At 59.8% G+C, this 55,854-nt stretch carries 53 protein-coding genes and 1 riboswitch (2 of these 54 cut by a window edge); of the genes, 14 read left to right on the top strand and 39 right to left on the bottom strand.

The features are described 5' to 3' along the window. Nucleotides 1-195: the start of a methyltransferase domain-containing protein gene (locus AC27VO_RS07775; RefSeq protein WP_488666137.1), read on the bottom strand. The gene continues 417 nt to the left of window position 1, outside the view; 195 of the gene's 612 nt are visible here — the first part of the coding sequence; it begins with the start codon at nt 193-195; the stop codon falls past the left edge of the window. Between the two features lie 572 nt (nt 196-767). Here AC27VO_RS07775 and AC27VO_RS07770 point away from each other — a divergent pair. Next, the gene (locus AC27VO_RS07770) at nt 768-1,754 is read left to right on the top strand and encodes a Bug family tripartite tricarboxylate transporter substrate binding protein (RefSeq protein WP_488666136.1); all 987 of its coding nucleotides are present in this window, start codon (nt 768-770) and stop codon (nt 1,752-1,754) included. Between the two features lie 286 nt (nt 1,755-2,040). Here the strand turns inward: AC27VO_RS07770 and AC27VO_RS07765 are convergent, their stop codons facing one another. Together AC27VO_RS07765 and AC27VO_RS07760 are read right to left on the bottom strand one after the other, a co-directional pair. Next, nucleotides 2,041-2,856, bottom strand: coding sequence for an MHYT domain-containing protein (locus AC27VO_RS07765; RefSeq protein ID WP_488666135.1), 816 nt, complete (start codon nt 2,854-2,856; stop codon nt 2,041-2,043). A gap of 698 nt (nt 2,857-3,554) precedes the next feature. Then, nucleotides 3,555-4,328 carry an MHYT domain-containing protein gene (locus tag AC27VO_RS07760; RefSeq protein WP_488666134.1) on the bottom strand — a complete coding sequence of 258 codons (774 nt, stop codon included), beginning with the start codon at nt 4,326-4,328 and terminating at the stop codon, nt 3,555-3,557. Nucleotides 4,329-4,547: 219 nt separating this feature from the next. Between AC27VO_RS07760 and AC27VO_RS07755 the strand changes: the two genes are divergently transcribed. Continuing rightward, complete coding sequence (locus tag AC27VO_RS07755; protein ID WP_488666133.1) at nt 4,548-4,724, top strand: hypothetical protein; 177 nt, start codon at nt 4,548-4,550, stop codon at nt 4,722-4,724. Nucleotides 4,725-5,298: 574 nt separating this feature from the next. Here AC27VO_RS07755 and AC27VO_RS07750 read toward each other — a convergent pair. The 6 genes from AC27VO_RS07750 to AC27VO_RS07725 all read right to left on the bottom strand — a co-directional run bounded on the left by AC27VO_RS07750 (nt 5,299) and on the right by AC27VO_RS07725 (nt 9,054). Next, nucleotides 5,299-5,682: a VOC family protein gene (locus AC27VO_RS07750; protein ID WP_488666132.1), complete on the bottom strand. Its 384-nt coding sequence runs from the start codon at nt 5,680-5,682 to the stop codon at nt 5,299-5,301. A gap of 463 nt (nt 5,683-6,145) precedes the next feature. Next, a complete protein-coding gene (locus AC27VO_RS07745; protein ID WP_488666131.1) occupies nt 6,146-6,550 on the bottom strand; it encodes a VOC family protein in 405 nt (134 codons plus the stop codon). A gap of 3 nt (nt 6,551-6,553) precedes the next feature. Continuing rightward, nucleotides 6,554-6,706: a hypothetical protein gene (locus tag AC27VO_RS07740; protein ID WP_488666130.1), complete on the bottom strand. Its 153-nt coding sequence runs from the start codon at nt 6,704-6,706 to the stop codon at nt 6,554-6,556. A gap of 1 nt (nt 6,707) precedes the next feature. Continuing rightward, nucleotides 6,708-7,571 (bottom strand): hypothetical protein, encoded by an 864-nt coding sequence (locus tag AC27VO_RS07735; RefSeq protein ID WP_488666129.1) that lies wholly within the window; start codon nt 7,569-7,571, stop codon nt 6,708-6,710. 166 nt (nt 7,572-7,737) lie between these two features. Continuing rightward, a complete protein-coding gene (locus AC27VO_RS07730) occupies nt 7,738-8,199 on the bottom strand; it encodes an RDD family protein (protein WP_488666128.1) in 462 nt (153 codons plus the stop codon). 114 nt (nt 8,200-8,313) lie between these two features. Beyond that, on the bottom strand, nt 8,314-9,054 hold the full coding sequence (locus AC27VO_RS07725) for a DUF6216 family protein (protein WP_488666127.1): 741 nt from the start codon (nt 9,052-9,054) through the stop codon (nt 8,314-8,316). A gap of 598 nt (nt 9,055-9,652) precedes the next feature. Here AC27VO_RS07725 and AC27VO_RS07720 point away from each other — a divergent pair. Beyond that, nucleotides 9,653-10,309 (top strand): DUF924 family protein, encoded by a 657-nt coding sequence (locus AC27VO_RS07720; protein WP_488666126.1) that lies wholly within the window; start codon nt 9,653-9,655, stop codon nt 10,307-10,309. 163 nt (nt 10,310-10,472) lie between these two features. On the opposite strand, the gene AC27VO_RS07715 is transcribed toward AC27VO_RS07720, so the two are convergent. From AC27VO_RS07715 to AC27VO_RS07695, 5 genes are all read right to left on the bottom strand, one after another. Next, nucleotides 10,473-10,739 carry a hypothetical protein gene (locus AC27VO_RS07715; RefSeq protein WP_488666125.1) on the bottom strand — a complete coding sequence of 89 codons (267 nt, stop codon included), beginning with the start codon at nt 10,737-10,739 and terminating at the stop codon, nt 10,473-10,475. Between the two features lie 372 nt (nt 10,740-11,111). Further along, the gene (locus tag AC27VO_RS07710) at nt 11,112-13,052 is read right to left on the bottom strand and encodes a TonB-dependent receptor (protein WP_488666124.1); all 1,941 of its coding nucleotides are present in this window, start codon (nt 13,050-13,052) and stop codon (nt 11,112-11,114) included. A 142-nt stretch (nt 13,053-13,194) separates the two neighbouring features. Continuing rightward, a riboswitch (cobalamin riboswitch) is annotated at nt 13,195-13,415 on the bottom strand. A gap of 83 nt (nt 13,416-13,498) precedes the next feature. Then, nucleotides 13,499-13,684, bottom strand: coding sequence for a hypothetical protein (locus AC27VO_RS07705; protein WP_488666123.1), 186 nt, complete (start codon nt 13,682-13,684; stop codon nt 13,499-13,501). Between the two features lie 90 nt (nt 13,685-13,774). Then, a complete protein-coding gene (miaA, locus tag AC27VO_RS07700) occupies nt 13,775-14,785 on the bottom strand; it encodes a tRNA (adenosine(37)-N6)-dimethylallyltransferase MiaA (RefSeq protein WP_488666420.1) in 1,011 nt (336 codons plus the stop codon). Between the two features lie 19 nt (nt 14,786-14,804). Then, nucleotides 14,805-16,034: a multidrug effflux MFS transporter gene (locus tag AC27VO_RS07695; RefSeq protein WP_488666122.1), complete on the bottom strand. Its 1,230-nt coding sequence runs from the start codon at nt 16,032-16,034 to the stop codon at nt 14,805-14,807. A 335-nt stretch (nt 16,035-16,369) separates the two neighbouring features. Between AC27VO_RS07695 and AC27VO_RS07690 the strand changes: the two genes are divergently transcribed. Continuing rightward, nucleotides 16,370-17,245 carry a methylglyoxal synthase gene (locus tag AC27VO_RS07690; protein ID WP_488666419.1) on the top strand — a complete coding sequence of 292 codons (876 nt, stop codon included), beginning with the start codon at nt 16,370-16,372 and terminating at the stop codon, nt 17,243-17,245. A 111-nt stretch (nt 17,246-17,356) separates the two neighbouring features. Here the strand turns inward: AC27VO_RS07690 and AC27VO_RS07685 are convergent, their stop codons facing one another. From AC27VO_RS07685 to AC27VO_RS07660, 6 genes are all read right to left on the bottom strand, one after another. Next, nucleotides 17,357-18,958 (bottom strand): alkaline phosphatase D family protein, encoded by a 1,602-nt coding sequence (locus tag AC27VO_RS07685; protein ID WP_488666418.1) that lies wholly within the window; start codon nt 18,956-18,958, stop codon nt 17,357-17,359. Between the two features lie 151 nt (nt 18,959-19,109). Continuing rightward, a complete protein-coding gene (locus AC27VO_RS07680; RefSeq protein ID WP_488666121.1) occupies nt 19,110-20,075 on the bottom strand; it encodes a porin in 966 nt (321 codons plus the stop codon). A gap of 304 nt (nt 20,076-20,379) precedes the next feature. Continuing rightward, nucleotides 20,380-21,723 (bottom strand): NADP-specific glutamate dehydrogenase, encoded by a 1,344-nt coding sequence (gene gdhA, locus AC27VO_RS07675; RefSeq protein WP_488666120.1) that lies wholly within the window; start codon nt 21,721-21,723, stop codon nt 20,380-20,382. A 426-nt stretch (nt 21,724-22,149) separates the two neighbouring features. Beyond that, nucleotides 22,150-22,956: a MurR/RpiR family transcriptional regulator gene (locus AC27VO_RS07670; RefSeq protein ID WP_488666119.1), complete on the bottom strand. Its 807-nt coding sequence runs from the start codon at nt 22,954-22,956 to the stop codon at nt 22,150-22,152. 30 nt (nt 22,957-22,986) lie between these two features. After that, nucleotides 22,987-25,008, bottom strand: coding sequence for a DNA mismatch repair endonuclease MutL (mutL, locus tag AC27VO_RS07665; RefSeq protein ID WP_488666118.1), 2,022 nt, complete (start codon nt 25,006-25,008; stop codon nt 22,987-22,989). Between the two features lie 48 nt (nt 25,009-25,056). Beyond that, nucleotides 25,057-25,317, bottom strand: coding sequence for a YMGG-like glycine zipper-containing protein (locus AC27VO_RS07660; protein ID WP_488666117.1), 261 nt, complete (start codon nt 25,315-25,317; stop codon nt 25,057-25,059). Nucleotides 25,318-25,588: 271 nt separating this feature from the next. Between AC27VO_RS07660 and AC27VO_RS07655 the strand changes: the two genes are divergently transcribed. After that, nucleotides 25,589-26,239, top strand: a complete 651-nt coding sequence (locus tag AC27VO_RS07655) for a DedA family protein (RefSeq protein ID WP_488666417.1) — start codon at nt 25,589-25,591, stop codon at nt 26,237-26,239. A 77-nt stretch (nt 26,240-26,316) separates the two neighbouring features. Here AC27VO_RS07655 and AC27VO_RS07650 read toward each other — a convergent pair whose 3' ends face one another. From AC27VO_RS07650 to tsaE, 7 genes are all read right to left on the bottom strand, one after another. Beyond that, a complete protein-coding gene (locus AC27VO_RS07650) occupies nt 26,317-26,535 on the bottom strand; it encodes a glycine zipper domain-containing protein (protein ID WP_488666116.1) in 219 nt (72 codons plus the stop codon). 104 nt (nt 26,536-26,639) lie between these two features. Beyond that, nucleotides 26,640-27,176, bottom strand: coding sequence for a poly-beta-1,6-N-acetyl-D-glucosamine biosynthesis protein PgaD (pgaD, locus tag AC27VO_RS07645; protein WP_488666115.1), 537 nt, complete (start codon nt 27,174-27,176; stop codon nt 26,640-26,642). Further along, nucleotides 27,173-28,522, bottom strand: a complete 1,350-nt coding sequence (pgaC, locus tag AC27VO_RS07640; RefSeq protein WP_488666114.1) for a poly-beta-1,6-N-acetyl-D-glucosamine synthase — start codon at nt 28,520-28,522, stop codon at nt 27,173-27,175. The genes pgaD and pgaC overlap by 4 nt, the downstream gene beginning before the upstream one ends. Further along, a complete protein-coding gene (gene pgaB, locus AC27VO_RS07635; protein ID WP_488666113.1) occupies nt 28,519-30,549 on the bottom strand; it encodes a poly-beta-1,6-N-acetyl-D-glucosamine N-deacetylase PgaB in 2,031 nt (676 codons plus the stop codon). The genes pgaC and pgaB overlap by 4 nt, the downstream gene beginning before the upstream one ends. A gap of 9 nt (nt 30,550-30,558) precedes the next feature. Continuing rightward, nucleotides 30,559-32,859, bottom strand: a complete 2,301-nt coding sequence (pgaA, locus tag AC27VO_RS07630) for a poly-beta-1,6 N-acetyl-D-glucosamine export porin PgaA (protein WP_488666112.1) — start codon at nt 32,857-32,859, stop codon at nt 30,559-30,561. 355 nt (nt 32,860-33,214) lie between these two features. Continuing rightward, on the bottom strand, nt 33,215-34,654 hold the full coding sequence (locus AC27VO_RS07625; protein ID WP_488666111.1) for an N-acetylmuramoyl-L-alanine amidase: 1,440 nt from the start codon (nt 34,652-34,654) through the stop codon (nt 33,215-33,217). Then, nucleotides 34,651-35,163, bottom strand: a complete 513-nt coding sequence (tsaE, locus tag AC27VO_RS07620; RefSeq protein ID WP_488666416.1) for a tRNA (adenosine(37)-N6)-threonylcarbamoyltransferase complex ATPase subunit type 1 TsaE — start codon at nt 35,161-35,163, stop codon at nt 34,651-34,653. The genes AC27VO_RS07625 and tsaE overlap by 4 nt, the downstream gene beginning before the upstream one ends. A 12-nt stretch (nt 35,164-35,175) precedes the next feature. Between tsaE and queG the strand changes: the two genes are divergently transcribed. Continuing rightward, the gene (queG, locus tag AC27VO_RS07615; RefSeq protein WP_488666110.1) at nt 35,176-36,243 is read left to right on the top strand and encodes a tRNA epoxyqueuosine(34) reductase QueG; all 1,068 of its coding nucleotides are present in this window, start codon (nt 35,176-35,178) and stop codon (nt 36,241-36,243) included. A 93-nt stretch (nt 36,244-36,336) separates the two neighbouring features. Here queG and AC27VO_RS07610 read toward each other — a convergent pair whose 3' ends face one another. Next, nucleotides 36,337-37,242 carry an AEC family transporter gene (locus AC27VO_RS07610; protein WP_488666109.1) on the bottom strand — a complete coding sequence of 302 codons (906 nt, stop codon included), beginning with the start codon at nt 37,240-37,242 and terminating at the stop codon, nt 36,337-36,339. A gap of 201 nt (nt 37,243-37,443) precedes the next feature. Here AC27VO_RS07610 and AC27VO_RS07605 point away from each other — a divergent pair, with 201 nt between their 5' ends. The 3 genes from AC27VO_RS07605 to AC27VO_RS07595 all read left to right on the top strand — a co-directional run bounded on the left by AC27VO_RS07605 (nt 37,444) and on the right by AC27VO_RS07595 (nt 40,449). Beyond that, nucleotides 37,444-38,406: a tripartite tricarboxylate transporter substrate binding protein BugE gene (locus AC27VO_RS07605; protein WP_488666108.1), complete on the top strand. Its 963-nt coding sequence runs from the start codon at nt 37,444-37,446 to the stop codon at nt 38,404-38,406. Nucleotides 38,407-38,477: 71 nt separating this feature from the next. Next, entirely contained in the window at nt 38,478-39,392 is a 915-nt protein-coding gene (gene xerD, locus AC27VO_RS07600) for a site-specific tyrosine recombinase XerD (protein ID WP_488666107.1), read from the top strand. 73 nt (nt 39,393-39,465) lie between these two features. Continuing rightward, complete coding sequence (locus tag AC27VO_RS07595; protein WP_488666415.1) at nt 39,466-40,449, top strand: Bug family tripartite tricarboxylate transporter substrate binding protein; 984 nt, start codon at nt 39,466-39,468, stop codon at nt 40,447-40,449. A gap of 74 nt (nt 40,450-40,523) precedes the next feature. Here AC27VO_RS07595 and AC27VO_RS07590 read toward each other — a convergent pair whose 3' ends face one another. From AC27VO_RS07590 to AC27VO_RS07580, 3 genes are all read right to left on the bottom strand, one after another. Next, a complete protein-coding gene (locus tag AC27VO_RS07590) occupies nt 40,524-41,807 on the bottom strand; it encodes an EAL and HDOD domain-containing protein (RefSeq protein WP_488666106.1) in 1,284 nt (427 codons plus the stop codon). 118 nt (nt 41,808-41,925) lie between these two features. Further along, nucleotides 41,926-43,188 (bottom strand): EAL and HDOD domain-containing protein, encoded by a 1,263-nt coding sequence (locus AC27VO_RS07585; protein WP_488666105.1) that lies wholly within the window; start codon nt 43,186-43,188, stop codon nt 41,926-41,928. A gap of 48 nt (nt 43,189-43,236) precedes the next feature. Then, nucleotides 43,237-44,040 carry a ferritin-like domain-containing protein gene (locus AC27VO_RS07580; protein ID WP_488666104.1) on the bottom strand — a complete coding sequence of 268 codons (804 nt, stop codon included), beginning with the start codon at nt 44,038-44,040 and terminating at the stop codon, nt 43,237-43,239. Nucleotides 44,041-44,086: 46 nt separating this feature from the next. Between AC27VO_RS07580 and AC27VO_RS07575 the strand changes: the two genes are divergently transcribed. Together AC27VO_RS07575 and hslO are read left to right on the top strand one after the other, a co-directional pair. After that, on the top strand, nt 44,087-44,611 hold the full coding sequence (locus AC27VO_RS07575; protein WP_488666103.1) for a gamma carbonic anhydrase family protein: 525 nt from the start codon (nt 44,087-44,089) through the stop codon (nt 44,609-44,611). A gap of 40 nt (nt 44,612-44,651) precedes the next feature. Beyond that, the gene (hslO, locus tag AC27VO_RS07570; RefSeq protein ID WP_488666102.1) at nt 44,652-45,644 is read left to right on the top strand and encodes an Hsp33 family molecular chaperone HslO; all 993 of its coding nucleotides are present in this window, start codon (nt 44,652-44,654) and stop codon (nt 45,642-45,644) included. Nucleotides 45,645-46,013: 369 nt separating this feature from the next. On the opposite strand, the gene AC27VO_RS07565 is transcribed toward hslO, so the two are convergent. From AC27VO_RS07565 to pyrG, 5 genes are all read right to left on the bottom strand, one after another. After that, nucleotides 46,014-46,433: a hypothetical protein gene (locus tag AC27VO_RS07565; protein ID WP_488666101.1), complete on the bottom strand. Its 420-nt coding sequence runs from the start codon at nt 46,431-46,433 to the stop codon at nt 46,014-46,016. Nucleotides 46,434-46,510: 77 nt separating this feature from the next. Beyond that, complete coding sequence (locus AC27VO_RS07560; RefSeq protein ID WP_488666100.1) at nt 46,511-46,789, bottom strand: septum formation initiator family protein; 279 nt, start codon at nt 46,787-46,789, stop codon at nt 46,511-46,513. Nucleotides 46,790-46,852: 63 nt separating this feature from the next. Next, nucleotides 46,853-48,139 carry a phosphopyruvate hydratase gene (gene eno, locus AC27VO_RS07555; RefSeq protein WP_488666099.1) on the bottom strand — a complete coding sequence of 429 codons (1,287 nt, stop codon included), beginning with the start codon at nt 48,137-48,139 and terminating at the stop codon, nt 46,853-46,855. A gap of 172 nt (nt 48,140-48,311) precedes the next feature. Beyond that, the gene (gene kdsA / locus AC27VO_RS07550) at nt 48,312-49,169 is read right to left on the bottom strand and encodes a 3-deoxy-8-phosphooctulonate synthase (RefSeq protein ID WP_488666098.1); all 858 of its coding nucleotides are present in this window, start codon (nt 49,167-49,169) and stop codon (nt 48,312-48,314) included. A 152-nt stretch (nt 49,170-49,321) separates the two neighbouring features. Further along, on the bottom strand, nt 49,322-50,983 hold the full coding sequence (gene pyrG / locus AC27VO_RS07545) for a CTP synthase (protein ID WP_488666097.1): 1,662 nt from the start codon (nt 50,981-50,983) through the stop codon (nt 49,322-49,324). A 108-nt stretch (nt 50,984-51,091) separates the two neighbouring features. Between pyrG and coaBC the strand changes: the two genes are divergently transcribed. Genes coaBC through dut form a run of 3 tightly spaced genes read left to right on the top strand, consistent with a single transcriptional unit; the run spans nt 51,092 to nt 53,409 of the window. Continuing rightward, nucleotides 51,092-52,321: a bifunctional phosphopantothenoylcysteine decarboxylase/phosphopantothenate--cysteine ligase CoaBC gene (coaBC, locus tag AC27VO_RS07540; protein ID WP_488666096.1), complete on the top strand. Its 1,230-nt coding sequence runs from the start codon at nt 51,092-51,094 to the stop codon at nt 52,319-52,321. A 55-nt stretch (nt 52,322-52,376) separates the two neighbouring features. Then, nucleotides 52,377-52,928, top strand: coding sequence for a hypothetical protein (locus tag AC27VO_RS07535; protein WP_488666095.1), 552 nt, complete (start codon nt 52,377-52,379; stop codon nt 52,926-52,928). 31 nt (nt 52,929-52,959) lie between these two features. Further along, nucleotides 52,960-53,409 carry a dUTP diphosphatase gene (gene dut, locus AC27VO_RS07530; RefSeq protein WP_312568899.1) on the top strand — a complete coding sequence of 150 codons (450 nt, stop codon included), beginning with the start codon at nt 52,960-52,962 and terminating at the stop codon, nt 53,407-53,409. Nucleotides 53,410-53,554: 145 nt separating this feature from the next. On the opposite strand, the gene AC27VO_RS07525 is transcribed toward dut, so the two are convergent. The 3 genes from AC27VO_RS07525 to AC27VO_RS07515 form a co-directional block, all read right to left on the bottom strand. Next, nucleotides 53,555-54,082, bottom strand: a complete 528-nt coding sequence (locus AC27VO_RS07525; RefSeq protein ID WP_488666094.1) for an FKBP-type peptidyl-prolyl cis-trans isomerase — start codon at nt 54,080-54,082, stop codon at nt 53,555-53,557. 144 nt (nt 54,083-54,226) lie between these two features. Then, a complete protein-coding gene (locus AC27VO_RS07520) occupies nt 54,227-55,678 on the bottom strand; it encodes an aldehyde dehydrogenase (RefSeq protein ID WP_488666093.1) in 1,452 nt (483 codons plus the stop codon). Between the two features lie 24 nt (nt 55,679-55,702). Continuing rightward, nucleotides 55,703-55,854, bottom strand: the 3' end of a protein-coding gene (locus AC27VO_RS07515; protein WP_488666092.1) for an ABC transporter ATP-binding protein. Its footprint extends 562 nt past the window's final position; only the last 152 of its 714 coding nucleotides appear in the window; its start codon lies beyond the right edge, outside the window — the gene reads right to left on this strand; it ends in the stop codon at nt 55,703-55,705.

Here is a 55,854-nt window from a genome sequence, read left to right as displayed (position 1 = left end):
CACGTCTTTCCACAGGCCAATGCCGCAACCCACATCCAATACGCGTGCCACGGGTACGCGCAAATACTTCAGGTAACTGCATACAAAAGTGCCCAGCCGCTCAATGTGCTCGGGGTCCACCACGCTGGTCTTTTTGTCAAAGTAAAAGCGCTCGTAGTACGCCTCGTCAAACCATTGATCGCTTGCTGATTGCACGCATGCTCCTGGGCTGGGCCAGCGCGCCGTGCGGCTGGCGGGGGTGGGGGAAGTGGCAGACCGCTGCGGGCGGGCCGCCAGGGTGCCCCAGTATGGGGCAGATGCAGTGTCGGCACGGTGCGCTGCGGCAATGGCCCGACGATGCTGCATGAAACCATAGCTGCTAGCGCATTATCTATAAGGGCTAGAGGCCTTTTTGGTTCTTGGTTAAAAGTAGGCTGCCGTGACCCGTCGTGCGCACAGCTCGGATGGGTAGAGCCCGGTACCAGCGCAATAATTGACTGCGGAGTCCGTCTATTACAGTTTTTTTTGCAATATTTTTGCGTGAAGCTCACGTAGGGTGGCGCAGTTCTTTGCGATTAAGAAACGTTGGTGCGCAGTTTTTATGGGTGGTTTCGGGGCTGTTGTGCATGAATGCACCGTGGTAATCGAATATTTCCGTCGGTGCAAGCAATAAAACTGCGTGGCGTGGATGTATCGAGTTGGTGCGAAGCCCTGTTGGCGCTTTCTAGAATCGGCCGCGGCAGCACCCTTGCTGCGTGCACGACCCCTTCACTGAAAGCTTGTCTCCCATGATCTCGCGTCGCCAGTTTCTGGCTGCTTCGGCAGCATCCGCTACCACCTTGGCGCCCTGGGCTGCCAGCAGCAGCTGGGCGCAAGGCCAGCCCGTGCGGCTGGTGGTGGGCTTTGCCGCCGGTGGCTCTGCCGACTTCGTGGCACGCCAGCTGGCGCAATACATGGCCGCTGAGATCGGCGCGACCGTGCTGGTGGACAACCGCCCCGGCGCGGGTGGCCGCATTGCGGTGGAGACCGTCAAGAATGCCAAGCCCGATGGCCTGACGCTGCTGGTCACGCCAGGCTCCATCCTCACCATCTACCCGCATGTCTACAACAAGCTCAGCTACAACCCGCTGACCGATCTGGTGCCCGTGGCCTCGCTGTGTGCCTTGCCCTACAGCGTTAACGTGGGCCCGCTGGTGCCTGAGAGCGTGCGCACGCTGAAAGACTTTGGTGCCTGGCTCAAGGCTCATCCAGAAATGGCCACCTACGGCTCTCCCGGTGCCGGCACCACACCGCACTTCCTGGGGGCCATGTTCGCGGCCAGTGCAGGGGTGGAATATGTGCACGCACCTTACAAGGGCGGCGCACTGGCGCTGCAGGACGTCATGGCGGGCCAGCTCACTTCCAGCTTCAACGTGGTCAGCGAGCCTGTGGCCCAGGTGGGCAATCCCAAGCTGCGCACCCTGGCCGTCAGCAGTGCCAAGCGCATTCCCCAGATGCCCCAGGTGCCGACCTTTGCCGAGCAAGGTCTGGGCGATCTGACTTCCAGCGAATGGATGGGGTTGATGGCACCCAAGGGCACATCGCCTGAGCTGGTGCAGCGCCTGCACGCCGCCGCCAACCGCAGCTATGCCAACCCCAAGGTGCAGCAGGCGCTGGCAGAAATGGCTTTCAGCGTTACCTCCTCCAGCCAGGCTGAATTTGCCCAGTTGCTGCAGCAAGACCTGCGCAAGTGGGGGCCTGTGGTGCAGCGCACCGGTTTCAAGGCCGAAGGCTAAATCGGGCTTATAGCTATAAAAATTGCTTTGAAAACACTTTTTATGGTTATTGGTTATAATGGCGCGGTTGTTTGCGCAAACAATGCTGATCTCACGCCAGTACGTCGAGCACTTCGACGAGAAAAAGAAGAGTGACAGCCGCAGAGACGTTCTGCCGTAACACGGTGATCGCGTAAGAGTCGCCGTCCAATACCCCACAAAAAAGCCCGCTGATGCGGGCTTTTTTATGCGCAGCGCATGGGGCTGCGTTGCCGGTGCCCTGGTGTGGGTGAACGGCCCGCGCCACTCAGGCAGGCAAGCGCGTGTGCGGCGCGTACATGCGGTTGAGGGTGACAGCCAGGCCCACCGCCACCATCAGGCTGACCAGCAGCACCGGCAACTGCAGGTCGCTGATCATGTTGACCGCCGCCTGGGGCTGCTGCGTCACGGTGGTGGTACACACCACATCGGCCGCCGCCATGCCGGTGTAGTGCATGGCGCACACCGCACCGCCCATCACCAGCCCGGCCAGCAGGCGCGAGGTGAGCGAGTTGGTTTTGAACGCCAGCCACAGCCCCGCAGTAGCCGCCACGAAGGCAATCCCCATCGACAGCGCCACCACGCCCCAGTTCCAGAGGAAAAATCCCTCAAAGCGCATGCTGTACATGCCCAGGTAATGCATGGCGCTAACGCCCAGGCCCAGCATGGCCCCGGCCATCACCAGGCGCACATGGCTTTGCGGGTTGCGCGCCACAATGTTCAGCCCCCAGATGGCTGCGCCCACCGCCGCCACCAGTGACAGCAACGTCTCTGGCAGGGCGTAGCGCACCTCCAGCGGCATGCGCAGCGCTAGCTGCCCAATGAAGTGCATGGACCACACCCCCAGCCCCCCAAAAGCCACGCCCGACAGAATCAGCGTGGCGTTGTAGATGCGGTTGCTGGGCAGCACCGTGGCGTGCTCAGGCTGGCCGGTGATTCTTTCAATGCGATGGCTGGTGTGTGCCTCTCGGTAGGTGCGCAGCTTGTAGACCCCGTTCAAGGCAATGAACGAGCCGACCACCGCAAAGCAGTACGACAGCACCACCAACACGGCGTTGTAGCTGGTAGCAATGATTTCATTCATGTGGCGGCTCCTGATAACGTGGGGCGCAGTGCCTTGGGGGTGTAGGTGCAAGCGTTCAAACCCATCTCATACGTCTTTCCAGCGTGGGCATATACACAAGAAAAATATGGTTGTAGGTTGAGAAACATTTTGCAACCAAACCAGAAAATAAGCGATATATAAATGTTTTTAAAAAAACCATTTCATAGTTTTTAAAGATTTCTAGGGAATAAAAGCCTTATTGTTGTTATTTGAATTTGCTTAATTCATAAAAAATTAATCAGTAACGTATGTTTTTCTGAAAAATATGTAGGAATATTTCTGCTGCATATTTATCTGGATATGCGGTATGAATGGATGGCCTGATACGCCGACCTCCAAGAGATGCGCTGAAAGGCGACGTTCTGGCCCATCCGCAGCAGCGTGGTTTGTGTGGTGGTTGTGTGGGGGAGGGGAATCGCCCAGCAGCAATGATTGGGGCGGAGCGCGGGGTGCGCCTGCGCCGTCACCGCTCAGCAAGTTCCTCGTGCACTTTCTGACTGCTGCAGATCCCTTGGTTGGGCGTCTAGCCGCTGCCCGGTGGTTAATTGTTATGTGAGTGCATGCTTTTCTTGATGTAGCCATTCCATCAGCACACTGCCTTCGGCGCTCTCACCTCCCCGCCTTGGGCTGCATGATGCCCAAGGCGGGAGGGGAGCTAGTGAGCTAGTGTTTGGCGCTCAGTGGCCGGGCGGCAAATCAGCCAGCGGCTTGGGCAGGGGGCTGAAGGGCGCCAGCATCAGGTTGATGGCAATCGCCACAATCATCCCCACCACCAGCGTCACCACCACCATGGGCAGCTGCAGCACACTCATCAGCCCAAAGCCCGACGGCATGGCCGTGCGCAGCGAGGTGGTGCAGACAATTTCTGCTGCAGCCATCCCCGTGTAATGCATGGCGCAGACGGCGGCGGCCATCACGGCGGCAGCGCCCAGCCGCTTGGCGTGGGAGGGGGTGTTCAATGCCAGCCACAGCGCGGCCGTGGCGGCCACTACGGCAATGCCAATCGACAGCAGTACCATGGCCGTGTCCCACTGGAAAAAGCCGCCAAACCGCATGCTGTACATGCCCAGGTAGTGCATCACGCACACCCCGGCGCCCAGCATGGCACCCGCACCCAGCAAGTGTTTCAGGCTGTGTGGGTGCTCAGTCACAATGCGCAGTGCCCAGGCGGTCACGGCCACGGCGGCAATCAGCGACACCGCGGTTTCCCACATCGAATAGCTCAGCCCCAGCGGCATATTCATGGCCAGCATGCCGATGAAGTGCATGGCCCACACGCCGATACCGCCCAGCCCGATGCCGGCAATCATCAGGTTGTAAGCGTGGTTGCGTTTGCTGGATGTTTGCAGCCGTCGTATGGCGCTGAGCGCCACGTACGAGCCAATAAAGGCCACGGCGACGGAGAAAATGACCAGCGACGGGTTGTAGCTGGTGGGCATGACTTCGTTCATTCGGACACCTCCAAAAACCCCGGCGGGGCGCAACATGCAGAAACAATCTAGCGATGCTGCGCAGGCGATGAACGGAGTGTTACGAATGAAATGTTTTTAAATATTTTTAATGTGACTATATGTTTTTACTGCAGAGCAGTATGTCCTGAAAATAAATAGTCACTGTCAAAGATAATGCGGTGGTCAATGGGAAGCAGCCTCCGCTTAAAAGATCAATGCATGCAGCATTTTGAATGTTTGCTCGATTTTTCTGCACAAACAAAGTTGAATATCTCCTACGCCTTCAATGCATGTTTTATAAAAATGAATGCGGGGGTCTTTCTGCAATTCACAGGCATGCAGGGCGATATGGGGCGGCATTTTTGGCATGCATTTATCGCTATGGAATGTCTTTAATTCATAGGTGTTGGCTAAAAACCGTGGAAATAATCCATGTGAAACCCTGGGGCTATTGCGGCTCAACGGTAGTTGCTGCGCCGCAGCAGGGGGCAACGTGCCCGTGCGCTGCCCATGCGATGCGTGCCGTGCTGCGCGGCCAGGGCGGCACGCCGGGCGTGGTGGATGGGGAAGGCGGTGACGGCACGCCCAGTCGCTTGCAGCGGTACACCACGCCGATCACACGCGGATGGCGCCGGGCACCCAGGTCTGGCGCTGTTCACCCTCAGCCACCGCTCCCCTCCCAACCAGGCAGGCAGCAAAAAGCCACCGTGGCAGGTGGCTTTTGGTGGGCGCATTCACTGTGGTGGCGCGTGGGGGCGGTTCTCTTGCCGCTTGTCCGCAGTTTTCATAGCGGCTTGCGGTGGCTGCGCTTGCGTCAATAGCCTATTTGGCACTCAATACTGGAGGGCACCTGGCAGGCCTATTACAAGCCCATCACGCCCCATCACAGCCCGCCACCCGCTACCCGGTAACTGCCTGGCCGCATGCTGTGGCGGGCGTGGTCAGCACGAGGGAGCGCGGCGCAGGGGAATCAGGCCTTGGGTGGGCGGTGCATCAGGCACACCTTGTTGCCCGATGGGTCGCGCAGATAGGCCAGGTACAGCTTCATGCGTTCATCGCCGCGCCAGCCGGGCGCGTTTTCAATGGCGGTGCCGCCTGCGGCCAGCGCGGCTTCATAGGCTTGCATGGCCTGGTCCACCGACTCGGCGGCAAAGCCCAGCGTAAAACCGTTGGCCACCGTGGCGGGCTCGCCGTTGATGGGCGTGGTCACGCTGAAGGTATTGCCTGCGTGGCGCCAGAAATAGCGGTGCTTGTCTTGAAAACCGGGCTTGGCACCCAGCGTGCCCAGCAGGGCGTTGTAGAACTTGACCGAGGCATCGAGGTCATTGGCGCCGAGCATCACGTGGCTGAACATGGTGTGTCTCCTCTGGGTTGTAGGTGGCAGTTGCCAGGGCGCATGCTAGTGGGCGGGGCAATTCGTTGGCGTCGCGCAGGTGATGGAGCGTTGTGGTTTTGATAGCTGCTAGCGCTTGCTGTGTCTGCGCTAGAGGCAAATTTTGCTTGGATTACTGGTGTTTGCCGTATGCCTGCTTGAAGGGCAGAGGCCGGTTCGTCGCACCGGAGGTGCGAGTGACTTTCTTGTTCGCGACAAGACAGTCACCCAAGCAGCGCGTCTGCCGACGGCTTCCGGTGGAACTCGCTGCGCGCTTGCAGCGCTACGCGCACACAGCCGCCGGAGATAGGAAGGACTGCCCGAAGCACGCGCGTCGCTTGCGCGCGCGTGGGGCAGGGTCGCGCTGTGGGCTTTAAGGTGGGGCTTGGAGATTTAAGCCAAATTGGGCTCTAACCCTTGCTGGTCAAGCGCTAGCAGCTATGTTTTATGCAGGCTGTGCCCAGGCCTCGCGGAACATCAAACACAGCTTGTGGCCTGCCGGGTCACGCACATAGGCCAGGTAGCGGTCATTGCCGGCGGCGCGGCGCCAGCCCGGAGCGTCTTCAATGGCCACGCCGCCGTGGGCCAGCGCGGCATCCAGCGCGCGGTGCAGTTGCTCGATGGAGCGGGTTTTGAAGCCCAGCGTAAAACCGTTGTAGTGCGTGCTGGGCTCGCCATCGCGCGGCGTAGCCACCATCAGGCGCGTGCCATCGTGGTCCCACACATAGCGTTCAAAGCCATTGACCTGGATGTGCGTGGCAGGCGCAGCGCCCAGAACGCCGAGTACGGCGTCATAGAACTGGCGGCTGGCGGCGAGGTGGTTGGTGCCTAGGAGGATGTGGGAGAGCATGGTTTATTTTTTAAAATCTCTTGAAAGCATTTGAGATGCTGCTGAAGCTTGGTAATAACCGACACCTTTGATACTTTTTGCGATTTCGTATCCTTCATCTCTGTATTCTCTTAACATTTCGGGTAGGTTTTTTATCTTTCTTGTATTTAAAACCATTCTAACAATTGTTCCTTGATATTTGTGATTTAAATAAATGTGTTTTTTTTTCTTCAGAATTTAATAATATTCCATGATCTCCGCTGCATATTAAAAAACTACCTCCGGTTCTACAAATTCTGTTAATCATGTAAAGACCAAAACCTGAATTGTGCCAAGGATCATTTCTATCGATTATTGCACCTTTGTAATTTTTACTGGAAATTGCTGGCATTAAGGCTTGTTGCAAAGCATCGGAATAATTATCTACTTGAATAAATGGATTTTTCTTCAAAGAGCTTTTAAGTCCTATCCCATTATTTGAAATTGATATTTCTACTTTGTCATATGTGGGCCAATATTGAGCACAATATTCGATCACTTTTGAGTTGCTGTGCTCTATAACATTTCTCATTATTTCTCGAATGGAGAAGGTTAGTGCGTCAACAAGATTGCTCTCATTTTCTCTGGATAAAATTTTAGCCAGTTGAGCTGATTTATTTTCAATAATATCTTGCTGAGGTATCCAGGAGCGCATGGCCTCATCTGCAACTGTTTTCGTTCTAATAATCGTGAATGGTACAAAACTTTCGTTGCCATCATTCACGCTGGGTTCTCTACCATGTTTTAGCCCAAATGCTCTAAAAAATCCCATGTTGGCAGCATATTTTTTATCTTGAAAACCTTCGCAGAATATTTTTCTGTGTGGCGATTTTGATTTTATATCTCTAATGATTTTAGCTAAATAAACCATTGTAAATGGTTCAACTCTACCCATTGAACTAAAATCAATGTGAATATCCTCATTTAAATCGCATTCATCTATTTCATTGCAAAAGAAAAAAATTGAATATATGTCGCAATTACTAGGGAAATTTATTTTCATTTATTTTTTTTCATCAATTTGTTTGTTGCTCTTATCGCTGCCACATAAGCCAATTTAGATTCCATCTCCAAATCTTCCTAGCTCATCTTTTCCTTCAGGTTTGGCATCATTACAACCACTGGCCATCCCCGATATTGGCTAGTGGTGTTCATGCACTCAACGCGCATCAATCGCGAAAACGCACAGGTTCTGGCCCCGTATTGCTACGCTTGACGACCACCGTGCCAGCAATCTTGTCGTGCCAACCTTGCTTGCGGCTGTCAAAGGCAACCCAAAAAATACCCAGACCGAGCGGCAGAATGGCAATGAAGTAGCCGAGGTAGCGGAGCATGGCTTGGCCCATGCTGATGCTGTCGCCGGTCTGGGAGTCCACCACCTGGGCCGTAATGGCCATTTTTCCGGGGGTTGCGCTTTTGTAGAGCCAAAACAGCACGGTGGCAAAAGCGGGGAAGACCCAGCTGATTAAAAAGTCAGCAGGGCCAAGCACCATTTTTTCGGAATCTAAATATTCCCAGCCGTAGATGGAGATGAGCAGAGGCATGGTGATGAGCAGGAGCAAGATGCCATCAATCAATGCCGCACCAGTGCGTGCCCAGAAACCTGCGTATTCAAGTTGGTGTGTGTTCAATTTCTCTCTCCTTGGTTTGAGTCAGTTTTTTGTGAAGTTCTCGCGCGTGATAGTGCTTGTTGATAGATGGGATGAATATCCAAAAACAAAAAACACAAATGAAAAATAATTTAATTAATTCTTTGCGCAGTTCGTTTTTGTTTTTTCAATGTATTCAGGCCATTCTTCGATTGAAAGTAAATTGCAAACGGTCTCTATTTCAGAAGCGGAAAAACCAGTTGCTTGTAATCGGGCAGGATTTTTTTGAAGGCAGTCACCACGATCCACAGTTGGGGTGATGAAAGGCCATGCGAATGCGCGTTCCACATGGTTTTTATTCAAGACAACCCAGCGGTCAGTAGCTTTGAGGGTGGCCAGGCCGGGCTTGGCAGCCGCTATAAAAAAACATGTACCCATCACCACAATGAGCGTGCAAAGCCATATGAAAAGCGCAAGCCTGTAGAGTTTTCCCGGTAGTTTTTCGGTAAGGACTCTGTGATTTTCTAAATCAAAGCAGTCGCCGCATGCGCTGATGGTGGCCATGGGTACTTGCTGCGTTTCGCTCCACGCGATCAATTGGTGCGCTTGGCTCAGGCTTTGCACCTGTGTGCCGCTGAACAGGCGCAACGCGTAAAGACTGGTTTGGTCTTGGGCAAAGGCTTGAATGCGTGCGTCAGGAATGTCTTTGTTGCCGTGTACCAGCAGCCAAAAGCGCCGCAGCAGAAAGTGCAGTGACTGGGTGCGCCAGCACAGAACGAGAATGCGAGAGCCCCAACGGCCAGGATGCAGGCGGTCAGCAGCGGAATGGGGGAGATCAGCGTTTCCATGGCTTATGCCTTGTGGCGCTTTTCGCCAGAGGTCATGCGGTGTACACAAGTGCCCAGTGCAGGTATCAGGGTGGCCATGTCTCGGTGCGGTGCAGGTGCTCCCTCGCAGGCTGCATTCGTTTTTGTATCAATTGGTTTCTTTTTATAGGGGCAAGCGTGAACGCGGGGGGCGCATAGCCGACAGGGCCGTGGGTCTTGCGGCGGCAGGGTTTCAAGTGTTTTTGGCGGCCAGCCCTTGCATTGCCTGTGCAGGCAGCTATGTATTTCAAGTGGTCTTATTAACGCTTGTTGACGTTGTGCAGCGCGCATGCACTGCTGGGGGGCGGTGACAGCTACCAGTCAGCGTTTTGTTGTTCTTGCTGGCGCACAGGGCAAGGGGGCGCGCGAAGGGGTGGGCAAGGGCGCAGCCAGGGCACGGCCTTGATCTTTGCGGCGGTGGCATGCACCATGCGCAGAGAACCCCTGCACCCCTATGCGGCGTTGTGGCTGCGCGGCGGCCCTTTCCATCCAGGCGGGCTGCAGCTGGGGCCTCCGCGTTGTGCAGCGCCCGGTTTTGGGGGCCATGCGTGGTGCTGGGCGCTACCGTGTGGCGCACTGCGCTACGCTTGGGTGGATCACGCTTTCGGTTTTAGAGAAAAGGAATGGCCATGTCGGATACCTCCAAACAACTGTCTATCCCGCTCGCGCATGTGCTGGATCCGCGCCTGTCGCAGGTGCTGGAGTACTGGCTGGGCGCAGAGCTGCCTACGGCGGCGAGTGTGCCTACGCGCAAGACGCTGTGGTTTACCAAGTCGGAGGAGGTGGATGAGGAGATTCGCCACCTGTTTGGCGCGGTGCTGCAGGAGGCGTTGGCAGGCAAGCTCGATGGCGAGGCGATGGAGTCCCCGCTGGGCATGCTGGCGGTGCTGATTGTGCTGGACCAGTTCACGCGCAATGCCTATCGCGGCACGCCCAAGAGCTTTGCGGGCGACACCAAGGCCCGCACGCTGGCGCTGAAGGCGATTGACCTGGGCTGGGATGTGGACGAGTCCATTCCCGCCATGGCGCGCATTTTCATGTACCTGCCGCTGGAGCACGCCGAGGATATGGCCATGCAGCAAAGCAGCGTGGTGGCGTTCGAGCAGCTGTACCAGGAGGCCGAGCCTGCGCTGCGCGATTTCTTTGAGGGCACGCTGGATTACGCGCACCGCCACCTGGATGTGATCCGCGAGTTTGGCCGCTTTCCGCACCGCAACCCCATCCTGGGCCGCGAGAGCACGGAGGCCGAGAAGGCTTATCTGAGCAAGCCAGGGGCGGGGTTCTAAGCGAAGGCGTCTGCCGCCCATGCTTTGGCCCACCTGAACGTCAGGCGGGCGGGGCGCAAAAAAAGCTGCCATGGCGGGTGCCTGGCAGATTTTTTATTGGCATTTTGAGGGTGTAGCCCTTATCCCATCAGCGCTGATAGCTCTGATTTTTTTAAGCAAATGCTTAGTATTTGGTGGGGCGGCGACCGGTCAGCGACCAGCCGGCGTGCATGTTCTTCTTGTCGTTTTCGTATTCCCAGTTGGTGCCGCAACGTTCGCACACATAGCGGGTGACGGTGACGGTGCCGGTTTCACGCTCGCGCTTGTAGTTGCTGCCCTGGGCCAGCTCAACGTGGCCGGGGGCTTTGCGCCAGTTGCGCTGAATACCGGCGCAGGCATCGCACATTTCGATTTTTTTGAGTTCGTTGATGCGGTCGTTATCTTGGGTCATGGTGGTTGTATGTGCTGCGTGCGCGCAAGGCGTGTAGGGGCATGACTGTACCGAAATCGCCGAGCTGACGCAGATGGGGGGCTGCTTGCCTGCACGGCCCGTGCCTATTGGGCGTGGCAAACACCACCCAGTTGTGCATGCGGTGTACTTAAAAGGAGAGCATGCACCGCAGATGTGGACTGGGTTTTTCGTGTTTTTTGCTGTGATGGCTGGCCGGACGGTATGCGGCCAGCCGCTGACGGGGGAAGAGGTGGGAGAGGGGCGTGGTGGGGGCTGGCAAAGAGCAGGTGCTACCGCCTGTCGTATTCCGCCAAAAAAGAAAGCTGCATGCAGCAGCTTTCAGGAAGGGCACGTCAGGCGGCGGCGCGGTGCTTAGAAGTCGATGCGCGCACCAATCTTCCAGGTGCGTGCAAAGTTGCTGGGGTACAGCCCGTACTTCCAGGTGTTGACGGCAACGCTGTTGGCGTGGTCGAACAGATTGTTCACCGCAGCATACAGCTGCACATGCTGGTGCACCTGGTGGCGGTACGACACATCGGTGGCGCTGTAGATGGCCTGGCGGTACATGGCGTCGTTGCTGAAGTTGCCAATGGCCCAGTGGCTGCTGCGCCAGGTGTGTGACAGCTGCAGGTGGCCCTTGTCGGCCACGCGCAGGTGCCAGCCCAGTGTCAGGCTGTGGCGAGGCACGCCGGGTGTTTGTTTGCCGCTGTAGTTGCTGGTGCCTTGCACTTCACGGTCAATGGTGGCGTGGGTCCAGGTGTAGTTCACGCTCAGCTGGTTGCGGGTGTTCAGCTGCCATTGGTCTTGCAGCTCCACGCCGTATTTGTGGGAGCGATCGAGATTGCCGTTCAAGCCCGACAGTTGGTCGTAGTAAATCTCGTCGTGCAACTTGGCGTAGAACACAGAGGCTTTGAGGCGGTTGCGCGCGGTGGTGTGGTTGGCGCCCAGCGTGAACGTGCGGCTTTGGGTGGCGGCGCCAAAGCCTATAAAGCTGTAGGTGTTGAAGTCAAAAAATCGATCAATGTCGGGTGAGGCAAAAGCATCGCTGTAGTTGGCAAAGACCGAGACCTGGTCCGAGAGGCGGTGGTTGGCACCCAGCTCCCAGGCTGTGTGGTACTCCTGCTGGCTGGAGTTGGCTTGCCCGGGCGACGCGTAGCGGTAGCGCATGCGCTCCCGGCGCAGACCACCGGAGAGCGTCCAGTCGTTCCACAGGTATTGGGTATGCACAAAGCCGCCCAGATTGTTTTTGCGCATGAGGCCGACGGAAGACAGGCGTTCACCCTCCACGCTCTGCACGCCCGCATTCACCGTGAGGGCGCCGCGCTGGTATTGCAGCGCAACTTCGTTGGACTGCTGCGCGTAGTCACTGGTGGAGCCCGGGTAAGTAAAGCTGTTGTACTGGCTGGACTTGTCCTCGCTGTGGTGGCGCGCCGTGAGCTTCCAGGCGGCATTGAGCTGGTATTGCAGCCCAAGGCCCCAGTAGCGGCTGTCAGATACCTGGCGTGGGTAGGGGCTGCCACTGCTTTGGCTCGGGTTGGCATGGAAGGCGGGGGCGGACAGCGCGTTCGGGAAGCGGTTGTCGATACGGCTGGCACCGATTTCCACATTGGCTTGCAGGCCCTTCGCGACCTGGATGTTGCTGGCCAGACGCCAGGTGTTGGCTTCGCTGCTGTCCTGGTGACCGGTGGCATCGGGTTGGCTCCAGCCATTGTGGTGGCTGTGATCGGCCGTCAGGGACAGGTCGAACTTGTCTTTGACCATGCCCACGGATGCCACTGCGCCGCGCTGGCCATGGCTGCCGCCGTAGAGGTCCAAGCTGGCGCTGTCGTGGGCTTTGGTGTAGATCTGAATGCTGCCCGCCGTGGCGCCATCGCCGTACATGACGGCGCCGCTGCCCTTGGTGATTTCAATGCGTTCCACATCGCGCAGCGAGATAGAACCCACCAGGGCCGGTACGTTGTCGATGTTGTTCAGACGCCGACCGTTGACTGAGATCACCACGTTCTGGAAGCCATCTTCGCCAAAGCCGCGCATGGCGATGTTGGGCGCATTGCGGTTGCCCCATTGCGGGGTGATCTGCAGCGAGCTTTGCTGTGCCAGATAGTCAAATACCGAGTGCGCGCCGGAGCGGTCAATTTGCTCGCGCGTATGCACCTCGGAGGCGTAAGGCGCATCGGTGTCTTGCATCTCAATGCGCGTGGCGGACACCACCACATGGGGTTGCTGCACCTCGGTTTGGGCCGCAGCCAGCAAGGAAAAGCCCGTCAGGGCACAGCCCACAGCACAGCTGCGGGGAGAAAAACGAAACGACATGCCGAAGAAATCCATGGCACCGCGTTTGCGTCCCCACAAAGGCGGTGATGTGTGGTCTATGGATGGCTGTGGGGGGAAGAAGAAGAGGTATGCGCGCAAGATGCATCTTGCCGAGCATGTCGCCACCACCCCGCAGCACATCCGCTTGCATGCGTTTCGGCCGGTCTCCGGGCTCGTGTGTTGTTCATCAAACAGCTGCATGGCCTTCCCAGAGCAGGGCTCCAGTGGCGTGATCATGCAGTTAGACACACTGACCGTTGCGGGGGCAGCGCAGGCTTTGCAGACACCGAAGGTGTCGCGCACCTGCTTCCCGTTTAACCCTGTGCTGGAACAGCGATGGGCACCGATAACGCAAAACTGCTCCCTGTAAGGAGCAGTTGCTGAATGATACCCCAGCTGCATTAGCCCGGGCGGGCGTGGTGCCGTCGGGCCTGGGCGGGCTGTGGCTAGCGCGTGTGCACCACGCTGGTGTCGATTTCGCCGTACACCGTCACTCCGCTTTGGGGGCTGGCGGTGGTCTCGGAGGGCACGTAGTAACGGTCCTGTGCGCAGGCCGACAGCAGCAAGGCGCCAGCGGTCAGCAATGCCGCACCAAGGCGGCGGGAGCGAAAAGGTAAACGGGGCAGCGGCATACAGGCAGTCTCCAGAAACAGGCGATGCCTGCATGCTATGCGCAGGCAGGCATCGCGGTGTTTCAGAACGTAGGCGCGCGGTGCCCGGCTTCAGCGCGGCTGGGCAGCGGTTTGCACCACCAGCAGGGCGGCTTGCACCAGGTGCATGGTGGCCATGGGGTCGTCACAGGCAATGGCGTGGCGCTGGGGCATGCTGCGCAGCCAGGTGATCTGGCGCTTGGCCAGCTGGCGCGTGGCGGCAATCCCTTTTTCGCGCACCAGGTGCAAGTTGATGCTGGGTGTGCCTTTGCGTGTTTGCCAGTCCAGCTCTTCCCAGACCTGGCGGTAGCCCACGCAGCGCATGCTGGGCAGCTCGGGGTGCAGGTCACCGCGTGCGCGCAGGCGCTGCACTTCATCGATCAAGCCCGCGTCGAGCATGGTGTCGTAGCGCTGGGCAATGCGCTGGTGCAACCAGGCGCGGTCATTGGGTTCCAAAGAAAAAAGCGTGCAATCGAAGGCTGGTTCTGCGCTTTCAGCTCTCTTTTTTGCTTGGTGAAAGCTGGACAGCGGCTGGCCGGAGACGTGCCACACCTCCAGCGCACGCTGAATGCGCTGGCTGTCGGCCGGGGCCAGGCGGGCGGCGGTTTCGGGGTCGACCTTGGCCAGCTCGGCATGCATGGCAGGCCAGCCCAGCTCGGCGGCCTGGGCATCAATGCGGGCGCGCACCGCAGGGTCGGCGGCGGGCATTTCGTCAATGCCGTCGAACAAGGCTTTGAAGTACAGCATGGTGCCGCCCACCAGCAGCGGAATGGCGCCACGGGCGCGAATCTCGGCCACCAGGCGCTGGGTGTCTTGCACAAACTCGGCAGCGCTGTAGGACTGCAGGGGGTCCAGGATGTTGATCAGGTGGTGGGGCACAGCGGCCAGCTCTTGGGCCGTGGGCTTGGCTGTGCCAATGTCCATGTCGCGATAGACCAAGGCGGAATCCACACTGATGATTTCACAGGCTTGGCCACGCTGTGCCAGCACAGCGGCCAGGGCCAGAGCGGCATTGGTTTTGCCAGAAGCGGTGGGGCCTGCAATCGCAATGCAGGGCAGGGTGTGGGTGGAGGCAGTCAAGATAGGGCAGGGAGAAAACAGGTCAAACCGGGCGGCGGCACGGGCTTTCAGTGCGCGCTGGCGCGCCGTGGCGGCGCACCAGCGTCCATGATGCCAAGGCTGCGGCGAAACACCATGCGGCCAGGCCGAAAACCAAGGGGTACACAGTGCCATTGAAGCTGCGTCCCAGGATCTGACCGGTGACAAAGGCGAACAGCATCATGATGCAGCCGTTGAGCGCTGAAGCCATGCCCGCAGCCTGCGGAAAGGCGCTGACCGCACCGCTTTGCCCGCAGGGCTGCTGAATGCCGTGCGTAATCGGAAACAGCAGGCAGGCAGCGGCATAGGCCCAGCCGCTGCGCACATCGGCCCAGGCCAGGGCCAGCAGCAGTACCGCGCACAGCACGGAAATGCCCCCCGCTACGGCCACGGTGTTGCGCACGCCCAGGCGCGGCAGCAGGCGGCGGCACAGCAGGGTGCCGCCAATGTAGATCACGCCGTTGGCGGCCAGCAGCCAGCCCACGTCGGCAGCGCTCCAGCCCAGCACCTGGGTAAAGACAAACGGTGCGCCGGTCAGGAACACGACCAGCGCGCCATACGAGCAGGTGGTGGTGGCGGTATAGGCCAGGAAGGTGGGGTGGCGCAGGATGGTGTTCCAGCTGCGCAGCAGCCGCTGCGGCTGCAGGGCGTGGGGGTTGAAGTGCTGCACGCTTTCGCGAAAGCGCAGCCACACCAGCACCCAAGCGGCAGTGCCGACCACCGCCAGCACCGCCATGGTGGAGCGCCAGCCCACGTGCTGGGCCAGCCAGCTGCCCACCAGGGGGCTGCAGCAGGCCAGCACGCCCAGGCCCGTCAGTGCTTTGGACATGACGTGCGTGCCTTCCACCGGGGCGTACAGGTCGCGCACGATGGCGCGCGCGGCCATCACCACGGCGCCCAGTGCGGCCCCTTGCAGGGTACGAAAAGCAATCAGTGCTGGCATGTCGGGGGCCAGGGCGCAGCCCACGGCGGCCAGCACGTACAGCGCAATCCCGGCCAGCAGCACCGGGCGGCGGCCCCAGCGGTCAGACACAGGGCCCCACACCAGTTGGGCGCAGCCAAAGGCCAGGATCAGGGCGTAAAACGTGGTCTGCGTCTGGGCCACTGTGGCCTGCAGCTGCTGCGTGAGCAGCGGCATGGCGGGCAGGTACAGATCAGTGGTCAGCGGCTGAAAGCCCAGCAGCAGTGCGAGCAGGCCGATGACAAACAGCGGGGACATGGCAGCTGGCGACATTGCCGCAGCTGCAGAAGAGGGGGAAGCAGACACAAAAAAACCCATACCAGAGAGCCAACAAAGCGCCACATTGCAGCAGCGTGTGCAGGCTAGCAGAACCAGATGGGTGTGGTGTCGCTTTGTTTGCACATTGGTGAAAAATGCCTCTGATGAAGGCACATCAAGCGCTGGCAGCTATGAATTTTCATCCGTTGCATCGACCGTGTCAGCCTGTGGACTGGGGCGATGCAGCCACCGCATGGGTGGGCGCACAGCCCAAGAGGTTGGGCATTTGGGTCTATGCTTGCTGGCACGCGCACACCTCACCATTTCGTGCGCGGTTGTGAAGGACACCTCTGACCATGCTTTTAGGTCTTGCTGCCAACCGGCTCCACCACCAAACCGAAGATGCGGCGTTGTTTGCGCTGCTGCGCGCCTGTGAATCCGGCATGCGCGAACTGGGCCTGGGCCTGCATGCGGTGGGCCGTACCTACGATGCGATTGCCGCTGCAGACATGATGCACCGCTACCCTGGGCTGGTGCGCTACCCCTATGGGCGCGAAGGCGGGCTGATGAAGCTGGTGGCCGAAGTGGTGGGCATGGGCGAGGGCCGCACGCTGGATGGCGCCATCTACCTGACAGACCCGGTCGACCCCTCTTCGATCTTCCCCGAGGCACTGGCATTGAAGCGCCAGTGCGTGATTCACGGCAAGCCATTTTTGTCGACCGTCGCCAGCGCCCGTGACTGGGTGGAGATGGAGCGCATGCACGCCGGCATGCCGCGCGACCGCAATGCCGACCGTTTCCACGACTATGAGAGCCAGACCGTGGCGCTGATTGCCCACGATGCCATGAAGCCCGCCATGCTGGCGTTTGTGGACAGCAATTTCGAGCTGCTCTCGCGTTTCAAGCGCCGCGTGGGCACAGGCACCACGGGCCAGCGCCTCAACGAGCTGGCGTGGAGCAAGGGCTGGCCTGCTGACAAGCCCTGGGTGGATCGCTACAACAGCGGTCCGCTGGGTGGCGATGCGCAGATTGCCGATCTGGTGCTGGAGCGCCGCTGCCAGCGCGCGATCTTTTTTGAAGACCCGCATGTGGCGCGCCAGCACGAGGCCGATATTCAGTTGCTCGAACGCGCGGTGACCACCGTCACGCACGAGGCGGTGTGCATCACCACCCCCAAGGTGGCGCAGCGCTGGTGCGATGCGGCCGTGCTGCGGGCGACCCGCTGAGGCAGCGCTTTGCGCCAACCAAAAAGCAACCGCGAGGTTGCTTTTTTTGTGCCCAGACATCGGCGCTTAGCCTGCCGGGGCGGCTGAGGGATGCCGACGCCGTGTTGGTGATCAGCCCAGCACAGGCTCTAGCGTCTGGGTGTACAGCGCCTGGCCGTGCAGGTCTTTGAGCACCACAGTCAGTGCCTGGCTGCGGTGGTCAATGTCCAGCTGGCCGAAGAACTGGTAGCCCTCGCTGGGCGCGGCATTGGGCTTGGGGGAAGCCTTGCTGTAGACCACTTCCAGACCAAAGGTCTGGTCTGCCTCGTTGGGGCCAAAGGTGCCTGCGTTCAGCGGGCCGGAGACAAATTCCCAGAATGGATCGAAGTCCTGGAACTGGGCGCGCTCCGGACGGTAGTGGTGGGCGGCGGTGTAGTGCACATCGGCGGTGAGCCACACCACATTTTTTACGCCGGCATCTTTGATGCCTTTGAGCAGGCGCGCCATCTCCAGCTCGCGGCCTTTGGGCGTGCCGTGCTCACCGTTGGCCACGGCCTCCCACTGAGAGACGCCATCTGCATCCTTGCCGTCGGGCACGAACAGGCCAATGGGCATGTCACAGGCAATCAGCTTCCAGGTGGCACGGCTGTTTTTCAGGCCCTCGATCAGCCATTCGATCTGCGGGCGGCCCAGCATGTCGGTGGCCGCGCTTTCGCGGGTTTGCAGGTTGTGGCTGTTGGGCCCCCGGTAGCTGCGCATGTCCAGCACAAAAATATCGGCCAGCGGGCCCTGGGGCAGCACGCGGTAAATGCGCTGGTGCTCGGCCGCGCCAAAGGTGCGCATGGGGGCGTATTCCATGAAAGCGCGCTGCCCGCGGGCGGTGAGCAGCTGCACGTTTTTCTCACGGTAGGCCGGGTTGTTCAGCAAGCTTTTGCTGTCCGAGTAGTTGTTGGTGACTTCGTGGTCATCCCACTGCCAGATTTGCGCCACTTCACTGCCCAGGGCGCGCACGTTGGCATCCATGAGGTTGTAGCGGTAACGGCCCCGGTATTCGTTCAGAGTTTCGGCCACCTTGGCCACTTCGGGGGTGACCAAGTTGCGCCACAGCGAGCCATCGGGCAGGGTCACCTGGGTCTGGATGGGGCCATCGGCATAAATGGTGTCGCCGCTGTGCAGGAACACATCGGGGTTGGTCTGGCGCATCGCGTCATAAATGCGCATGCCGCCCCAGGCTTCGTTGATGCCCCAGCCCTGGCCGGCGGTGTCACCGCTCCACACCAGGCGAAAGGGTTTGCGCGCGGGCTGCTGGGCGCTGGCCGGGGTGCGAAAGTGCCCCTGTACGGCAGGCGAGCGCACATTGGCACTGCCAAAGTCTTCCAGCGTTACGCGGTAGAAAATTTCCTGCCCGGCGGGCAACCCCTGCAGATCGATGCGGCCGGTGCCGTCGCTGCTGTCGAGCAGATCAGGCCCGCGCACGCGCTGGCTTTGGGCAAAGCTGGCCGTGGTGGACCATTCCAGCCACATGCGTGCTTCGCGGCTGGCGCGGGCCCAGACGATGGCACTGTGCGCCAGCACATCACCGCTTTGCACCCCAGAGGTGAGCAGGGCACGCGCAGCATCGCGCGTGATGGCGGCGGGTGCTGTCTGTGCACGCAGGACCTGCGGCAGCAAACTGGTGGAGGTGAGCAAGGCACTGGAAGTAAGACCCAAGCCCATAAAGCGGCGGCGTTCCATCATGGTTGTCCTGATTGCGGTGAATGACGGGGCACAGCTTAAAAATGCCCTGTGACACTGCGATGAAGGCCGCACGTGTGTGCGGCAGCCTGCGCTGCAGGCGCAAAAAAAGCAGCCCGGAGGCTGCTTTTGGGGTGCTTCAAGCCGCAGCTTAGAAGTTGTGGCGGATACCCACGGACACCGACTTGCGGTCTTCGTCTGGTGCCAGGTCGCCGAAGGCAGCGCCGTCCTTGTTTTGCAGCTGGCTGTAGAACGCGTACACCTTGGTGCGCTTGCTCAGGTGGTGGTTGTAGCCCACGGTCCACTGGTTGGCAGCGGCTTGGCCTTCAGCGTTGGCGTGGCCAAAGTTGGCGTGCACTTCACCTGCGCCGATAGCGTAGGCCACGGCAGCGCGGGTCACGTTGGTCTTGGCCTTCAGGCCGGCAACCACGTCTTGGCTGCGCTGGTGGTAGCCGGACACAGTCCAGGCGCCAGCAGTCCAGCTTGCGCGCAGAGCGTATTGCTTGGCATCGGCCCATTCGCCGTAGCCAGCGCCGAACGACCAGTTGCCACGGTCATAGTTGGCGGCCAGGTCGTAGGCGTTCTTGCCCTTGGAGTCAGCAGCGCGCTCGTGCAGGCTGATAGCGGTTTCCACGGTCAGGCCGTAGAACTCAGGCGACTTGTAAGCCACGCGGTTGTTGGCGTTTTCCACGCCTTGGTACAGGGCGTCAGCAGTGATGCCGTAGTCGTCGTTGTGCAGGCTGGAGCGGTCAGCGATGGCGTAGTACGAAGGGTTGAAGAAACGACCCATGCGCACAGTACCGAAGTTGCCGGACAGGTTGATTTCGCTGCGGTTGCTGAAGAACTCGTCTTCAGTGATGGCGCCGTTGTCGGAGTTGAAAGCGCTTTCCAGCTGGAAACCGACCTTCAGGCCGTTGCCCAGGTCTTCTTGGCCCTTGAAGCCAATGTAAGAGCCGCTGTTGTTCAAACCGTGCACGCGGGTGTTGCCGGTCTTGATGGATTCGACGGCGGTGTCGATACGGCCATACACGTTCACGCTGGAGTCAGCGGCGAAAGCTGTGGCGGAAACGGCGATCAGGCCAGCAGCGGCCACAATTTTGTTCAGAGAAAAAGTCACGATCAAAGCGCTGGTGAAGCGCGAGCAAAAGAGAAAACAATGCCCGCCGCCAGATGCCTGCGCACAGGGCTGCGGGTTTTACCGGTGGGGCGTGCACCGGTGCGCGCCCCATCCCAGGCCAGCGCAAGGCTGCCCAGGGGCGCATTTATAGCGCTCGCACGACACCTTTGCTGGTGCTAGGACATTGGAAGCGGTCTGCGCAGGCTGTACAAGCGTTGCAGGCCTTTTTGATATGCAAAGTACGGGCGCAAAAAAAGGAACCCGAAGGTTCCTTTTTTTGTGTACTTAGGAAGCGCTGGAGTGCTTAGATCACGCCTTGGGCTTGCATGGCTTCTGCCACCTTCACAAAGCCGGCCACGTTGGCGCCGTCGATGTAGCTGACCGAGCCATCAGCGCGCTTGCCGTACTTCAGGCAGGCAGCGTGGATGCCTTGCATGATTTGCAGCAGACGGGCGTCCACTTCTTCGGCGGTCCAGCTCAGGCGGCCCGCGTTTTGCGACATTTCCAGACCCGATGTGGCCACGCCACCGGCATTCGATGCCTTGCCGGGGGCGTACAGCACGCCAGCAGCTTCGAAAGCCTTGGCAGCTTCGATGGTGGAAGGCATGTTCGCACCTTCAGCCACGCACAGCACGCCGTTGGCGATCAGTGTCTTGGCATCGGCCAGATCCAGTTCGTTTTGGGTGGCGCAAGGCAGGGCCACGTCCACCTTGATGTGCCAAGGTGTCTTGCCAGCAATGAACTCAGCGCCAACCAGCTGGGCGTATTCGTTCACACGGCCGTACTTGTTGTTCTTGATGTCCATCAGGATGGCCAGCTTCTCGGTGGTGAAGCCGTCCTTGTCGTACACGGTGCCGGAAGAGTCAGACACGGTCACGACCTTGGCGCCCAGCTGCATGGCCTTCTCGACGGCGTACTGGGCCACATTGCCCGAACCGGAGACCGACACGGTCTTGCCAGCGAAGGACTGGCCGCGTGTGGCCAGCATTTCCTGGGCGAAGTAGACAGTGCCGTAGCCGGTGGCTTCAGGACGAATCAGCGAGCCACCGAAAGTCAGGCCTTTGCCGGTGAACACGCAGGCAGCGCTGTTCGACAGCTTCTTGTACATACCGGCCATGAAGCCCACTTCGCGGCCACCGACGCCGATGTCGCCTGCAGGCACGTCGGTGTCAGGACCCACGTGGCGGAACAGCTCGGTCACGAAAGCTTGGCAAAAGCGCATGACTTCGGCAGGGCTCTTGCCCTTGGGGTCGAAGTCCGAGCCGCCCTTGCCGCCGCCCATGGGCAGTGTGGTCAGTGCGTTCTTGAAGGTTTGTTCGAAGGCCAGGAACTTCAGCACCGACTGGTTCACCGAGGGGTGGAAGCGGATGCCGCCCTTGAAGGGGCCGATGGCCATGCTGTGCTGAATGCGGAAGCCGCGGTTGACTTGCACGTGGCCCTTGTCGTCCATCCAGCTCACGCGGAACTGAATGATGCGCTCAGGCTCGACCAGACGCTCCAGCAGGGCGTTGTCGGCGTACTTGGGGTTCTTCTCGATGAAGGGCCACAGCGACTCCATCACTTCGGTGACGGCTTGCAGAAATTCAGGTTGACCGGGGTTGCGGGTGGCAACGTCTTGCAGGAATTGGTCGAGGTTGGCGTACTTCATGGAGAGCTGTTCTTTCAAGGTACAAAACAAAAGCGCCGCAGCGCATGCCCAAAATTATGCCAAAAATGTATGCCTATATGCACCAAATTGAGTATGACCTGTATAAGAGTGGTGCATAACTGTGCAGTTTTGGTGCTTGTGTGCGCTGGATTTGGGCGTGACGGGGATGTGCCTGCAGAGGCGCTGGGGGGCGCAGTCTGCTTGCAAATGCATAGCAGACCCGGCGGATGCGGCCTTGCATCTTGAAAAGCGTTGAAGCACTTGCTGGGTGACGATGGGGTGGCGGCCCGTGCGCTGACTGCGCGTGGTTGTTGCAGTACTTGCTAAAGAAAAAATAGCTGCAAGCGTAGGCGTCACAAAGGAAAAAGGCTGTTTTCATTCAAAAATGAAAACAGCCTTGGTCAGGGCGCCGTGGGGCGCCGCGCCTTAAATCAGCTCAAACGGAATCGCACCCCATTGGATGGTGTGGGCTGCCAGGCCATAGGCCAGGGCCTGGGCGGCGCTGGTGTCGGTGAGGTGACGCACTTCGGCCACATGGGGCGTGGTGTGGCAGCGCAGCAACCAGTCCGACGGTGGTGCATGGCTGGCGGTGTCGGTAATGCAGATGAGTTTGGCCCCCAGCTTGCGGGCGCGCTCGCCCAGCTCGGCCATGTCGGCACGGATGCCGCCCAGTGCAAACAGCACCACCATGTCGCGCGGGGCAATGCGCGCCAGCACGTCTTCAATGGTTTCACCGGCTGCCGGTGCGCCGTAGATGGGCTTGTCCAAACCGCTCATCAAATGCCCGCGCAGAGAACGCGCCAACATGTGGTTGTGCTGCAGGCCGACGCAGAAGATGGCCGGCGCCTGGTGCAGGGCCGAGGCCATGGCATCCATGGTGCTGGCGGGAATTTGCGCCAGCGTGGCCGTCAGATTGTCTTGCAACTGTTGCCACAGCAGCGCGCAGTTGGGCGTGCTGGGCGAGATGTTGACATCGGCCATGGGCAGCGGCAGGCCGTTGGTGCTGGCCTCCAGGCGCGCTGTGCGGCGCGCTTCTTCGTAGCTGTCATAGCCCAGGCGGCGGATGAAGCGCGTGACCGTGGCGTTGGAGACGCCGGTCAACTGGGCCAGCTCGCTGGCGCTGTAGCCAGCCAGGTTGATGGGGTAGTCCAGCACCACCTGAGCGAGTTTGCGCTCGGTGGGGGAGAAACTATCCAGCGCGGCGCGCACGCGGGCAAAAAAGGGTACGGACATGGTGGTGGATAGTACGGTAGGTAGGCAGTCTTAGCGGCCACGCAGGAACAGTGCGTCCAGCTCTTTCATGGTGAGCTGGCGCCACGTGGGGCGCCCGTGGTTGCACTGGTCGGAGCGCTCGGTGGTTTCCATCTGGCGCAGCAAGGCGTTCATCTCATCCAGGGTCAGGCGGCGGTTGGCGCGCACGGCGCCATGGCAAGCCATGGTGGCCAGGATTTCATTGCGGGCACGCTGGATGACGCCGGACGCCTCTTGCTGCTCCAGCTCGGCCAGCACGCTGCGGGCCAATTCCACGGCATCGCCTTGCGCCAAAGTGGCCGGCACGGCACGCACGGCCAGCGTCTTGGGGGAAAACGGTGCAATTTCCAGCCCCAGCACAAGCAAGGTGTCGGTGTGCGCTTCCGCGGTGGCCACTTCCTGCGGCGTGGCGGCAAAGGTGGCGGGAATCAGCAGCGGCTGGCTGGCAATGGGCTGGTCGTTGCCCAGTTGGTCTTTGAGGCGCTCATACACAATGCGCTCGTGGGCGGCGTGCATGTCGACAATCACCATGCCTTGGGCGTTTTCCGCCAGGATGTAAACGCCGTGCACTTGTGCCACCGCACGGCCCAGTGGCCAGGCGGTTTCGGCGTGGCTGGTATGGGTGGGCAGGCTGGTGGCCGCAGGTGTTGCTATTTCTGTAGCTGCTAACGCAGGTGTAGCAAGCGCTGGGGCTGTATTTGGTTCGGAATTTTGGGGGGCTGCAGTTGATGCTGCAGGCGTCAAGCTACTGGCGACCGGTGCAGCTTCACGCAGCGGCGCCCACAGGGCCTGCATGTCGTTGACCTTGTGGCCGGCGGTCTCCTGCAAGGGCATGCTGTATTGCACCTGCGGCGGCAGCGGTGCCCGCGCAGATGCAGGCGTCGACGCAGACGCTACGTGAGGCTGCCACGCCACGGGGCTGGCAGCGGGGGCTGATGTGCTGTTGTCGGCCTGTTCGCTGGCCTGTGCTGCCAGCAGGGCCGCGCGGGGGGCGGCCAGCGCATCTTCCACCGCATGTTTGATGGCCTGGTGCACCTCGCGGCTGTCGCGAAAGCGCACCTCAATCTTGGTCGGGTGCACGTTCACGTCCACCCGGGCTGGGTCCATCTCCATGTACAGCGCGTAAATGGGTTGCTTGTGGCCGTGCAGCACATCTTCATACGCGCTTTTGGCGGCGTGGGTGAGCACCTTGTCGCGCACAAAGCGGCTGTTGACATAGCAGTATTGCTGGTCAGGGCGGCTGCGCGCAGCATCGGGCAGGCCCGCGCGGCCATAGACCGTGATACCGCTGGAGCTGGAAGTGCGCTGCACCGGGATGGAGTTGGCAATGAAGTCATCGCCCAACACGTCTCCGAGGCGGCGCGCAAGGGCATCGTTGCGCTCACTGTCAGCGCCCATGGGAACGGCACGCCACTGCTCGACTAGCTTGCCGTCGTGCCAGATGGCAAAGCCCACGTCCGGGCGCGCCAGGGCGTGGCGGCGCACAGATTCAATGCAGTGCGCCAGCTCTGTGGCGTCGCTTTTCAAAAACTTGCGGCGGGCGGGGGTGCTGAAAAACAGTTCTTTGACTTCCAGCGTGGTGCCACGGTTGCGTGCGGCGGGGCGCAGCTCACCGCTGCGTGCTTCGAGCAGCCAGCCTTGGCTGTCACCTTCCAGGCGGGACAAGATGGAGGTTTCCGACACCGACGCAATGGCGGCCAGCGCTTCACCGCGAAAGCCCATGGTACCCACGTGCTCCAACTCATTGAGGTCGCGGATCTTGCTGGTGGCATGGCGGCGCAGGGCCACAGGCAATTCTTCACGCGGAATGCCGCAGCCATCGTCTTCCACGCTGATCAGGCGCACACCACCGGCGAGCAGGCGCACGGTGATCTGGGTGGCACCCGCATCCAGCGCGTTGTCCACCAGCTCACGCACCACGGAGGCCGGGCGCTCGACCACCTCGCCAGCAGCGATCTGGCTGATGAGTTCGTCGGGAAGGTCTTGGATGGTGCGGCGCTGGGGGGCGGAGGCAGGAGAGGTCATTGACCTCATTGTATGCAGCCTCCCGGGCCGCAAGGGGAGGCTGGGCAAGAAACCAATTTAGTGGTGGCGACGGTGACCACGGCGATGACCGTAGCCATCACTGTTCTGGCCCACTTGGTTGCCGACCAGAGCGCCAGCCGCAGCACCGCCCACGGTGCCCAGCGTGGAGCCAAAAACGGCACTGCCCAGCAGGCCGCCAGCCACGGCACCTACACCTGTGCCAACTTGGGCGTTGCTGGGGTGGTGGGCGCAGCCGCCCAGCGTCAGCGCGCCACCGACCATGCAGGCGATCAAAAATGTATTGCGAACTTTGTTCATGTGCACCTCCTTGCGGGTGTGGAATCAATCTTGGAGCAGACTGTGCCCGCTGGGCTGGTGGTGTAGGGTGAAGTCTGTGCAAAGTTCTTCATCGCATTGCAAATATTTGTACAGCCTGTTTGCAGGCTGTTGCAGCCCATGTCCGAATGTGTGCCCAATGTGGCTGGCAAGGCGCACAACTGAGCGTGGCAGGCCAGCCGTGGAGCTACATTAGAACTTTGTGGCCAAGCCTGCATGGCAGGCTTGGTACTTGGACTTTGGGGAATTTGTCTTGGAAATCGTCGTGTTTTTGATCGACTTCATTCTGAATATCGATAAGCACCTGCAAGCATTTGTCGTGGCCTATGGGCCATGGGTTTATGCACTGCTGTTCATCATTATTTTTGTGGAAACCGGCGTGGTGGTCATGCCGTTTTTGCCCGGCGATTCGCTGCTCTTCATTGTGGGTGCAATGTGTGGTGCCGGGATGATGGAGTTTCCGCTGGCATGTGGCGTGTTGTTGGCAGCCGCAGTGCTGGGTGACCAGTGCAATTACACGATTGGGCGCTGGATCGGGCCCAAGGTGTTTCAGTGGGAAAACTCGCGCTGGTTCAATCGCAATGCCTTTGACAAAGCCCACCACTTTTATGAGCGGTTTGGGGGCGTCACGATTATCTTGGCGCGGTTTATGCCCTTCATTCGCACCTTTGCACCGTTTGTGGCCGGTGTGGCGCACATGTCGCGTGGCAAGTTCACCCTGTTCAATGTGAGCGGAGCACTGATCTGGGTGCTGGGCATTGTGTCGGCTGGTTATTTCTTCGGAAATATGGACTGGGTGAAAGAGAACCTGGAGAAAATTATCTGGGCTTTGATTCTGGTGCCGGGGCTGCTGGCCGTCTATGGCGGCTGGAAAGCAGGGCGCAAAGAAAAGGCCGCGGCTTAAGCGCTGGCCCAATCGAAAGCCCACCATCAAAAATGCCGACCTTGGGGTCGGCATTTTTTTGTGCGTGTTGGAACGATTTATTTGCGGTCCTGGCCTTTGCCAATCTGGTTGCCAATCACCGCACCGGCGGCCGCGCCCCCTAGGGTGCCCAAGGTGCCACCGAGCACGGCATCACCGACCACGCCACCGGCCACAGCACCGACACCCGTGCCAAGTTGTTGGTTGTTGGCGCACCCAGTCAGACTGACTGCGCAGATGACCAGACCACTTGCGAGTAAAGCTTTGAAATGCGACATAAGCCACTCCATGGAATTACCAAGAGCATCCAGTATGCGGCGGTGGCACAGCTTGAGCTGTCAGGCAAGGGGGAGCATGGCTGTAGGTGGAGCACAGAAGCCGGTCATAGCGCCAAGTCCATATGCGCGGCAGTCTCTGGACCCTTCGATGCTGGTAATGCCTGGGAGTTGTGCAAACGGCTTGTTTGAATGATGTGCCCATCCTGGGCGTGGTGAATGGTGGCAATGCGCAGCGAGCGCAACTGTTGCAGTGTCTGACAGGTAATGCCGTAGTCCGACATCAGTTGCATCTGGGTCAACGGTGGCGTAACTGGAGAGCGGCGCTGTTTGCCGCGAAAACGCCAATAGTTATATCGGGCCCACAGGATGAGCAAAGCACCATGCAGCAGCATGACCACGACGTAGACGCTGAGATCCGAGAGGGTAGGGAAAATTTCGGAGAACAGCGGCATCTCTATGCCATTTCTGTTCTTGGTGACAATGGCCCAAATACTGCGTCCGAACAGCCACACAAAGGTGAGCCAAGCCAGTGCGGTTAAAAAACCGTCCAACAGTAGACGCCAGCTTCCGCGCTGCGATCGAATGATCATGGTGGCAGCGCAGATGGTGGCAGGCAGGCAAAGATGGGGGGCTGTGCTCATGGTGTGCTGTTCAATTGGTCAATGCCACGATCGGGGCTGGTCCAGCGGGCACGCTGGCGTTTTTTGCTGAGCATGATTTGGGGAATGCTCACCAGGGTGGTGAACAGGTTCAGCATCCAGAAAAAAAGTGGGTACCAGATGATCCAGACCAGGGTGCGGGCAAAGCCTTTTTCATAGCGCTGCTCGATGCAGATGCTGATCACAAATTGGAGCAGGCAAAAAGCTGCGAGAACCATGCCTGTGAATGAGGGTGGGAGCAAAGACTCCACGTGCAGGTGAGGAGGCAAGTCGATGAAGCATCCAATGGCATACAAGAGGATGGACAGCGCAAAGGAGAATGCCCAGAGCGCAGACAATGTGAATTCAAGCAGCAAAATCCACATGCGGCGGTTTTTCCAGTGGCGCAGCACGTCGATGTTTTTGAGCAGAATTTCAGCCCCGCCCTGCGCCCAGCGCAGTCGTTGCTTCCATAGACCTTTGATGGTTTCCGGCATCAGAATCCAGCACAGGGCGCGGGGCTCATAGAAGATGGACCAATGATCGCGCTGGAGTTTCCAGCTGATGTCGATGTCCTCGGTCACCATGTCTACGCTCCAGTAACCCACTCTGGCCAAGGCACTGCGGTGAAAGGCGGCGATGACGCCGGAGACGGTAAAGACCTGTCCGTAGACACGCTGTGTGCGTTTGATGAGACCGATGATGGAAGAGAACTCGCCCACTTGCACCGCACCTGTCAGGGTCGAGCGGGTGCGTATACGAGGGTTGCCCGTCACGGCACCTACGCGTGGGTTGTTGATCATGGGGTCCACCAGGAAAGAGACCGCATCGGGGTCGAGGATGGAGTCTCCATCAATGCACACCAAATAATCACTGTTGGCGGCCAGAGCACCCATGCGCAGCGCCATGGCCTTGCCCTGGTTTTCCGCCAAATGGATCACGCGCAAGCGATCGTGCACAGTGGCCAGTTGGTTGAGCATGGCGGCGGTTGCGTCGCTGGAGCCATCGTTGATGGCAATAACTTCGATATTTCGATAGTTCTGCTGCAAGGCCGCAGTGATGGTGTCAGCCCCATTTTTTTCTTCATTGAAGCAAGGGATGAGAACGCTGACCAGTGGCTGGCCCTGCAGCACAGGAACGGCCCGCTCTGCCGTGGTTTCCCCCCAGGGCCAATGGCGTTCGCGCTGCAGATAAAAAGTCAGGCCACCAATCATCCACAGGCCGGACATGTGCAATGGGTAGAAAAAAACAAACGCGAGGATGATTTTTCCGGTCAAGAAAATGGCGATGGCAAAGGGCAGTGCAATGAGCAGCACCATGAGGAAGAAAGAGAGGATGCGGTGCTTCATGGCGCTGGAAACCAGGAGGTGGATATTTCTGGGCGAATCGCTTCCAGGCGCGGGTGGCCTTGGACAAAGTCATCGGGGTAATAGCCAAAGTTGCGCGCGCCACTGAGTTGCAGCTGACGCATCCATTGCGCAATGCGTGCGGAGTCAATCGGGACCGCTTGCTCGCCACGCTTGGATGCGCGCCAGTCCTTGGTTTGCAACTCGAACACTGTGCGATCCAGCGCACCCGGCCGCTCACGCATCGCTTGAACCAAACGATCCAACCAGCGCGCCGTATCGGGCTCACGCACCCCCTCCATCAAGGGCATCGCCATGGGGGCAGTCCAGTCGTAGGCCGCTAAAAATTCATCGGGATGCTGCGCAAACCACTCGTGCGCCTGCGGATTGAGGATGGGCTGCGCGAAGATGTTGCGTGCGGTTTTGATGTGTACGCCGCGTATGGCACGGACTGCAGTGGTGAGCTCGTGCGTGAAGTCCACCAGGGCGCGGGATTTGAAGCGTGCCCAGGCCTGCCTGTGTTCGGGCTGTGCGCGCAAGCTGGCGATGTCCCCCGGTAAGCCTGACGCGGCATAGGCTCGGAGCGCATCGGGGCCTGCATCTTCAAAGTCTGACAACAAAGCGTCGTCGTGAAAGAGTAGTCCATCAAATGCGGCATAGGAGGCCAAGTCCTCGTACAGCTGCGTAATGGCCTGTCGATTGCCTGGATGAAAAGGACTCAGGCGTTGGTACTGCAGGGGATCGATACTGAGACCTTGGGTCGTGGGGTCCCAGCGTTGCACGCGTGGGTGGTTGCGATCCAAGTTCAGGCTGAGTACCGGCATCCATGCGTAAACCTTGACCTCAAGCCGGCTCTTGAGCTGCCACGCCACGCGATTGAACAAGTCCGCACGCATTGGAAGGATGCGATTGGGGAAGTACACGGCATCGACACGACCATGGCCATCCGAGTCTGAGAAAGCCTGCAAGAAAACGGTGTTGACGCCCAGGTCCTGCATCCGCTGTACCAGTGCGTCGAGGTTCTTGCCTTGCTGGACGGGGTCTTCGTCATACACATAGTCCAAATCCACATGGGCGACACGCATCAAGCTCGGTTCCTGGACGGACGCGATGCGCTGCGCGACCGCGCGGATGTCATCGCGCCCGGACATCAGCATGCGGGGGACTTGGTCCGGGTTTTGGACATCTGCCAGCCCGTCTTCCAGCGTCAGAAAAAGCTGGTAGCCCGCTTCACGGATGATGCGCTGTGCGACGCCGTTGACGGCGCCATAGGGCCACACCCAGACACGCGGTTGTTTGCCCGTGGTCGTTTTGAGAACCTGGGTGATGGCTGCCACATCTTTGCGCAGTCGCTGCTCAAACTCGGCGGTTGTTTCGTAGCGTTGCTGATCGCGCAAATACATGCGATTAGCCATGGCCGGCAAGGTATTGCCCTGTGGGTTGGCCAGCACCCCTTTGTGGTGGTTGAAAGTGTGTGCGCCAATTTCAACCAGTGGTGAGCGTGCAGCGCGTGCCAGATCTTGGCGGTTGAGGAACATTGAGCGCGGTGCCTGAATGTCTCCAAACGCGACGGTTTGGTCTGCCGGTGTGTCCAGCCATGTGCCTACGGGTGCCAAGACGGCAGGCCATTGAAAGGCGTGCAGCAGCGGGATGACACGCGTATAGAAGTCTTGGTAGCCGTCGTCAAAACTCAGCAGAACGGCTTTGGCTGGCAAAGGTGCGCCACCGCCTTGTGCATTCAAGATTTGCTCGACGGAGACGGCTTGGTAGCCGTTGGACTGCAACCAGGTCAGTTGGGCCAGTAACTGGTCGGTGCGAACCGCCAAATAGGTTTGATCCGCTTGGTCATCCTGGATGGCGTGGTAGGCCAGGGCCAAGTATTGGTTGACTGGCCATGGCTGCTCCTGGTGCGCCACGGACCGCTGTTCTGGCGGCACAAAATGGGGGATATCTTTGGCGCAACCAGAAAGCATTCCCAAAGCCATGAAACAGGCGAGCAGGCGCACTGCGGTGTGTTTGAATAAATGCATGCCAGCCTCTCAAAAACGATACGTCAAATCAAAGACAAAACGCCATTCGCGCTCGCGTTCACCGTCATAAGGGCGAGAAAGTGCGGAGAGCGTGCCCCCTATTTCAAAGACGTCATTGGCCTTGTAGCGTTGGCCGTAGCTGAGCATGAGCGAGGCACCCGTGCCGTAGTGGCGCTGGTTGACGCCGCCCCAGCCAGTGCTCACTTGTTGGCTCCATACGGTTTGATAACGCTGGTAGAGGGTGTGGTTCCAGGTCAGGGTCGGGAGGATGCTGTATTCGCTGCGCGGGCTGTAGTAGGGCACGTCCGTGCGGCTGTTGTGCCCCGTAAAAATCTCCAGTCCACCATCCAAAAACCAAGTGGGCCGTGTCCACAGCCGTTGTTGCACATCCAGCAGCATTTCCAGGCGGCGGTTGCCATCACTGAAATTGCTGGATGTGATGCTCAAGCCCAAGGCCCGGCGTTCGCTTTCTCGCCACTGAACACCGACATCGAAACGGTCGCTGGTGATGTTGTGGCGCAGTGCATCCAGGTTGGTGTCGCGTGAATGCATTTGTGCACCGGCATGAATGGACCAGGCATCGTTGAGGTCGTGATCTACCGTTAGCGCAGCCCCCATGCTGCTGCCATGACCGTAGCGGCTGTCCGCCACTTCTGCGGCGATATTCCAATCACGACTGCGCCATTCGAGGCCCACACGCCCATAGTTGTGCGTGGCCTTGGCATCGTCGTAAGTGGCACTGCGGTGCCCGACACCGGCAAAGATGCGCCAGTTGTATGCCAGAGGCTGTGAGTACAGCGTGGTTTCGAGACCGAAATCACGGCCACCGGCCACCGGATTGTTGTTGCCAAGCCCTTGGTAGCCGGCAACGTGCAACTCTTTCATGTTGTGCACCTGCCATAGGCGCTGCAAACGTTGGCTGTTGCGGTCTTCCGGAAAACGAGCCTGTGTATCTGCGCTGAGCACTTGCGCTTGGCGCCATTCTTGGAGATCTAAGGCGGTCAAACCCTGGCCAACTTCCACACTGAGGGCGCGTGGATCGTAAGTTTCCGCAATCTTGAGCGTGGCTTCCGCGTGGCGTGGCCAGCCGCGTGAACGGTATAGCCAGGCCAAGTCTGTACGCAGGTTGTTGTTGTTGGGGGCCGTACGCAGCATGTGCTCGAGCGATGACTGGGCTTGCGGCGTATCGTTGGCATAAAAGTCCATCATGCTGGTCGTATGCCAGGCATCCAGGTACGCCGAATTGGGTATGCGTGTGGTCTCTCCTTCGACATAGCGCCACGGGGTGTAGCCCTGACCCAGCATTTGCGCCCTGTGCTGTGAGGCGGCAACATCGCCTTGGTCTGCGTATGCGTAGAGCAATCCAAAGTCCTGCTTTTGCCGGTGGTCAGCGTCTTCGCGCATATAGCCACTGGTAATCAGTTGCTCGTAAATGGCGGCTGAACGCTCAGGCATTTGCTGATAGAGATAGGCTGAGGCAACGGCTGCCAAAGCGTAGTTCGGCACCTCAACGCCTTGCGCAAGCAAGGCTTCATACTCTTGCACCAGCTGAGCCATATAGAAACGGGCATGCAGCGCTTGCAAGCGATCAATGCGCGCGCGCTGAATCAGCGGTTGCAGATCTTCGCCTTCCTGTTGCCATTGGCGCAGCAAGCGTTCATAGGTCGCCAGGGCTTGGTCTGCGATGTGCAGACGCTCGCTTTCACTGCGAGTGGGCATGTCCGCATCACGCACGCTTTGCGCAACAGCATCGGCTTGCAGCCCATGCATCTGGATGGGCGCTAGCAGATCAGGATGCTGCTGTGCAACCGCCAAGGCCGTGGTCGCCATGCCTGCACGCTGCAAAGCGAAGACATACTCGCGCACCACATAAGGTTTGCCACTGTTCAATTGCTGCGCGCGGTCCATGTATTCCAGGGATGCAAATGCACCGTGCTCACGCAACTGCGCATACCCCATGACCAGCAGCGCATCCACATCATCAGCTTGCTTGATCAGTAATTGCTGGGCGCGCTCGACGGCTTGCTTGGCTTGCCCGTTATCTGCCAAGGCGTGAATTTCGCCATAAATAAAGGCGGTATCCAGAGGGAGAAGTTGCTGGCCTTGTCGGTATGTAGCTAAAGCTTTTTCCCAATCGTGAAGGTCGCGATAATGGTTTGCCACGCCCAGTAATGCATTGCGTTGCTGGCTGTTCTCCGTGCGCGCCAAAAGGGCTGTTGGAGACAGCGTGAGCAGCAAAGCAATGGTTGTGGCCTGGAGACCCCTATGCAGCCGAAACTTGTGAAGCAAAAGCCAGATGGTGCATTGCATATGGAAAATTGAATTCGCATCTCTTCTTAATAGTATTTATTAATGTACGAATAACGCCTTCAAATCCAATATGGGATTAATCAATAAACGGCGGGTGAAATGTCATTTTTTGTCTGTATCAAATCCATTTGCAAAATCGTGCATCTCATTAAATGGAGAGTAAATTGCGATTTAATTGGATTTAAATAACATTGATTAACACTGATTTTGTATTTAATTTGCAAAATATTTTTCTTATTAATATTTTGTTTCAAATGAAGGGTGGTTTTTGAAACTTCACCATCCCTAGCGATGAAGGCTTTAAAACAAAAAAAGCCCGCAAAAGCGGGCTTGGTGGGAGTGGGCGTCTGCATGCCTACACAGAGCGTGCGCGGGCCAGCGGGGGGTTTTTGGTGAAGTACTGGCGAATGCCGGCCATCATGGCATCCGCCAATTTGTTCTGGTAGGCCGCGCTGCGCAGGCGCTGTTCTTCATCGGGGTTGCTAATAAAGGCAGTCTCCACCAGCACGCTGGGAATGTCAGGCGCTTTAAGAACAGCAAATCCAGCCTGTTCCACCCGTGGTTTGTGGAGCTTGGCAAAGCCCCCAATCTGCGAGAGCACCGAGGTGCCAAGCTTCAGGCTGTCATTGATTTGCGCGGTGGTACTCATGTCCAGCAGCATTTGCTGCACATGCGCATCTTGGCTGCGCACATTGATGCCGCCCACCAAGTCGGCTTGGTTTTCCTTGTCGGCTAGCCAGCGAGCCGCAGTGCTGGTGGCGCCTTTTTGGCTCAGCGCAAATACGCTGGCACCGTTGGCAGAGGGGCGCGTGAACGCGTCGGCGTGAATGCTGATGAACAAATCGGCCTGGACGCGACGGGCTTTTTGCACGCGGACACCCAGAGGAACAAAAAAATCGCCATCGCGCGTCATGTAGGCGCGCATGGGGCTGCCGTTGATGGTGCTGCTGTTGATGCGGTCACGGAGCAACTGGGCGATCTTGAGCACCACGTCTTTTTCTCGGGTGCCTTTGGGGCCAATGGCGCCGGGATCTTCTCCACCATGTCCCGGATCGAGTGCCACGATGATGATGCGATCGGTCTTGCGCGAAGTCGGTGCCGGATTGGCGGTGATCACGGGTTCGTTCGCCGGTTTGGGCGAAGGGCTGGTCGCGGGTTTGGGCGCAGCAGCTGGGGGTGTTGGCGCCGGTGGAGCCGCAGGCGCCGGGTTGTTGTGCTGCGCAATCAGATCCCCCAAGGGGTCATGCGCGGGCGCGGGAGGCGCAGGCGGTGTCAGCGGTGCGGGTTGGCTGGCATCGCGCAGACGCTCCTGAATCAGGGCTTCCAGCGGGTCTACGGCCTTGGAGGGGTACAGGTCAAAGACCAGCCGGTGCTGGTAAGCAGCCACCGGTTTGAGCGAGAAGACCTGTGGCACGGCGCTGTGCTTGAGGTCAATCACCAGTCGCACGACGGTGGGGGAGTTTTGCCCCACGCGGATGGCTGCAATGTTCGGATCGTCCGGGCGCACCTTGGCCACCAGCTCTTTGAGCGCATTGTTGAGTTGCAGGCCTTCAATATCCACCGCCAGACGGGGCGGAGACTCAATCAGGGTCTGCCTGGCCACCAGGGGGACATCGGACTCCAGCGTGACGCGGGAGTAGTCCTCGGCGGGCCAGACGCGCACGGCCATGATGCTGGCGCCAAAAGCAATTTGTTGCTTGCCAGCCAACAGCAAGGCCAGGCTCCCGGCTTGCAGCAGGGTGCGGCGGTTGGGGCGGTAGGCGGTAGAGGTGGGGTGCGCGGCGTCGTCGCTCATTGTGGCCAGTGCTGCAGCAGGCCTCGTCCACACTCTGTGCTGGTGCGCAGGGTGACGCGGCGCTGGGTTTCGTCAATTGCTTCAATATAAATAGCTAAGTCCGCTGCTGGTGTCAGCGAAGCCGCCTTTTCGGGCCATTCTGCCAGTTTCAGACCGGGGCTGGCAAAAATGTCGCGAAAACCCGCGTCTTCCCATTCGCGCGGATCGTCAAAGCGGTAGAAATCAAAGTGCCACACCGCTAAACCCGGCACTTCATGCGGCTCTACCACAGCATACGTAGGGCTTTTGATGCGGCCCTGCACCCCCAGGTTGCGCAGCAGGTGGCGCACCAAGGTGGTTTTGCCCGCGCCGAGGTCGCCGTGCAGCGTAATGTAGGCATTGCGTAGGGCGGGTAGTGCGGCCAGCTGCGCTGCAAAAGCCTCAGTGTCTGCCTCGTTTTGCCAGGTCAGTACGCGCTGATCGCTGTTGGTGCTTTCTACAATCGGTGAGTTATGGTTTGCAGCAGTCAATTGGTTCCTTCGATGCAGGACTGGGCCCGCGAATTGGGATTTTCCCAAATTGGCGTATCCGGCGTGGATTTGTCGTCTTGTGAGGATGGGCTGCTGCATTGGCTGCAGGCAGGTTTTCACGGCAGCATGGACTATATGGCGGCGCATGGCCTCAAGCGCGCGCGTCCTGCAGAGCTGGTGCCGGGTACCGTGAGCGTGATCACCGTGCGCATGGATTACCTGCCACGCAGCACGCCCACAGACTGGCAGGCGCAGGAGTGGGCGCGCCTGCAGCGGCCCAGCGAGGCGATTGTCTCCGTCTATGCCCGGGGGCGCGACTACCACAAGGTGGTGCGCAGCCGGCTGCAGAAACTGGCCGAGCGCATTGCGCAGGAGGTGGGTCCGCTGGGTCACCGTGCGTTCACGGATTCTGCCCCGGTGATGGAGGCTGAGCTGGCACGCCGCAGCGGTCAAGGCTGGCGCGGCAAGCACACGCTGGTGCTCAACCGCGAGGCCGGGTCGATGTTTTTTCTGGGCGAAATCTATGTGGACATGCCACTGCCCGAGACCGCGCCGGTCACCGCCCATTGCGGCAGTTGCAGCAGTTGCATGGATGTGTGCCCGACGGGTGCCATCGTCGCGCCGCAGCGTGTGGATGCGCGCCGCTGTATTTCCTACCTGACGATTGAGCATGATGGCGCGATTCCGCTGGAGTTGCGTCCGCTGCTGGCCAACCGCATCTACGGCTGCGACGATTGCCAGCTGGCCTGCCCCTGGAACAAGTTTGCGCAGCGCAGCACGCTGGCGGATTTTGATCCGCGCGGCGGCATGACGGGCAGCACGCTGGTGCAACTGTTCAGCTGGGACGAGGCCACGTTTTTGCGCTGCACCGAAGGCAGCCCCATTCGCCGCATCGGACATGCGCGCTGGCTGCGCAATATTGCGGTGGCCATGGGCAACGCCCTTAACCGCCCGCAGGATGCGGCCCAGCACCCCGCCATTCGCCAGGCGCTGCAGGAGCGCCAAGCGCATGACAGCGATGTGGTGCGCGAGCACGTGCAGTGGGCGCTGGCGCAAGGTGTGGCGCCAGCCTCGGAATAGTTAAAAAGTGAGCTGCTGGCGCTTGATTGCTAAGCACTTCAATGTCTTAAGTGCCTGAAGTGCAGGTTTTTAAAGCGCAACCAGCTATCAAATTCAAGGCGCCAAAGACAGTGCGTACGGCAAGCTGAACACCCCAAGGATGGTGGACAGCGTCACCAGACCGGCCACATACGGCCCGTTGTAGCCCATGCGTGCGGCCAGCACATAGCAGGTTGAGGCGGTGGGCAGGGCTGCGAACAGCAGCAAGATCAGCGCTTGATCGCCCTGCAGGCCAAAGACATGAATCGCCCCCAGGGCCACCAAGGGCTGCAGCAGGTGCCGAATGGCCAGCACGCCCACGCTCAGGCGCTTGGCGTGGGTGAGCAGGCCCAGCTGCATGCCCGCGCCCGCAGACATCAGCCCCAGTGCAATCGAGGCCGCACCAATGCGGGCGACCGGCGGCTCCAGCCATTGCGGCATGCGAAAGCCGAGCAAATTGGCCGCCAAGCCGCAAACCGTGGCCACGATCAGGGGGTTGCGCACCAGTTGCCCGGCAAAGCTTTGCTGGCTCTCGCGCGCCATGGGCCAGACCGCCGCAATATTGAACATGGGCACGCAAAAGCCAATCAGCACCGAAATAAAGAACAGGCCTTGCGCGCCCGCCAGCCGATCGGCCAGGGCCAGGCCAATGAAGGAGTTGAAGCGAAATGCCACCTGGGCTGCACTGGCATGGTCACGGGCGGCGATGTGCTTGCGCAGACCCGGCCACCACGGCAGGCTGTAGGCCAGCGCAATGCCGACGAGGCCCGATGTGACACCCGCCGCAATCAGACTAGAGGTGGCAGCCCAGTCCAGCGGGCTTTTGACGATGGAATGAAACAGCAGAACCGGGAACAGCAGGTAATACACCAGCGCTTCTGCGCCTTGCCAGACCGAGCGGTTCAGCGGGCTGAAGCGGCAAAGCAGGTAGCCAAGAAGGATGAGGGCAAAGTCGGGGAAGAGGAGCTGGGCGTAGTTCACAGGCGGCAAGGTTAGCGGCTGACGGGGGCAGTTTTCTCGCAGCACGTGGCCAATCTGGCACCCGCGCGACAGTGCTTGCGCAGCGTGGAGTCTAGGGGAATTCACGGAGAAAAAAGCCAGTTTCCCGCGCCCAGCAAAGGCAGGGGGTCAACTAGCATTGTTTTCCAACGCAAACTTACATAACCAAGGAGGCACTTCACCATGTATCGTCGTACCTGTATCGGATTCGTGTTGGCCCTGGCGGGCACCACTGCCATGGCGCAAGCCTATCCCAGCAAACCTATCAAGTTGCTGGTGCCTTTTGCACCCGGTGGCACGACAGACATTGTTGCGCGCGTGATTGCAGACCCGCTGAGCCGTGAGTTGGGTCAGCCGGTGATCGTGGAGAACAAGGGCGGCGGCGGCGGTGTCATCGGTGCGCTGGAGACTTCGCGTGCAGCCCCCGATGGCTACAACCTGGGTATTGCGACGGTGTCCTCCACCGCGACCAACCCGGCCATCAATCCCAAGACGCCCTACAACACATTGACGGACTTCACCCCCATCATCAATGTGGCGGCGACCCCGAATGTGCTGGCCATCAACCCCAAGTTCAGTGCACCGGATCACGCCAGCTTTCTGGCCAAGCTCAAGGCTGGCCAGGGTAAATATGCCTATGCCTCGTCCGGTACCGGCGGCATTCAGCACATGCTGATGGAGCTGTACAAAAACTTGACAGGCACTTTCATTACCCACATTCCTTACCGTGGCGCAGGCCCGGCCCTGAATGACGCGGTCGCGGGACAAGTGCCGATCATTTTGGACAACCTGCCTTCTGCTCTGCCTTTCATCAAAGAGAAGCGCCTGCTGGCCGTCGCGGTGGCTGCGCCGCAGCGCCTGGATGTGCTGCCAGATGTGCCCACCTTCAAGGAAATTGGGCTGGAGCCGGTAAACCGCATGGCGTTCTATGGGGTTCTGGGTCCCAAAGGCATGTCCAAAGAGGTGGTCGACAAGATCAATACCGCGGTGAAAAAGGTCTTGCAGGACCCCGCGGTGCGCAAGCGGATTGAAGACACTGGCTCTTTGGTGATTGGCAACTCGCCCGAAGAGTTCGCCAAGCAGATCAAGGATGAGTACGAGGTCTACCGCAAAGTGGTGGTGCAGCAGAAGCTGACGCTGGAATAAAGCGCAGATCGGTTGCAACAAAGGCGCGGCGCCATCAGGTGCTGCGCTTTTTTTATGGCCACAATGTGTGTATGAATGATGCAGCGCTGCAGGCCAGTGTGACGGCCGTTGATGACTTTATCGAAGCCTTGTTTTTGGAAGATGGCTTGTCTGCCAACACCTTGCAGGCGTACCGGCGGGATGTCATGGCGTGTGCCCAGTTTCTGGCGCAGTCAACGCCCGCGTGTTCCTTGATGCAAGCGCAAGAGCAGGGCTTGCAGGTTTTTTTGCAACTGCGCCATGCCCAGGGTGTGAAGGCGGTGTCCAGCAACCGTGGCCTGAGTGTGCTGCGGCGCTTTTATCACTGGGCTTTGCGTGAGGGGCGTGTGCTCAGCGACCCTACGCTGCGCTTGCTGGCCGCCAAACGCCCTTTGCGTGTGCCGCACACATTGACCCAGGTGCAGGTAGAGGGGCTGCTTCAGGCGCCAGATGTCAGTACGCCGCTGGGCTTGCGCGACAGGGCCATGCTGGAGCTGATGTACGCCAGTGGCCTGCGGGTGAGTGAACTGGTGGGCTTGCAGCTGCACCACTTGGACATTCCTGCGGGTGTGCTGCGCACCGAGGGCAAGGGGCGCAAAGAGCGCTTGGTGCCCTTTGGGGAAGAGGCGCAGTCCTGGCTGCAGCGTTTTTTGCAGGAAGCCCGCCCGCTCATTTTGGGGCGGCAAAGCACGAGTGATTTGTTTGTCACGCAGCGCGGCAGCGGCATGACGCGCGTGATGTTCTGGGTGCTGGTGAAAAAATATGCCGCCCTGGCGGGTATTACGGCGCCTTTGTCGCCGCATACCTTGCGCCATGCGTTTGCCACGCATTTGCTCAATCACGGTGCCGACTTGCGGGTGGTGCAGATGCTGCTGGGGCATGCGGATATTTCCACCACCACCATCTACACCCATGTGGCGCGAGAGCGGCTGCAGCAGTTGCATGCCCAACACCATCCCCGTGGATAAGTATTTCTGATGGCGAGTAAGTTAAATTAATTTTGGTGCAAAATATATTTTTATTTGTCAATCCGGACTAACGATCATGAATACCCTGCGACGAGGTTTGGTAGCTGCGGCCATGTTGGCGGCGGCAGTCCCTTCGCTTTCTTGGGCGGATGCAGCGCCTTGGCCTAGCAAGCCGATCCGCATTGTGGTTGCCTACCCAGGTGGTGGGGTCAGCGACATTGTCGCGCGTGCGTTGGGTGAAAAGCTGAGCGCGCAGCTGGGTACCCCCATCGTGGTGGAGAACAAGGCTGGCGCTGGTGGTGCGATTGGTCTGGATGCCGTGGCGAAGTCTGCCCCCGATGGCTACACCCTGGGTTTTTCTGCCATCAGCCCTGTAGCGCTCAATCCGCACTTGGGGGCCGTGCCCTTTGATCCACAAAAGGATCTGGCACCAGTGGTCAGCGTGATGTATTCGCCCGTGCTGATTTTGGCTACCACGGCAGAGCGCGCCACCAGCTTCAAGGAATTACTGGCTGAGTCTCAGCGCCAACCAGGCGTTGTGCGCTGGGCGACTGCTGGTTTGGCTTCGCTGGGTCACATTGTGCTGGAGCAGGTGAAGCACACGGCCAAGGTTGACATCACCCACATTCCTTACAAGGGCGGTGGACAGCAGCTCAATGATGCGCTGGGTGCACAATACGAAGTGCTGTCGACCAATGCGGGCCCCACCGTGATGCAGCATATTCAGGCGGGCAAGCTCAAGCCTTTGGCAGTGGGCGCCCCCAAGCGTCTGGAGTCGTTGCCTGAGGTGCCTACCTTGGCGGAGCTGGGCTTTCCCGCCGCGAACTCGACATCGCTGTTTGGTATTTTTGCGCCCGCAAAAACACCGGCAGCCGTGCTGCAGCGCTTGAACAAAGAGTTCAATACGGCCCTGTTGGCACCAGATATCCAGGCCAAGCTCAAAGCTTCGGACAATGTGCCAACAGGCGGTGATGCCAAGTCGTTTGCACACCAAATCCAGCAAGAGTCCGACAACAATGCACGCATTGTGAAGGCAGCGAATTTGCACACCAATTGAGCGTTTCATCCGATCAAAAAAAGCCACCCTCGGGTGGCTTTTTTTGTGAGCAGGGTGCTGATGCAGGAGGTGCGTCAGACCGCTTCTTCGCTGAGGCTGTCAGCCCATGCCAGCGCCTGCAAATGCGCCCAGTTGACCTGGTGGTTGGACAGGTGCAGGGCATCCGAGTTGCGGGCAAAAGCTTCTTCATCACCGCTTTCACAGGCCAGCACCAGCTCCAGGAAGGGCGCGTAGACCCCTGTTTTGTGCAGCAGCGCATCCACCACGGGTTGCGGCAGTGCAATAGAGCTCAAGGCCTGCTCCATGGGCATGCCCAGGATGGTGTCGAGCAAAGAGAAGATGCCAACGACAAATGCGTTGTCTACCTCTTCTGCGGGCAGCATTTCGATGGCGAGCAGTTCCATGAGCCTGCCACGTACCACGGCAGTTTGACCCACGGCAGGTGCACTTCCGCCGGCTCGCGAGGTCGTCATGAGGAGCGCTGCCCAGCGGAACAGCTTTTTCAGCCCCAGGATCATCACGGCATGGCGAAACGAGGTGATCTCGCAGGACAGGCCAAAACCGGACGAGTTGATGAAGCGCAGCAGGTTGAAAGACAGGGTGGGGTCTTTCTTGAGCAGTTCTTCAATCTCTGCCGTGCTGCTTTGGTTGCGCACCAAATTCAGCAACTGCAAGATGATGGCCTGCGAAGGGCGCACCGTGCGCGTTTGCACCAAATCAGGTTTGGCAAACCAAAAGCCCTGGAACAGTTTGATGCCCAGCTCCTGCATATGCTCAAACTGTGCTTGCGTTTCCACCTTCTCGGCCACGATTTGCGCCATGGTGTGTGTGCGCGCAAATTTGACGAGTGCCTGGGCGTTTTCCAGCGGGAAAGTCAGCATGTCCAGCTTGATGAAGCTGGCCATGGGCAACCAGTTGACATAGGCACGGCGCAGCAAGTTCTGGTCGAATGCCAGGCGAAAACCGCGTTGACGCAGGCTCTCAAACAAAGGAATAGTGGCCGCAATTTCAGCAGCGGTGGCGTCTTCGCCCAGGGTCGGGATTTCCAGAATCACCTTGTCTGGGTGAATCAGCTCCAGATGCCCGCCTTGCAAGCTCTCGTGCGTGCAGTTGATGAAAACCAACTTGCGTCCCACCAGCGCTTCGGTGCCGGCATAGGACAGGGCGTTGACCAGCATGGCGGCATCGCTGGCAGCTGTGTGCGAGTCCACGGCCGTGGAGCGGTCAAACAGCTCGTAGCCAAACACCTCGCGGCGCTCATTCAGAATGGCTTGCCGGCCAATCATGGACACCGATGCATCGGCTACTCCGGGTGGCAGGCTAGGAGGTGGGGCGGAGGTGTGGGTGACAGTGGTCATGAGGGCGGTCGCAAAACAGGCGGCTTAGCTTGTAAATGTAGCGTGAGCCGGGCCGGGCAGGCAAATGTGTTTGCTGGTAGATACAGTTGCCCAGGCGTAGTGGGCCGCACGCCTTGGGCTATTGGGTGATCTGGTCACACCAGGCCAGCGCCTGCAGGTGGGCCCAGTTGATTTGCTGGCTGGTGAGCTTGAGTGTGGAGGCCGCGTGATCGAACGCCTCGTCATTGCTGCTTTCACAGGCCTCGGCCAGGCGCAGCAGGTCACCAAACACGCCTTCGTGTTCCAGCAAGGCCTGGCGAACCGGTGTGGGGACATTGATGAGTTGCAGTGCATCTTGCATGGGGATGCTGAGCATCACATCCAGCAAAGAGAAGATGCCGACCACAAAAGCCTGCTCGGCGTCATCTTCGCCCATGAATTCCAGGGCCAGCAATTCCATCAGGCGGCCGCGAATGACCGCCGTGTGGCCAATCGCCGGGCTGGTGTTACCGTATTTGGAGGCAGTCAGTAGTAGGGCGGCCCAGCGAAAGAGCTTTTTCAAGCCCATGATCATGACCGCTTGTCGGAATGAGGTGATCTCGCGTGCGCTGCCAAAGCCTGCGGAGTTGATCAGGCGCATCAGATTGAACGCCAGGCCCGCATCTTTTTTGAGTACTTCCTCAATTTCATCGGTGCTGGCCTGACGGCGCAGCAAATTGATGAGCTGAATGATGCTCACTTGATTGGGGGCCAGCAACTTGGCTTCCACCACCGAGGGGCGCGAGAACCAGTAGCCCTGGAACAGCGAAACGCCAATGCTCTTGAGCAAATCAAACTGCGCAGAGGTTTCCACTTTGGTGGCAATCAGCTGGGCTCTGCTGTGGCGTGCGGCATAGCTCACCAGGACTGCCAGTTGCTCAGGACGCAGCACATTCAAGTCCAGCTTGATGTAGTCCGCAAGAGGCAGCCAGGTGGCGTAAGCCGACTCCAGCACCGTGTGGTTGAACGAGAGTTTGAAGCCCCGCTCTGCCAGTGCACGCAAGATGGGCAGGCGTGCGACCGCTTCGGAGGCGGCGACATGGCCGAGGGGTTCGACCTCCAGCACCACTTTTTCGGGGTTGAGCAGTTCCAGGTGCCCGCCCGCAAGACTTTCGTGCGTGCTGTTGACAAACAACAGCTTGGTGCCCACCAAGTCTTCACTGCCAGCATGCGACAGTGCGGTGAACAGCAAGATGACATCCGTGGCCGCCGTGTGCTCGGCAGGCGCGCGTGAGCGGTTGAACAGTTCATACCCGATGACGGCCTTGTCGACATTCACGATAGCCTGGCGCGCGATCATGGACGTGCCCTTGTGCGCAGCGGCAGGGGGCGTGGCGGGCAATGGCGATGAAGTTACGGACATGTCTGCGAAGGAGGCGTCTGGGGAGGTGCGCGCAGTCAACAAAGCCAGCTATTCATGCTGTTCCAGCCAGGCGATCTCCTCATCGGTAAACCCGGCTGCTTGGCGCGCCTGGGTGTTGAAAGGGGGGCGAGGACGTGGTGCTTCGTATTTCTGAGCCAATGCAGTGTAGTGCGATTGGGGTTCCAAATGATTGCGCTGGCATAAGAAACGATACCAATAGTTTCCGATAGCCACATGACCGACTTCTTCGCGCAGGATGATGTCTAGCACATCGACGGCGGCCAGCGCATCGGGCGTGCCGACCTGGCGCAGTTTGGCCTGAATCTGGGGTGTGGCATCCAGTCCACGCGCTTCCAGGGTGCGGGGGACGAGCGCCATGCGGGCTGTCACGTCTTGCGCGGTTTTCTCGCACATTGTCCAAAGCCCCTGGTGGGCCGGAAAGTCACCGTAATCGTGGCCTTGGGCTTGCAGCCAGTCACGAATCAGTAAGAAATGCTTGCCTTCTTCTCCTGCAACTTGCAGCCAGTCTAGGTAGTACGACTGCGGCATGTCATCAAAGCGCCAGATGGCGTCCAATGCTAGATTGATAGCGTTGAACTCGATGTGTGCAATAGCATGCATCAAGATAATGCGGCCTTGCACGGTGGCGGGAGAGCGGCGTGCCACTTCGGTGTGGCGCAGCAGAGGCGGTCGCTCCGGATGCCCGGGCAGCAGTGTGCCAGCGACCAATGTCGGGGCATGCTCGGCAATCAGCCATGGCTGTGCCTGTGCATGCATCTGCACGGCGGCAGCGGCTTTTTCAAAAGAGTCGCAGAGGCACAAGACCTCAAGGGCGCGTTGTCGTAGCTCCATACCTACAATTGTAATTTTCCTGAAAGCACAAAAAATAGGAGACAAGATGGCTGTGTATGCATTGGATGGCATCGCCCCTCAAATGGCCGACAGTGCCTGGGTGGCGGACAGTGCCCAGGTCATGGGCGAGGTGCATGTGGCTGCAGATGCCAGCGTGTGGTTCGGTACGGTGGTACGTGGCGACACGGCGCGCATCACCATTGGCGAGGGCACCAATGTGCAGGACGCCAGCGTGCTGCACGCAGATCTGGGAATGCCTTTGGTGATTGGCCGACATGTGACGGTGGGTCACCAAGTTATGCTGCACGGGTGCACGATTGGGGACGAGAGCCTCATCGGTATCGGTGCGATTGTGCTGAACGGGGCGAAAATTGGCAAAAACTGCTTGGTGGGGGCTGGCTCCCTGGTGACCGAAGGCAAAGAGTTTCCCGATGGATCCATGATCATTGGAAGCCCGGCGCGCGTGGTCAAACAGCTCACCGCAGAGCAGATAGAAGGTTTGCGCCGCAGTGCGCAACACTACATTGACAACGCGCGCCGCTTCAAGGCGGGTCTGCGCAAGCTGGGTTGACCCCCGGCACTTAGCAATCACTAGATTGGGATCACACAGCGTGTCTGAACTCCACAAATTCCTCTTCGATGGCCTGCCAGTGCGCGGCATGATCGTGCGATTGACCGATGCTTGGAAAGACATTCTCCAGCGTCGTGCCAGCAATACCGATACAGGGGCCTACCCGGCGGCGGTGCGTGAGCTGCTGGGGGAGATGACGGCTGCCAGCGTGCTGATGCAGTCCAACATCAAGTTCAACGGCGCGCTGGTGTTTCAGATTTTTGGCGAAGGCCCAGTCAAGGTGGCGGTGGCTGAGGTGCAGTCCGATCTGGGCCTGCGCGCAACGGCTTCGGTCAATGGCGAAGTAGCAGCGGGTGCCACACTCGCCGATCTGGTGAATGTGAACGGCGTGGGCCGCTGCGCCATCACCCTGGACCCCAAGGACCGCTTGCCTGGTCAGCAGCCCTACCAAGGGGTTGTGCTGCTCAATGATGCCGACGGCGAGCCGCTGGGCAAAATCTCGCAAGTGCTGCAGTACTACATGGGCCAGTCGGAGCAGCTCGATACCTGCATTGTGCTGGCCGCCAACGATGAGGTTGCTGCAGGCTTGATGATTCAGCGCATGCCACTCAAGGGTCAGGACAACCTGGCGGGCGCGACCGAAAGTGCACAAGACGAGCACGATCGCATTGGCGAAAACGAAGAGTACAACCGCATTGCAACGCTGGCCGCCAGCCTCAAGCGCGATGAGCTGCTGTCGCTTGATGTCGATACCATCTTGCGCCGCCTGTTCTGGGAAGAAAAGCTGCTGCGCTTTGTGCCGCAAGACGGCGAGAACGGCCCGCACTTTGCCTGCACCTGCAGCCGTGAGCGCGTGGAAGGCATGTTGCGTAACCTGGGCCAGGAAGAGGTCGAGCAGGTGGTGCAGGAGCAGGGTAGCGTGGAAGTGGGTTGTGACTATTGCGGCGCGCAATACCACTTTGATGCGGTGGACGCCGCCCAGCTGTTTGCCGACAAGCCCAGCCAGGCACCGGGCTCCTCCTCGGTGCAATAAGGGGCGCTGACGAGACTTTGGTGTTGCGTTGGCAGCACCGCAACCGGGCCTGTGGCGCAATGATTCACGCCCCCCCACAGGTTGGCGCTTGGTAGAGGGGGCTCTTACACGGGGCACCCTGCACGCTCTTTTCTTGGATGTCTACGGCAGTGCTATCGGGCAGCTCTCGCAACCAGAAGGCACTAAAGAGCGCATGGCCCACGCTAAGTGATGGGGCAATGCGCCGCCGTCCTTGCTGCGCAAGGCGGGGGCTTGCCATCGCTGGGGTGTAATGCTCTGCTTCAAGGAGCAGTTAACGGTGGATGTATCTGGTTTTTAATGTGTTTTGACATTGAAAGCTAGGAAAATCCAGCGCTGGCTGCTCTTTTTTTATGTGCGTTGCATCAGGTGCTGAAACAGCGACTGCTCGCTGCGTGCATCCAGGCATTCCCAGCAGTCGGCGCTGTGTGGGCTGGGTAGCGCGGTGCTGCGCTGGGGTATCCACGGCGCCAACTGCGTGGCTTGCTGCTGGGCACTGCCGTAGAGCATCTGAATGGCAAAGCCTTGGGCACCATTGAGCATGCGGGTGCGCCATTGCTGCTCCAGTGCGTGGTCTGCAGCGCTTGGGCTTGTCAGCAGGGCCCACAGCACAAGGCCTTGATCGGCAGGGTGGTTCTGGGGCCAGGCGGTGGCGGGCAGTAACCCGTGCAGGTTGACGCGCGCGCCAGCGGCGGCGTGCAGAATCTGTGCGCAATGCGCTGCACTGGCACACAGCAGTACGCGGCGGTGATCAGGGGGAGAGGGGGTCATGCCGTGCAAGGCCAGCAAGGTGTGCCGATGGGCGGTGGGTGACGCAACGCGGGCACTGCCACCGTGCGTGCCGTCATTCAGTTGCGCAAGATTTGCACGTAAATTTCATTGGGCTTGAGCATGCCCAGCTCACTGCGCGCTTTTTCCTGCACCGTTTCCTTGCCTTCGCGCAGGTCGTTGACCTCGGAGGCCATGCGCTCGTTTTCTTTGCGTGCCGCATCGTTGGATGCGTGCAGCTCATTGATCTGTCCTCGCAGCTCGGCCACGCGGTCCATGCTGCCAGCACCCAGCCACAGCTGGGCATGTGTGATCGCCAGCAGGCAAAGTAAAACAACGGTGACGATGCGAGAAACCATGACAGAGATTTAAAAAACCGGGGTGGTGAGACCCCGGTTTTTGTGAAGGCCGCAGCCTGAAGATTAACGCAGGTTGTAGAACGCGTCGCGGCCAGGGTACACCGCAACTTCGCCCAGATCCTCTTCGATGCGCAGCAGTTGGTTGTACTTGGCGATACGGTCGGAGCGGCTCATCGAACCAGTCTTGATTTGACCAGCATTCAGGCCCACCGCAATGTCAGCAATTGTGCTGTCCTCGGTTTCGCCCGAACGGTGCGAGATCACGGCGGTGTAACCAGCGCGCTTGGCCATTTCGATGGCGGCAAACGTTTCGGTCAGCGTACCGATCTGGTTGATCTTGATCAGGATGGAGTTGGCAATGCGCTTGGTGATGCCTTCCTTCAAGATCTTGGTGTTGGTCACGAACAGATCGTCACCCACCAATTGCACCTTGTCGGCCAAGCGGTCGGTCAGGATCTTCCAGCCATCCCAGTCGCCTTCGTGCATGCCGTCTTCGATGGAGATGATGGGGTACTTGTCGCACCAGCCGGCCAGCATGTCGGTCCACTGGGTGGCGTTCAAGGTCATATTGCCTTCGCCTTCCAGCACGTACATGCCATCCTTGTAGAACTCGGAAGCAGCGCAGTCCAGGCCCAGAGCGATTTGCTCACCGGGCTTGTAGCCGGCTTTTTCGATGGCTTCGATGATCAGCTGGATCGCAGCTTCGTGGTTTTCCACGGAAGGTGCAAAACCGCCTTCGTCGCCCACGGCGGTGGACATGCCCTTGTGGTGGATGATGGCCTTCAGCGCGTGGAACACCTCAGCGCCCCAGCGCACGGCTTCGCGGAACGTAGGCGCGCCCACGGGGATGATCATGAACTCTTGCAGGTCCAGCGTGTTGTTCGCGTGGGCGCCGCCGTTGATCACGTTCATCATGGGCACGGGCAGTTGCACGCCGCCCATGCCGCCGAAGTAGCGGTACAGGGGCAGGCCAGCTTCTTCAGCAGCAGCGCGGGCCACGGCCATCGACACGGCCAGCATGGCGTTGGCGCCCAGGCGGCTCTTGTTGTCAGTGCCGTCCAGGTCAATCATGGTCTTGTCCAGGAAAGCCTGCTCCGCAGCGTCCAGGCCCACCACCGCTTGGGCGATTTCGCCGTTGATGTGGTCCACGGCCTTGAGCACGCCCTTGCCCAGGTAGCGGCTCTTGTCGCCGTCACGCAGCTCGATGGCTTCGCGCGAGCCGGTCGATGCGCCCGATGGCACAGCAGCGCGGCCCATCACGCCCGATTCCAGCAGTACATCACATTCCACTGTGGGGTTGCCACGGCTGTCCAGGACTTCGCGTCCGACGATGTCAACGATTGCACTCATGGTGTTTCCTCTGAAGGTTTTAAAAACAGGTGGGCAACGCAAGCGGTGTGTTGTGCTGTTTTGCGGCTCAGGCTGCCCGGCATGGGGGTGTACATGTGAAAAAGCACGCCCAGCAGGGCGTGCTTGTTGTGCATTACAGCGGCTTCATGGTACGCGCGGTGCGCATCTTAACTTAGGCCGAAAAGTTGTTTTCAAGGAAACCGTTGCGCTTGGTAACGTCATCCAGCGCCACCAGGGTCTCCAGCAAGGCCTTCATGTGTTTGAGCGGCACGGCGTTGGGGCCATCGCTCAAGGCGTTGCAGGGATCGGGGTGGGTTTCCATGAACAGACCGGCCACGCCCACGGCCACGGCGGCGCGGGACAGCACGGGCACCATCTCGCGCATGCCGCCGCTGCTGGTGCCGTTGCCACCTGGCAGCTGCACGCTGTGTGTGGCGTCAAACACCACGGGGGCGCCGGTCTCGCGCATGATGGACAGCGAGCGCATATCGCTCACCAGGTTGTTGTAGCCAAAGCTGGCGCCGCGTTCGCAGGCGGTGAACATGTCAGGGTCTTGGCCCACTTCGACGGCGGCAGCGCGTGCCTTGTCGATGACATTCTTCATGTCGTGGGGGGCCAGGAACTGGCCCTTCTTGATGTTCACGGGTTTGCCGCACTGGGCCACGGCGCGGATGAAATCCGTCTGGCGGCACAGGAAGGCGGGGGTTTGCAGCATGTCGACCACCGATGCCACGTGGGGGATTTCTTCCACGGTGTGCACGTCGGTCAAGACCGGCACGCCAATTTCCTTGCGTACCTTGGCCAGAATTTCGAGGCCTTTTTCCATGCCGGGGCCGCGAAAGCTGGTGCCCGACGAACGGTTGGCCTTGTCAAAGCTGCTCTTGAACAGGAAGTTGATGCCCAGTTGGGAAGTGATTTCCTTGAGCTGACCAGCCACGTCCATCTGCAGTTGCTCGGACTCGACCACGCAGGGGCCTGCAATCAGGAAAAAGCGCTGGTCCAGACCAACGTCAAAGCCGCAGAGTTTCATGGTGTTTCCTTTATGGCATGCCAGGCATGCTTCAAAAACTGAAGCTGCTAGCGCCTGTGTTTTAAAGACTTCAGCTTTATTTGGTGCTGAACTCTTTAATTATCAAGCGCTGGCAGCTCCTTTTTTAAAGACTTGCTTCCGTCAATCGGAAATCAAGCCTTCTTGCCCGACTTGGCCTGGCCATCCTGCGCTGCCTTGATAAAAGCGTTGAACAGGGGGTGACCATTCCAGGGGGTGGACTTGAACTCGGGGTGGAATTGCACGCCGATGTACCAGGGGTGCACTTCCTTGGGCAGTTCCACGATTTCGGTCAGTTGCTCACGCTGGGTCAGCGCCGAGATCACCAAACCGGCCTTGCGCAGCTGGTCCAGATACTGCACGTTGGCTTCGTAGCGGTGGCGGTGGCGCTCAGTCACCACGTCGCCGTAGATGCTGTGGGCCAGCGTGCCCTTTTGCACGTCGGACGACTGGGCGCCCAAACGCATGGTGCCGCCCAGGTCGGAGTTCTCGTCACGGGTCTTGATCGTGCCGTCCTCATCCTTCCACTCGTTGATCAAAGCGATCACGGGGTTGGGGGTGTGGGGATCAAACTCGGTGGAGTTCGCGCCTTCTAGGCCCGCCATGTGGCGTGCGTACTCGATGGTCGCAACCTGCATGCCCAAGCAGATGCCCAAATAAGGCACCTTGTTTTCGCGGGCAAACTTGGCGGTCGAGATCTTGCCTTCCACGCCGCGCGAGCCAAAACCGCCGGGCACCAAAATAGCGTCGTACTTGGACAGCTCTTGCTTGGCGTTGGCGTCGGTGATGGTTTCCGAGTCGATGTGGGTGATCTTCACGCGGGTGTGATTGCGCATACCGGCGTGCTTGAGCGCTTCGTTGACCGACTTGTAGGCGTCGGACAGTTCCACGTACTTGCCCACCATCGCGACATTCACTTCGCCTTGGGGGTGTTCGGTTTCGTACACCAGATCGTCCCAGCGCTTCAAGTTGGCAGGCGCGGTGTTCAGGCGCAGCTTGTCGCAGATCAGGCCGTCCAGACCTTGCTCGTGCAGCATGCGGGGCACCTTGTAGATGGTGTCCACATCCCACATGGAGATCACGCCCCACTCTTGCACGTTGGTGAAGAGGGAGATTTTTTCCTTCTCTTCATCAGGCACAGCGTATTGCGCACGGCACAGCAGCGCATCAGGCTGGATGCCGATTTCGCGCATTTTTTGCACAGTGTGCTGGGTGGGCTTGGTCTTGAGTTCGCCTGCGGCTGCAATGTAGGGCAGGTAGCTCAGGTGCACAAAGGCCGCGTTGTTGGGGCCGAGCTTCAAAGCCAACTGACGGATGGCTTCGAGGAAGGGCAAGGACTCAATGTCGCCCACCGTGCCGCCCACTTCGCAGATCGCCACATCCACGGCGTCATCGGTGCCGATGCCGGCGCCGCGCTTGACGTATTCCTGGATTTCATTGGTGATGTGGGGAATGACTTGAACGGTCTTGCCCAGGTAATCGCCGCGACGCTCCTTCTCCAGCACGGTCTGGTAGATACGACCGGTGGTGAAGTTGTTGGACTGGCGCATACGGGTTTCAATGAAACGCTCGTAGTGGCCCAGGTCCAGGTCGGTTTCGGCGCCGTCATCCGTCACAAACACTTCGCCGTGCTGGAAGGGGGACATCGTGCCGGGGTCCACGTTGATATACGGGTCCAGCTTGATGAGGGTGACTTTGAGGCCGCGCGACTCGAGCAGCGCAGCAAGGGAGGCTGAGGCGATTCCCTTGCCCAGGGAAGACACCACACCGCCTGTGACGAAGACGAATTTGGTCATGTCTTGTTCGTTTTTATGGTGGTGGTAAAGCGAGATTATAGGTGCCAGCCGCAAATGGCCGCTTGTAAACCCGGGCAATTGACCTTGTTGCTCTGCTACATTCGCGCCATGCAAGAACTCGCTGGCAAACACATTGTTTTGGGCCTCTCTGGGGGCGTTGCTTGTTATAAAACGGCGCATTTATGCCGTTTGCTGACCAAGGCGGGCGCTACCGTGCAGGTAGTGATGACCGAGGCGGCCGAGCAGTTCATCACCCCCGTCACCATGCAGGCGCTGTCGGGCCGCACGGTCTACACCTCGCAGTGGGATGCGCGCGAGGGCAACAACATGCCGCACATCAACCTCAGCCGGGAGGCCGATGCCATCGTCATTGCGCCGTGCAGCGCAGATTTTGTGGCCAAACTGGCACAGGGCCGGGCGGACGAGCTGCTCAGCCTGATGTGCGTGGCCCGCCCGATGGACCGCGTGCCGCTGTTGCTGGCCCCGGCCATGAACCGTGAAATGTGGGCACACCCCGCCACACAGCGCAATTTTGCGCAGGTGGCATCCGATGGTGCTCATGTGTTGGGCGTGGGTGTGGGTGAGCAAGCCTGTGGCGAGACGGGGGATGGCCGCATGCTGGAGCCCGAAGAGCTGCTGCACGACATTGCCGCCTTCTTTGCGCCCAAAGTGCTGGCCGGGCAACAGTTGCTGATTACGGCAGGCCCCACGTTTGAAGCCATCGACCCTGTGCGCGGCATCACCAATTTGTCGAGCGGCAAGATGGGCTTTGCCATTGCGGCAGCCGCCCAGGCGGCGGGCGCAGATGTGACTCTGGTCGCCGGCCCGGTGCATTTGCCCACACCGCGCGGTGTGAAACGCATCAATGTGCAATCGGCATTGCAGATGCTGGATGCGGTGCAAAGCCAAGTCAGCCACGCTAGCATTTTTATTGCAACGGCGGCTGTGGCGGACTGGCGCCCCGACAGCGCGGCCGATCAAAAAATCAAAAAAGACGGCTCGGGCGATGTGCCTGCGCTGCGCTTTGTTGAGAACCCGGACATTCTGGCCACCGTGGCCCAATCGCCGCGTGCACAAAGCGGCGCGCTGTACTGCGTGGGTTTTGCGGCGGAAAGCCACGATCTGCTGGCCCATGCCACCGCCAAACGCCAGCGCAAAGGTGTGCCTTTGCTTGTGGGCAATATCGGCCCGGCCACGTTTGGGCAAGATGACAACGCGCTGCTGCTGGTGGATGCGCTCGGCCACCGTGAACTGCCACGTGCCAGCAAGACCGAATTGGGCCGCCAACTGGTGGCTGAGCTGGCGCGCCGTTTGCCCGGCGCACAGACCCAGGCGTAGCGCCTTTTTCCATTCCCATCGTTGACCGACAGAAAGAGAAAGCAGAGGCACCGTGATGGCATTTGCCCCCGTGAAATCGTCCAGCAAGCTGCGTTTGTTTTCAGCGCCCCGGCCCAATTACAAGGACTTCAGCGGCCCGCCGGATGGCGATTACGTGCGTTATGTCGATGGATTGATGCTGTGGGCCGAGCAGGAACAAGAACGCCAGCGCCTGAAAACCCTGGGAGACAAAGCGCGCAGTCTGGGTGATACCCAGTGGGGGCGCAGCAAGCCCGCAGCGCACAGTGCAGCGGCGGGTGCTGCCGCCGCCATGCATGCCGCCACGGCGCAGCCCGGCAGTGTGGAGAGTTCGGTCCAGCGCTGGAAGCGCAAGGCCCAGGCGCAGGCCGCCAAAATGCAGCAGGCCCAGAAAACGGCAGCAGGCCAGGGCGCAGCGGCTGCCAAGCCCAAAGCCAAGTCTGGCCCTTTGCCTGCGCTGCTGGTGGTTGCCGCCATGGTGCTGGCAGGCATGTTTGCGCCCGGCGTGGTGCCTGTGGTCATCATTGCGTGGGTGGCATTCAACGTGATACGGGCCGTGCGTGCGGCTTCTGGCGCCGGCAAGTCCTGAGCCGCGCTTTCTCCCCTTACCATTGCTCCCCATGCAAGTAGATATCAAGATTTTGGACGCGCGCCTGCGCGAGAACATGCCCGCCTACGCAACACCCGGCAGCGCTGGCCTGGATTTGCGCGCCTGCATTGATGCGCCCGTGACGCTGGAGCCCGGCCAGTGGCAGCTGATTCCCACAGGCATGGCCATGTACCTGAAAGACCCGGGCTATGCCGCCATGATCCTGCCCCGCTCGGGGATGGGCCACAAGCACGGCATCGTGCTGGGCAATCTGGTGGGGCTGATTGATTCGGACTACCAGGGCCAGTTGATGGTCAGCGCCTGGAACCGCTCGCCCACCGCCTTCACCCTGCAGCCCATGGACCGCTTGGCGCAGCTGGTGATCGTGCCCGTGGTGCAGCCTTCGTTCAACGTGGTCGAAGAATTCGAAGCCGTGTCAGAGCGCGGTGAGGGTGGTTACGGTTCTACCGGCAAGCAGTAAAGCGCTTTGCACCATAAGAAAAGCCTGCATTCGCCAAGAATGCAGGCTTTTCTTATTTCAGGAGCAGTCAGCGCTGATCCATGCAGGGTTTCAGGTGAATAAGTGCCTGAAGCTGTTTATTAACGATCGCTAGCAGCTATCACTTTTAGTGAATGGTGGTGTTGCCAGGCGCGGTAGGGGGCGCAATGCGGAAGAAGCCCGTGCCTGCGCTGCCGCGGCCAATTTCTTCTTCGGTGGCTTCGCGCACGGCTTCCACCTTCAGGGCAATACGCAGGGCAATGCCGGCCAGCGGGTGGTTGCCGTCCAGCACCACGTGCTCGGGGTAAATGTCGGTCACGGTGTACAGCGCATCCTTGGGCGCTGCGGCGTTGCAACCCTGGGGCAGCGCGCTGCCTTCAAAGGTCATGCCTTCTTCCAGCTCCTTGGGGAACAGCTCGCGCTTTTCCAGGAAGATCAGGGTGTCCACATAGTCCCCAAACGCATCTTCGGGCTCCAGGTGCAGCTGCAATGTGTCGCCCACGGTGTGGCCTTGCAGGGCTTCTTCGATGCGCTTGAGCAAGTCTTCGCCACCGACCAGAAATTCCACCGGCTCGTCCAGCACGTCCAGCTCATCGCCCAGGGTGTCTTTCAAAGTCCAGGTCAGCGCGACCACGCATTGTTCGGTGATGTTCATGATTTGCAGCCTTGTGCGGCCAGGGCCGCAGGAAAAATAAAACAGGCCGCCGCGCAAGCTCTGTGCAGAGCGTGCGGGCGGCCGCGCTGGGGGAGATTTTCCCACGGCTGCGCCATGGCCGCAGCGGTGCGGCCTTGACGGCGCTCAGAAGGGGTAGTGGCGCTCGGTGGTTTGCAGGGTGATCCAGCGGGTTTCAGTGAAGGCGTTGATGCCTTGCTGGCCGCCAAAGTGACCGTAGCCGGAGGCCTTGACGCCGCCAAACGGCATCTGCGCCTCGTCATGCACCGTGGGGCCGTTGATGTGGCAGATGCCCGCTTCAATGCGCGCGGCCACGCGCCAGCCGCGTGCACTGTCGCGGGTGAAGACGGCCGAGGACAGGCCGAACGCGTTGTCATTGGCCACGGCAATGGCCTCGTCTTCGCCATTGACGCGCACGATGCCCTTGACGGGGCCAAAGGTCTCTTCGTGGAAGATGCGCATGTCAGATGTGACATGGTCAATCAGCGTGGCGGGCATCAAGGTGTTGCTGGCCTTGCCGCCGCAGACAATGCGCGCGCCCTTGGCCACGGCGTCATCGATCAGCGCGTTGCAGCGGTCCACGGTGGTCATGTCCACCACCGAGCCCAGCACCACAGGGCCCTGGCGTGGGTCACCCAGCGGCAGCGACTGTGCGCGTGCAGCCAGCTTGGCGATGAAGGCATCGGCCACGGCGTTGTCCACCACAAAGCGCTCGGTGGACATGCAGATCTGTCCCGAATTGGCGAACGCGCCAAAGGTGGCAGCGGCCACGGCGGCGTCCAGGTCTGCATCGTCCAGCACCAGGAAGGGTGCCTTGCCGCCCAGCTCCAGCAGGGCGGGCTTGAGGTGTTTGGCGCAGGTCTGGCCAATGATCTTGCCAACCTTGGTGGAACCAGTGAAGCTCACGCGGCGAACGGCGGGGTGGGCGACGATGGCTTCGACCACAGCGCCCGCATCGGCTGGGGCATTGGTGACAAAGTTCACCACGCCCTCGGGCAGCCCGGCTTCCTGCAGCGCTTCAATGATCAGCCCGTGCGTGGCCGGGCACAGCTCCGAGCCTTTGAGGATGACGGTGTTGCCGCAGGCCAGGGCGGTGGAGATGGAGCGCACGGCCAAAATGACGGGCGCATTCCACGGTGCAATGCCCAGCACCACCCCGGCGGGCTGGCGCACGGCCATGGCCACGCTGCCAGGCACGTCGGAGGGAATGATCTCGCCGTTGATCTGCGTGGTCAGCGATGCGGCTTCCAGCAGCATGCTGGCCGACAGGTGCACGTTAAAACCAGCCCAGATGCCCGAAGCGCCGGTTTCGGCGGCCATGGCGGCGGCAATCGCATCGCCCTTGGCTTCCAGCGCCTGGGAGGCCTTCATCAGCATGGCGCGGCGGGCATTGGGGCCGGTTTTGGACCAGATGACAAAGGCGGCGGCAGCGGCATCGCAGGCGCGCTGGGCATCTTGCACGGTGGCGGCGGGGGCGCGGGTGGCGATGGAGCCATCCAGCGGGTTGCGGCGCTCAAACGTGGCACCGTTGCTGGCGGCGCAGGCAACGCCACCGATCAGCATGGTTTGTTCAATCATGGAACTCTCCTTCTCGGGATGGAATTAGTGTGCGCCGCCCAGATAGGCGCGGCGTACGGCAGGGCTGCAACGCAGGGCCTGGGCGCTGTCCTCGCCGACGATGCGGCCAGTCTCCAGCAGATAGCCCCGATCGGCAATGGCCAGGCTTTGCTGGGCATTTTGTTCGACCAGCAGCA

The organism is Comamonas sp. 14P8.1.4 (assembly GCF_057799285.1).
The sequence above is the reverse complement of the archived record's forward strand: the minus strand, read 5'-3'. Positions and strand labels throughout refer to the sequence as shown.

Excerpts from the sequence above, each read along its gene's own strand:
- kdsA (WP_488666098.1), bottom strand. The coding sequence starts at position 49,169 with ATGAAACTCTGCGGCTTTGACGTTGGTCTGGACCAGCGCTTTTTCCTG.
- AC27VO_RS07580 (WP_488666104.1), bottom strand. The coding sequence starts at position 44,040 with ATGGAGCTACGACAACGCGCCCTTGAGGTCTTGTGCCTCTGCGACTCT.
- AC27VO_RS07575 (WP_488666103.1), top strand. The coding sequence starts at position 44,087 with ATGGCTGTGTATGCATTGGATGGCATCGCCCCTCAAATGGCCGACAGT.
- dut (WP_312568899.1), top strand. The coding sequence starts at position 52,960 with ATGCAAGTAGATATCAAGATTTTGGACGCGCGCCTGCGCGAGAACATG.
- AC27VO_RS07710 (WP_488666124.1), bottom strand. The coding sequence starts at position 13,052 with ATGTCGTTTCGTTTTTCTCCCCGCAGCTGTGCTGTGGGCTGTGCCCTG.
- mutL (WP_488666118.1), bottom strand. The coding sequence starts at position 25,008 with ATGAGGTCAATGACCTCTCCTGCCTCCGCCCCCCAGCGCCGCACCATC.
- AC27VO_RS07735 (WP_488666129.1), bottom strand. The coding sequence starts at position 7,571 with ATGAAAATAAATTTCCCTAGTAATTGCGACATATATTCAATTTTTTTC.
- queG (WP_488666110.1), top strand. The coding sequence starts at position 35,176 with ATGCAGGACTGGGCCCGCGAATTGGGATTTTCCCAAATTGGCGTATCC.
- AC27VO_RS07560 (WP_488666100.1), bottom strand. The coding sequence starts at position 46,789 with ATGGTTTCTCGCATCGTCACCGTTGTTTTACTTTGCCTGCTGGCGATC.
- AC27VO_RS07670 (WP_488666119.1), bottom strand. The coding sequence starts at position 22,956 with ATGTCCGTACCCTTTTTTGCCCGCGTGCGCGCCGCGCTGGATAGTTTC.
- AC27VO_RS07660 (WP_488666117.1), bottom strand. The coding sequence starts at position 25,317 with ATGAACAAAGTTCGCAATACATTTTTGATCGCCTGCATGGTCGGTGGC.
- AC27VO_RS07695 (WP_488666122.1), bottom strand. The coding sequence starts at position 16,034 with ATGTCGCCAGCTGCCATGTCCCCGCTGTTTGTCATCGGCCTGCTCGCA.
- AC27VO_RS07590 (WP_488666106.1), bottom strand. The coding sequence starts at position 41,807 with ATGACCACTGTCACCCACACCTCCGCCCCACCTCCTAGCCTGCCACCC.
- xerD (WP_488666107.1), top strand. The coding sequence starts at position 38,478 with ATGAATGATGCAGCGCTGCAGGCCAGTGTGACGGCCGTTGATGACTTT.
- coaBC (WP_488666096.1), top strand. The coding sequence starts at position 51,092 with ATGCAAGAACTCGCTGGCAAACACATTGTTTTGGGCCTCTCTGGGGGC.
- pgaA (WP_488666112.1), bottom strand. The coding sequence starts at position 32,859 with ATGCAATGCACCATCTGGCTTTTGCTTCACAAGTTTCGGCTGCATAGG.
- AC27VO_RS07765 (WP_488666135.1), bottom strand. The coding sequence starts at position 2,856 with ATGAATGAAATCATTGCTACCAGCTACAACGCCGTGTTGGTGGTGCTG.
- AC27VO_RS07605 (WP_488666108.1), top strand. The coding sequence starts at position 37,444 with ATGTATCGTCGTACCTGTATCGGATTCGTGTTGGCCCTGGCGGGCACC.
- AC27VO_RS07760 (WP_488666134.1), bottom strand. The coding sequence starts at position 4,328 with ATGAACGAAGTCATGCCCACCAGCTACAACCCGTCGCTGGTCATTTTC.
- AC27VO_RS07525 (WP_488666094.1), bottom strand. The coding sequence starts at position 54,082 with ATGAACATCACCGAACAATGCGTGGTCGCGCTGACCTGGACTTTGAAA.
- AC27VO_RS07625 (WP_488666111.1), bottom strand. The coding sequence starts at position 34,654 with ATGAGCGACGACGCCGCGCACCCCACCTCTACCGCCTACCGCCCCAAC.
- AC27VO_RS07585 (WP_488666105.1), bottom strand. The coding sequence starts at position 43,188 with ATGTCCGTAACTTCATCGCCATTGCCCGCCACGCCCCCTGCCGCTGCG.
- pgaD (WP_488666115.1), bottom strand. The coding sequence starts at position 27,176 with ATGAGCACAGCCCCCCATCTTTGCCTGCCTGCCACCATCTGCGCTGCC.
- AC27VO_RS07520 (WP_488666093.1), bottom strand. The coding sequence starts at position 55,678 with ATGATTGAACAAACCATGCTGATCGGTGGCGTTGCCTGCGCCGCCAGC.
- pgaC (WP_488666114.1), bottom strand. The coding sequence starts at position 28,522 with ATGAAGCACCGCATCCTCTCTTTCTTCCTCATGGTGCTGCTCATTGCA.
- AC27VO_RS07650 (WP_488666116.1), bottom strand. The coding sequence starts at position 26,535 with ATGTCGCATTTCAAAGCTTTACTCGCAAGTGGTCTGGTCATCTGCGCA.
- AC27VO_RS07705 (WP_488666123.1), bottom strand. The coding sequence starts at position 13,684 with ATGCCGCTGCCCCGTTTACCTTTTCGCTCCCGCCGCCTTGGTGCGGCA.
- AC27VO_RS07750 (WP_488666132.1), bottom strand. The coding sequence starts at position 5,682 with ATGTTCAGCCACGTGATGCTCGGCGCCAATGACCTCGATGCCTCGGTC.
- AC27VO_RS07755 (WP_488666133.1), top strand. The coding sequence starts at position 4,548 with ATGCAGCATTTTGAATGTTTGCTCGATTTTTCTGCACAAACAAAGTTG.
- AC27VO_RS07720 (WP_488666126.1), top strand. The coding sequence starts at position 9,653 with ATGTCGGATACCTCCAAACAACTGTCTATCCCGCTCGCGCATGTGCTG.
- eno (WP_488666099.1), bottom strand. The coding sequence starts at position 48,139 with ATGAGTGCAATCGTTGACATCGTCGGACGCGAAGTCCTGGACAGCCGT.
- AC27VO_RS07770 (WP_488666136.1), top strand. The coding sequence starts at position 768 with ATGATCTCGCGTCGCCAGTTTCTGGCTGCTTCGGCAGCATCCGCTACC.
- AC27VO_RS07565 (WP_488666101.1), bottom strand. The coding sequence starts at position 46,433 with ATGACCCCCTCTCCCCCTGATCACCGCCGCGTACTGCTGTGTGCCAGT.
- pgaB (WP_488666113.1), bottom strand. The coding sequence starts at position 30,549 with ATGCATTTATTCAAACACACCGCAGTGCGCCTGCTCGCCTGTTTCATG.
- pyrG (WP_488666097.1), bottom strand. The coding sequence starts at position 50,983 with ATGACCAAATTCGTCTTCGTCACAGGCGGTGTGGTGTCTTCCCTGGGC.
- AC27VO_RS07535 (WP_488666095.1), top strand. The coding sequence starts at position 52,377 with ATGGCATTTGCCCCCGTGAAATCGTCCAGCAAGCTGCGTTTGTTTTCA.
- AC27VO_RS07745 (WP_488666131.1), bottom strand. The coding sequence starts at position 6,550 with ATGCTCTCCCACATCCTCCTAGGCACCAACCACCTCGCCGCCAGCCGC.
- AC27VO_RS07685 (WP_488666418.1), bottom strand. The coding sequence starts at position 18,958 with ATGGAACGCCGCCGCTTTATGGGCTTGGGTCTTACTTCCAGTGCCTTG.
- AC27VO_RS07715 (WP_488666125.1), bottom strand. The coding sequence starts at position 10,739 with ATGACCCAAGATAACGACCGCATCAACGAACTCAAAAAAATCGAAATG.
- AC27VO_RS07740 (WP_488666130.1), bottom strand. The coding sequence starts at position 6,706 with ATGGTTTTAAATACAAGAAAGATAAAAAACCTACCCGAAATGTTAAGA.
- gdhA (WP_488666120.1), bottom strand. The coding sequence starts at position 21,723 with ATGAAGTACGCCAACCTCGACCAATTCCTGCAAGACGTTGCCACCCGC.